This is a genomic window from Loktanella sp. M215, assembly GCF_021735925.1.
Classification (GTDB): Bacteria; Pseudomonadota; Alphaproteobacteria; order Rhodobacterales; family Rhodobacteraceae; genus Loktanella.
In genome coordinates this window covers 1-57,671 of sequence record NZ_WMEA01000008.1, presented here as the reverse complement: position 1 = coordinate 57,671, position 57,671 = coordinate 1, and the positions used below count along the sequence as shown (strand labels likewise).

Here is a 57,671-nt window from a genome sequence, read left to right as displayed (position 1 = left end):
CTCGCCCTCGATCACACTTAGATCATCCAGTACGGCGCAGATGGTATCCACGGCGACCACGCCCGCCGCTGCCGCCCCTGCCAGACACAGGTTCCGCGCCAGACGAAACGGCTCGTGATAGCCCTGCCGTGCCCCGTTTTCGCGCGCGCCAAGCGAGGCGGCAAGGTCTTCGGCACCCCACATCATCCCCCACAGACGCGCGTCCACGCCCGCATACTGCCCGGTGGTGAACAGCGAGGCAGCGGTTTCGGTGACGATCGCGAGGATCTTTGTCGACGGCAGGTCATGCGCCGCTTCGAACGCGGCAAGGTAATGCGCCACCCTGCGCAGGTCAGCGGGGCTTTCGCACTTGGGCAGCACGATCCCGTCCGGGCGGTGCGGCATCACGGCGGCCAGATCGGCCAGCGTCAGCCCCGTATCCAGCGCATTGACCCGCACGAAAAGCGCGGGCCCTTCGCGCGGCGCATCCAGCATTTCGGCCACGGTGCCCCGCGCGGCATCCTTGGCGCTGGCCGCCACTGAATCCTCCAGATCGAGGATCAGCGCATCGGCCTCGCCGGTGCGGGCCTTGGCGAATTTATGGGGGCTGTCGCCGGGCACGAACAGAAAACTGCGCATCAGTTCGCCCCCCCGCGTGTTTTCATCAGTGCTGCACGCTCGCATCTGGCGACCAATGTGCCGTCCTGTTTGAAGCACAGATGCTCGAACGTGACGATGCCCTGCGTCGAGCGGGACTTGCTGGGTCGCACCGCCAAGACGTTCGTCTCTGCCCGTAGCGTATCGCCATGAAACACGGGTGCGGGAAAGGTGACGTCCGAAAAGCCCAGGTTGCCGATCGTCGTGCCAAGGGTCGTGTCCTGCACGCTGAGGCCCACCATGATCGCCAGCGTGAACATGGAGTTGAACAGGCGCTGCCCCCATTCGGTCCCTTCCGCGAAATGCGCGTCGATATGCAGCGGCTGCGGGTTCATCGACATCAGGCTGAACATGGTGTTGTCCGCTTCGGTTACCGTGCGGGTCAACTCGTGTCGAAAGGTCTGCCCGACATGAAAGTCTTCGAAATAAAGTCCGGCCATGACAGGGTCCTTCAGCAGATTGCGCCTGACCACGGCAATATCCCATCGCACCCGTCATGGCGAGACGCAGGCGACCGACCGCAGTGAAACTCTCGCGTTAGACGGTCCGGTGTCCACCGCCAAGTTGCGGATGCGGTTCACCCGTTGTTATCGTTATCGATCTACGACGGCGTTGGCCCACCCGTTGCAACAGGTAGAATCATGCTGTCGGACGTACAGATCGATTTGATACGCAGGTCTGCCGAACGGCTGGCGGCGTCGAACGTGGCGGCGACCGACGCGTTCTACGTCAAACTTTTCCAGACCGCGCCCGCCGTGCGCCCCCTGTTTTCAGAGGACATGTTCGAACAATGCGAAAAACTTTGGCAATCCATCGTGATGATCGTCGAAAGCGCCGACAACCTCGACCAGATCCGGCTGGCGCTGATGGCCTTGGGCAAGCGCCATGTCGATTACGGGGCAGAGCCCGGCCACTATGCCATCGTGACGGACGTGCTGATCGAAACCATGTCTACCTTGATGCGGGACGAATGGTCTGCCGACTACCGGGCCGCATGGACCGCGGCCCTCGGGGCGGTCTGCGAAACCATGCTAGAAGGTGCCGGCCATCGTGCCCATTGACGCCGCAGCACCCCAGCCGCCCCTGTGCTGTCCGCCGGCATCCCCGCTGTCACTTTTGGTCATGAACGCCACCGAACTGCATGTGCTGTGCCACAGCTTCGCGATGCAGGTCATGGCCCCCATCTGATGGCCAGCGATGCGACCCCGACAGGGCATCAGGCCCGCCAGTTGTTGGGAAAGATCATCGGCGTCTGGTCCGATCTGCGCAACGCCGATGTCACGCTGCTGAAAGACGCGGACCCGGCGCTGATCCGGATGATGAACGGTGCCTTTACCCGCGACGCGATCCGGACCTTCACCTGTTTCGAAGACATGGCGCGCCACGTCATCACCCGGTTCGCAAAGGGCGGCGATCCCGATCCCGTCGGTCTGGCAGAATTGGCACGATTCGTGACGACCGAACTGTCGACCACCATCGGCTGTGTCGTCTCTGCCGCGCGGCTTGTGGCGGACCTTGGCGGGCGCGACATGGAACGACTGGCCCTGACCGACGAACTGACGGCATTGCCGAACCGCCGCGCGTTTCACGAGGTGATGAACCGGGCAAACAAGGGCGGCTGGCCGGACGATCACGTCACGGTCATGCAGATCGACCTCGACAGGTTCAAGCAGATCAACGACGGGCTGGGCCACGCGGCCGGTGACGCCGCCCTGCGGCATGCCGCGAAGGCGATGGCTTTTCATATCCGCCGCGAGGATTTCATCGCACGGCTGGGCGGGGACGAGTTCACGCTGCTGTTCTTCGAACGGATGCCGGAAACGGCCATGGCCGAGCGGGCCGCCCACATCATCACCGATATCGCGAAACCATTCTTCTTCAACGACCGGACCTGCACTGTCGGCGCCAGCATCGGCATCGCCTATGGCAACCGGTCGGACGGCATCCCGCTGGACCGGCACTTGGCGAACGCGGATCTGGCCCTTTACACTGCGAAAAACGGTGGGCGCAGCACCTACCGTTTCTTCACGCCCAGCTTGCGCACCCGCGTCGAGGAATGCGAAGCCTTGCAGGGTCAGATCCGGCAGGGTCTGCAGAACAACGAGTTCGAGCCCTTTTTCCAACCCCAGATCGAAGGGCGCTCAGGTCATCTGGTCGGGATCGAGGTGCTGGCGCGGTGGCATCACCCCACCCGCGGCCTGCTGACGCCGTTTCATTTTTTGGATGCGGCCAAGGACGCAGATCTGCTGGAAAGCCTCGATTCACATCTTGTCGACCACGCATTTTCCACGATGCGGGGCTGGCTGGATACGGGTCTGACGATCCCGCAACTGTCCCTCAACCTGACGGCGGACCGGTTGCGTCACGTCAATCTGGTGGAAAGGCTGGTGGGTGCCGCAGATCGCTTTGGCCTGCCGATGACGCTGATCGCGGTCGGAATTCTGGAAAGCGCGATGATCGACAGCACGGCGCCCCAGATGCTGCAGAACATTCACGATCTGTCCGACGCGGGCTTCCGGATCGAACTGGATGATTTCGGGACGGCGCATGCCTCGATCGCGAACCTGCGCAATTTCAAGGTCGACCGCATCAAGATCGACCAGAGTTTCGTGAAGGACATTCACCCGTATTCGGAACTCGCCAAGATCACCGCTGCAATGATCGGCTTGGCACATGCCCTGCGAATGGATGCGCTGGCCGAAGGCGTCGAAACGCCGGAGGAGCGTCTTGTCCTCAATGCCCTGGGCTGCGATCACATTCAGGGCTTCGGCGTGTCCCGCCCCATGCCCGGCTGCGACGTGCCGCGGTGGATCCGCATGACGCAGAAACGGAAAACCCTGCCCCCGAGGCGCCTGTTCCGCGCCGCCGATGCCCTGACAGGTTGACCGCCCGCTCAGACGCCGTCGATCAGGATGTCCAACGCCCGTTTCAACGCATCCCGGTGCGCGGCCAATGATCCGACCGGCGCCTTCAGGACCCCGCCCGGCACCGCCGCCAGTTCCTGCACCCGGACGATCCAAGTCGTCCCGTCAAATTCCACGGACGGCGTCAGACCCGGAAACGCGGCATAACGCCCCGCGTCGCGCAGCGGTGCCACGACCCGAGAGGCGTCAATCCCGATCAGATCGGTCTGCAGATCGACGACAAGCTGGTCGCCGTCCAGCCGATAAAGGTCGAATTGCGCCACGCGTCAGAAACTTCTGAAACGGGCCAGCGGCAAGCCGTCCTGTGCCACCTCTGCGGCATAGGTGGCGATGGCCGCCGCGTTCTGCGCGCGCCACAGGCGGTTGCGCTCTGCCTTTGCGGCATCGCTGATCGCAGCCTCGGCCAAGCGAGACATGTTCAGCCCGAGCGACCGTGCATCCGCTGCCACCTGTTCATCCAGCGTCAGGTTCACCTTGATCCGGCCCACAACGCACTCCTTCATAATACGTACGCTAAAGGAGGATAGCTTATCATCCGCCCCGTCGCCAGCCTTCTAGTTCGCCCGCGTCGGGTCCGTCATCGGATCGCCGGCCTCCTGCCCGCCGGGCGTATGCTCTGACGACGCCGATCCGACGGGGCGTTCGATCATCCGGTGGACGCGGGGGGCATGCCCTTCGATATGCAACGCGCGGATCTGTTGAGAGTTCTCCTGATCGGCACGGGTCCGGCGCTGCCGGTCACGGATGTATTCCAGCCAGGTCGCCACGTGATAGCGTTCGATCCACAGCTCGGTCTCGGCCAGATCGCGCAGCAGCGTCCAGCGTTGCGCACCGTCCCGGCGCAGGATGCGCCGCCTCTCGTTCATCGCGCGCACGAAGGCGGGAATGTTCGCCTCGGGCACCCGGTGCTCGATCGTGATGACGATCGGTCCGGACCGGGCGTGAACCGGCACCGCCGTCTCCGGCTCGCCCAGATTGTCCAGCGGTTCAAGGTCTTCGTCCCCGCCCGCAGGCAGCGGTAGGACCAGCCCCGACACGCCCCCCGCCGCCTGCAATGCCGCCGCCGCCAGCAGGGCGAGGGTCACACCATGGCTTTCGGCCACGGCGCCGAACCCCCAGGCGCCCGCCGCCATGCCGCCGAAGGTCGCCATCTGATACAGTGACAGCGCCCGCCCGACGACCCAGCGCGGCGTCGACAGCTGCACCGTGACGTTGAAGGTCGACAGCGCCAGCACCCAGCCCGATCCCGCCAGCATCAGCGCGGGCAGCGTCAGGATCAGCGTCCGGCTGAGCCCCGCTCCGACAGCGCCCAGCACCATGGCGACAGAGGCGATCCGCACGATGCCTTCGGTCGTGAAACGCGCCCGCAGCCGCCCACTCGACAGCGCACCGCCCACGGCACCGATCCCGAAGGCGCCCAGCAGGATGCCGTAAGTCAGCGGCCCGCCAACGATCAGATCGCGCGCCACGATGGGCATCAGCGCCGGAATCGCCGCCGCCGCCGCACCGAACAAACACCCGCGCAGCAGCACGATGCACAGGTTCGGCGACATCGCGACGTAGCGCAGACCGGCAGCCATGGCGACGTCGATCCGCTCGCGCGGCAGCGTGCGCGGCTTTCGGTCCGGGTGCCAGCGCAGCAGCACCACAATCAGCCCGATATAGCTCAGCGCATTCGTCAGGAAGGCACCCGCCGCCCCCGCCACGGCCACGATGGCCCCGCCAATCGCCGGCCCTACGGACCGCGCCATGTTGAACCCCATCGAATTCAGCGCCACCGCCCCGGGCAAGGCATTGCGCGGCACCATGTCCCCGACGGCGGCCTGCCACGCCGGGTTGTTCAGCGCCGTGCCGCAGGCGATGGCAAAGGTGAATCCCAGCAGCCCCCAGGGCGTCAGCCAGTCGTTCCACGCAAAGAACGCCAGCAGCAAGGACACCACAACCATGTAGATCTGCGCGCACAGCATCACCTTGCGCCGGTCAAGGTTGTCGGCAATCGCCCCCGCCGCCAGCGAGAAGAACATGATCGGTAGCGCGGTCGAGGCCTGCACCAGCGCCACCTCTTGGGGGGAATCCGACAGCGTGGTCATCAACCATGACGCCCCCACGGCCTGCACCAACCCGCCGAAGTTCGACGACATCGACGCCAGCCAGATAGAGCGGAAGATCGGCACCGAAAACGGGGATATGGGTTGACCGGGCAGGACGGGTCTCCTTAGGGTATGATCGGTCGCGGCACGCCGCAGAACATGGCACCCCACAGGCCGACGTCAATGAATGTTTAGCGATCCGGTCTGTCACCGGCAACCGTCAGTCACTGCGCAGGGACAAACCGCTTTCGGTGTCGAACAGATGAACCTCTGCCGGGTCGGCACGGATGGTCAAGACCTCTCCGATCCGGGCGCCGACCTGCCCGGACAGGTGCAGGGCAATCGCGCCACCATCCGACAAAGCGCCATAGATATAGGACTCGCCGCCCAGTTGCTCGACGCTGGCGACCGTCATCCGGATCGGCCCGTCGTCACCGACGCTCAGATGGTTTGGCCTGATGCCCAGCGTCACCGTCTGCCCCGGCTGATGACGGAACCCCGCAGCGGGCAACGGCATTCGCTCGCCCGTTCCCAGCGCAACGGCGTCGCCGTCGATCTGACCCGTGATGAAATTCATCTTGGGCGACCCGATGAAGCCGGCCACGAACAGGTTGCGGGGCCGATTATACAGATCCAGCGGCCGCCCGAACTGCTCCAGCTCTCCTAGCCGCAGGACCGCGATCTTGTCGGCCATGGTCATCGCCTCGACCTGATCGTGCGTGACATAGATCATCGTGTTTTCCAGCCGCCGGTGCAGGGCCGTGATCTCCTTGCGCATGTCGACGCGCAACTCCGCATCAAGGTTCGACAAGGGCTCGTCGAACAGGAACACCCGCGGTTCGCGCACCACGGCGCGCCCGATGGCGACACGCTGGCGCTGCCCGCCGGACAGATCCTTCGGGCGGCGGTCGAGCAGCATGTCGATCTGCAGCATCTTGGACACCTGATCGACCTTCGCCTTGATCTCGGCCTTGGGCGTGTTGATGTTTTCCAGCCCGAAACTCAGGTTCTGCCGCACGGACATATGGGGATAGAGCGCGTAGGACTGAAACACCATCGCAAGGCCCCGGTCGGCGGCGGGAATATCGTTGACCACCGCGTCGTCGATCACGATCTGGCCCCCGCTGATCGGCTCCAGCCCAGAGATCATCCGCAGCAGCGTGGACTTGCCGCAGCCGGACGGGCCGACGAAGACGCAGAACTCTCCGTGCTGCACGTCAAGGTCGATGCCCTTGATGACCTCGACGTCGCCGTAGGACTTGCGGACCTGCCGCAGTTCAACCCTGGCCATGTCAGTTCTTTCCCCATCTGGTCATCGTCATTTCCCCCCGGTCGAGGCGATGCCCGTCGCGATGTATTTCTGCAGGAACATGAACACCGCGGCGATCGGCAGCAGCGTCAGCACGGTCATCGCCAGCAGGCTGGGCCAGTCCGTCTGCAACTCGCCCTGAAACGAATTCAGCGCAAGTTGCAGGGTAAAGTTTTCGGTCCTGGTCAGCACGATCAGCGGCCACAGGAAATCGTTCCAGCGCCACATGATCGCAAGGATCGCCAGCACCGCGATGGCGGGAGCCGATAGCGGCAGGATGATCCGCCAGAAGATCTTCCACTCGCTGGCCTTGTCCATCCGTGCGGCATCGAGGATCTCGTCCGGAATGGTGATCATGTATTGCCGCAGCAGGAACACGCCGGTCGGCGTGGCGGCGCCGGGAATGATGACCCCCCAAAGGCTGTTGAACATGCCCAGTTTCGTCACGATCAGGAACAGCGGCACCAGCACGACGGTCTGCGGGATCATCAGCGTGCCGATGACGATCAGCAGCACTGCGTTGCGTCCGCGGAACTGGTATTTCGACAGGGCAAAGGCGGCCATGGAATTGACCAGCAGCATCAGGACCGTCGCCGCAATGGTGATGAAGGTCGAATTCCAGAAATACCGCAGAAAATCGAAGCGTGCGAACAACTGGCTGTAGTTGCTGGTCGCAAAAGCCACCCGCTCGATCGGTTGCAGCATGTCGGCGGTCAGGCGGATGCGCTCTTCGGGGTTGTCGGGCGACACGACCTCGGCACGCCCCGCGGCGCGGCGGGTCTGCCCCACAGTCTGCCCCGCCAGATCGCCCGATGTCACAGTGAATGCGGGCAGCGGGTCATCGAATCCCGGCACCACCAGCGTTTCCCGCGTATAAGGCAGAAAACGCGGCGGAAACCGGTCGAGCTCGTTCTGGTCCTTGAAGCTGGACAGCACCAGCCAGACCACCGGCCCGAACATCAGCACGATCCCGAACATGAGGTAGCCATAGGATACCCAGTCGGTCCAGTGCAGCCGCCCCCTGCCCCGCGTCGCGGTCAGGAACCCCATGACGCCGCTGCGTTCAGCCATCGACATTCCTCCGGTTGGCCCACAGTTGCACCAGCGTCAGCACCACCAGCACACCCGCCACTAGCAGGGACGCGGCGGCGGCCAGACCGAACAGCCGCGGCGCACCCGCAAACCCGCGTTCATAGATGTATTGGATGATGAAGGTCGTGGCCGTCCCCGGCCCGCCCCCGGTAAAGGCATAGATCTCGTCAAAGGTCTGCACGCCGCGGATCAGCGCCAGCACCAGCACGACCAGCATCGTGGGCGACAGCAGCGGCAAGGTGACGCGCCGGAACGTGCGCCAGCCAGACGCGCCGTCCATGGTCGCCGCCTCGTAGACGTCGCGCGGAATGGCCTGCAGGCCCGCCAGCAGGATCAGCGTATAGAACCCCATGTGCGCCCAGACCGAGATGAAGACCGACCATCCGAACGCCCATTGCGCATCCACCAGCCAGTTGATCCCGCCGATGCCGGTCCAATCGAGGAATGCGTTCAGCACCCCCTCGCGCTGCAGGATCCATTTCCAGATCAGCGCCACGACAACCGGCGACAGCAGCACAGGAAAGAAGAAGACCGACCGAAAGAACCCTCGTGCCCTAATCTTGCCGTTCAGGATCACCGCCGTCAGCAAGGCGAAGCCCACCATGAAGCCGACCTGCAGCGCAACGAAGGTCACCGTATTCCAGACCGCGCGCCAGAACTTGTCCTCGCGGCAGGAGTTCGGGTCGATGTAATTGCCGCAATCCAGCAGGTTGCCGAAATTCTGCGCACCGACAAACGGCCGGTTCTGCAACAGCACGTTGTCGCTGCCGCTGGTGGCGTAGAAGACGTTCAGGATCACCGGCAGAAATGCGAACAGCCCGAACAGGATCAGGTTCGGCAACAGGAACGCCCACGCGAGTTTGTTGATCCCCAGCAGGCGTTGCAGGGCCAGCATCGGGATCTCGATGATCCGCATGATCGGTGTGATGATCGTCAGCATGGGCGCTCCGCCGGAAAAGACCCCCCGCCGCGTGCTGCGGCGGGGGGCGTCGCGTTACTGCGACCCGGCGACGGCAGCAGCCAGATCGTCGGTCATGCGGGTCATCGCATCCTCGACCGACAATTCGCCCACGATGGCCTGACTCAGACGCTCTACCGTGATGCCGAACATCGCCCGGTTGCCTGCGTAGCCCTGATAGGCAAAAGCGGTGGGCGAGACATTGGCAAGGTCGGCGGCAAAGGCGCTCAGCGCGTCCTGTGCTGCGGGCGTCACGCCCTCGAACGTCACACCGTCGGCGGCCACGCCATGATGCGCGGGCAGGTTGCGGGTCCGCGCGGCGGCCTCGGCATAGATGTCCTTCTGCGCGAGGTAGTCGATGATCTTCGCCACCAGCTCAGGGTTCTTGGTCTGCTCGAATCCCACGATCCCCGCGCCGCCCGGCATCCCGGTGCATGCCCCGGTCGGACCGCAGGGCGATCCGATCACCTTCCAATCGAAGAAATCGCCGACCTGTTCATCCAGCCGGCTGACCTGCCACGACCCGGAGTAGTAGAGCACGACCTCGCCGTTGATGAACTCCTGCGCCGCATCCGCATATGTGGCGCCGCCCTGACTGGCCCAGACGTCGCGCGCCATGGTGCCGTCCTCGTTCCAGGCCACGAACTGCGCGGCGAAGGGTTCGAACCCATCAAAGGTGCCCTTGCCCTCCGCATCGAGGAACTTGGCCCCGTAGGAAATCGCCGGACCCGCCACGCGGTGCCCGGACCGGTCGATCGCCATCGGGAAATCCGCGTCCGTCGCCTCGGCCACGGCGCGGGTCGCGGTGGCCCAGTCGTCCCACGTGGCCCCCGCACCCGGCATCTCGACTCCCGCCTGCTCGAACAGGGTCGCGTTCACGAAACCGCCGGTGATGGTCAGTTGCGAATGCAGCCCGTAATACCCCTGCCGGTCGCCGGCGCGATACCAGTCCAGCGTGTTGCCAAAGGATGCGTCCCAATAGGCCGTGTCGATATAGGGCGCGAGGTCGAGGTAATACTGATTCAGACCGCCCAGATCCGTGACCTTGGCCATGTCCGGCCCGTTGCCGGCCGCCAGCTGCACCGGCAGGTTTTCAAGGATCGCCTGATAGGGCACCACGTCCACGGTGATGTTGACGCCTTCGTTTTCGGCCTCGAACCGCGACAGCAGGTCGTCGTAGACCTCGCATTCGTTGCCGTCGGAATAGCACTGGAACCGGATGTCCTGTGCCATCGCCGCCCCGGCCGTCAAACCCAGACCGGCCGCAATCGCCGTCGTCCGCAAAATCGTCTTTTTCATCGTCAGGCTCCTCCCAGATGCCGTGTGCTGGCTGATTGTCTCGCCTCACCCTAGCGAAGGCATCCAACCGTTGTAAAATTCCGAATCCGGCGCGAGTGGCAGACGGACCGTCGTGCCACTCCGGATCGCGGTGTAGATCGCCGTCACCAGTTCAATGGACCGGCGCCCCGCCGCAAGGTTGACCTCGCGCCCCGGCGCGCCGTCCAATGCGTCCGCCACCGCCTCCAGATAGCCCGCAAACCCGCCGTGCCCCTCCGGCACCGCCTCCGTCACCGCGTCGATCTGACCTTGTGTCGTCGGCGCGCGGGCGATGAAGCGCCATGCGGACTGCGCGGGCGTATAGGGCGCCGTGCCGCTTTCGGCGGTGAAGCCCTCAAAGCAGAACCGCAGCCGCGTGGTGTCGTCGCCACCGCCCAGCGTCACCGAACTCGTCGCCAGCGCGCCGCTGTCCATCCGGAACGCGAGGGCGGCGCAATCCTCCGTCTCGATCGCGTTCACCCGGGTATCCGCCATGGCAGAGACTGCGGCCACAGGACCAAGAATATGGCAAAGAAGATCGTGGGCGTGGATCGCATGCCCCAGCAACGCGCCACCGGATTCGCCCGCCCATGTGCCCCGCCACGGAATGTCATAATAGGCGGTGCCACGGTTCCATTGCGTCTCGATGCTGGCCACGTAGGCCTTGCCCGCCAGCCCCGCCTGCTGCAGCGCCACCAGCTGCTGCATCGCGCGCCCGAAGCGGTACTGAAAGACCGGAAAGACCTGACGGTTCGCCGACAGGGCCGCGCGTTCCAACTCATCGGCCTCTGACAGCGCGCGCACGATGGGCTTTTCGCAGATCACATGCTTCCCCGCCCGCAGCACCCGCAGCGTGATCGGAAAGTGCAGGTGCGGCGGCAGGCAGACATCGACAAGGTCGATGTCGGGGTCGCGCAGCACCGCGTCCAGATCGCCGGTCACGGCGATGGCCGGATCCCCGCCAGTCGCTTTCGCGGCGCGGGCGGTATCCAGATCACAAAGGGTCGTGACGGCGAACCGGTCCGGCAGCGCGCGATAGCCGGCCAGATGCTCTGCCCCGATCCCGGCACCGATGATGGCGACGCCGATCATGCGTTGGCCGCCTCTGCCATGGCCTGCGCCTGCAGCGACAGCGCGCAGACCTTGAAGACATGCGCCTGCGTCATCGCGGTGTCCGACCGGTCGCGGATATCCGCGATCAGCCGCGCAAAGAACGGCAGGCCGGCACCCGAGGCGTCGATCTTCTCCGACCGCGTCCCGTTCACGAGGATCAGGTGATCCGTCCCCGGCTGGCCCACGTCCACATACTTGCGCAACTCGATATAGCCTTCGGTGCCAAGGATCGTCAGCCGCCCGTCGCCCCAGGTCGGCAGCGCGTCCGGCGTATACCAGTCCACCCGGATATAGCCGTGGCCCTGCGGGCTTTGCAGGGCAATCTCTCCGAAATCCTGCAGACCCGGATCGTCGGGGTTGGCGTAGTTGGCGACACGCGCCAGCGTGACCGTGGCGTCGGTCGAACCTGTAAAGAACAGGAACTGGTCGATCTGGTGGCTGGCGATGTCGGTCAGGATGCCGCCATAGGCGGCGCGGTCGAAAAACCAGTCGGGCCGCGATGGCCGGTTCAGCCGGTGCGGCCCGATACCAAGCGTCTGGATCACACGCCCCACAGCACCTTCGGCCACCAGCTCTGCCGCGCGGGTCACGGCGGGCACCTCGAACCGTTCGGAAAAATCGATGGACCAGATGCGCCCGGTCCGCGCGACGGTGTCCTGCAGCATCGCCAGCTGATCTTCGGTGGTGCAGCCGGGCTTGTCGCTCAGCACATCCTTGCCCGCCTCCATCGCGCGGGCAGCCCAACCGGCGCGGTCGCGCGGGATGCCGGACAGCAGGATCAGCTCGATGCCGGGATCGTCCAGCAGCGCCTGCGCGTCGGCTGCGCGCGGCACTTCAGGGAACCGCTCGACAAAACCCTCTTCGGTATTCGGATGCCCTTCGGTGTGCCAACCGGCAAAGACGGCGCCCGCGTCGATCATGTTGGCGGCCATGCCGTAGACATGGCGGTGGTCGATGCCGATGGCAGCGAAGCGCAGGGGGGTGGTCATTGGGCTATCTCCTCGGTCCGGCCGCTGCTGGCCGACCGGATGGTTGCGTCGATCAGATCATGGGCGGCCAAGGCGGCCTGCCCCGTGACGATGGGGTCGCGGCCTGCGGCAATCGCCGCCGCAAAATCGGTGATGATGTCCTGATGCCAGGCGTGGGTGAATGCCATCGGATCGGCCCCGCCACCGGTGCCGCCGGTCGCCCCTTCGGTGTCGACCCGCCCGTCGCGCCAGCGCGTGACCAGCTGCCCGGACGCGAGGTGCAGGCTTGCCCGGTCGAAATGCAGCGTGATGGACTCCGCACCACCCGGAAAACTCGCCGTGCTGGCGACCATCGACCCCACTGCGCCATTGGCAAATGTCAGACCGGCGGTGACGAAATCCTCGGACTCCATCTCGTGAAAGCGTGTCGTCGCGGCCATGGCGCGCACTGATGTGACAGGTCCCGCAAGGCTGAGCGCCAAGTCGATCGTGTGGATCGCCTGAGAGATCAGCACCCCGCCCCCGTCGCGGGCATAACTGCCGCGCCCCGGCTCGTCGTAATAGGCCTGATCCCGCCACCAGGGCACCGCAATCTCGACCAGCCCGAGCGCACCCAGATCGCCCGCTGCGATCCGTCTTGCGGCGGCGCGGGACGCCTCTCGCACCCGGTGCTGGAACACGACGCCCAGCGTGACGCCAGCCGCGCGGCAGATCGCGACAACCTCGCGCGCTTCCTCCGCCGTGCGGCCCATTGGTTTTTCCAGCAGGATATGCTTGCCCGCCTGTGCCAGCGGGCGGATGATCGCGGCGCGGGCATCCGGCGGGGTCAGCACGATGGCAAAGTCGATCTGCGTGTCCGCCGCCACCGCCGCCAGATCCGTCGTTGCGGCAACGGCATATCCGGTCAGCGCCGTCGTTTCCTCTGCCAGCCTCTGCGCGCGTGGCAAGCTGCGTCCGCAGATAGTTTTCAACCGCACCGACCCGGCATCCGCGATGGCTGCGACATGGGTCCTTGCGACCATCCCGGCCCCGATCAGGGCCGCTGTCGCGCTTGTCGTATCGGCCATGACGCGCGGATCCTCACCCAAAGCCCCCGCATGGTGCACTTCGGTATACCGGTCGTCAAGCGCGGCCGCGGCCCTCAGGCGGTGCGCTGCGATGTCTTCGCGTCCGCCTTCCGGTCCCATTGCAAAAGATCATACAGCACCGGCGTCAGAAACAAGGTCAGCACCGATGCGGCCAGGAAACCGCCGATGATGACGATCCCGATGGACACGCGGCTTGCGGCCCCTGCCCCGCTGGACAACACCAGCGGCACCGCACCCAGAACCGTCGACAGCACGGTCATCAGGATCGGGCGCAGGCGAACTGTCGCAGCCTCGATGGCGGCCTCGCGCACCGCATAGCCTTGGTCCCGCAACTGGTTCGCGAACTCGACGATCAGGATGCCGTTCTTGGCCATCAATCCGATCAGCATGACCATGCCGACCTGCGTATAGATGTTCACCGCCTCGCCCACCGCCAGCAGGGTCAGCAGCGCCCCCGCCACGGCCAGCGGCACCGACAACAGGATGATGACCGGCTGGATAAAGCTTTCGAACTGCGCCGCCAGCACGAGGAACACGACCATCAGCGCCAGACCGAAGGTCACCGCGATACCGCCCGACGTCTCTTGAAAGCTTTCGGCCTGCCCGGAATAGGCGATCTGCATCTGCGGCGGCAGGTCCTGCGCGATCCGCTCGATCGTCGCGATGGCGGACCCCAGATCGACGCCGTCGGCAAGGGACGCGGTAATCTCGACCGACGGCTGCCGGTCCAGCCGATTGAAGGCCGCGACCGACGCGCGACGTTCCAGCGTCACCAGCCCGTCCAGCGGCACCAGCGTGCCATTATCGGCCCGCACATTGATGCCGCGCAGATCGCTGGCGGCGTTGCGGCGGTCGTCCGGCGCCTGCAGGATGACCGGATACTGCCGGTCCTGAGAGATGAACGCCGTCACCTCGGCCGAGGCAAAGAAGGTGCGCACCGCGTCGGAAATCGCCTGCGCGTCGATCCCGATCTCGCGCGCCAGATCGCGGTTGACGTTGATGTCAAATCCGGGCGTGTTGACCTCGTAATCGCGGCGCACGCTGACGATGTCGCCATTGTCGCGCAACCGCTGGGCCAGTTGTTCCGAATAATCTGCGGCGGCGTCAAAGCTCGGCGCGGTCACGATAAGATCCAGCCCGGACCCGCCGCCGCCGCCCAGACCGGACGGCGCAAAGCTGCGCACGCTGGCCAGCGTGATCCGGTCAAAGGCGGGGCGCAGTTCCGACAGGATCTCGCGCGGGCCTTTGTCGCGCGCATCCCAGGGGGACATGGTTGCCACCAGAAAGGCGCGCCCGGTCTCGCCGTACTGGCCGACGATGGCGATCAGGTCGATGACCAGACCCGCCTCGCGGTAGGGTGCGATCAGGTCCTCGACCTGCGCCACCGCCGCGTCCGTCAGGCCAAGCGCCGACCCGGCGGGTGCCTGCACCGACACGAAAAAGGTCCCGCGATCCTCGTCAGGGGTCAGCTGCGACGGCAAGGTCTGATACAGCGTCCACGACATGCCGGTCAGCCCCGCCGCAAGGGCGAGGATGACCAGCGGCGCGCGGATCGCACGGGTCAGCAGACTGCGATAACCGCTGGACAGCCGGTCCGTCGCCGTCTTGACGATGCGGGCGAACCGCCTGTCGTTCATGCCCTTCTTCAGCACGAGGCTCGCCATGACCGGGCAGAGTGTCAGCGCCACGAAGGTCGACAGCGCCACGGCTATCGCCAGCGTGATCCCGAATTCCCGGAACAACTGGCCGATCTCGCCTTGCAGAAACGACAGCGGGACAAAGACCGCGATCAGCACGGCAGAGGTCGCCACCACCGCAAAGAAGACCTCGTTCGCCCCGGTGCGGGCGGCTTCTTTCGGGTCGTCGCCCGCCTCGATCCGGCGTTCAATGTTTTCAAGGACGACGATGGCGTCATCCACGACCAGCCCGATCGCAAGGATCAGCGCAAAAAGCGTCAGGATGTTGACTGAAAACCCCATGACGGCAATGCCCGCACAGGCCCCCAGCAGCGCGATGGGGATCGTGACGGCAGGGATGATCGTGGCACGCAGCGACGTCAGGAAGGCAAAGATCACCGCGACCACGATGCCCACGGAAATCGCCAGCGTCATCAGGACCTGCGTGATGGAATTGCGGATGAAATCCGCGTCGTCCGATGTCACCTGCAAGCGCGTGCCGCCCGGCAGGTCTTCGCGGATCGCGGCAACCTCGGCCTCGACCGCCGAAGAGATCGTCAGCGTGTTGGCCGCCGACTGCCGCAGCACACCCAGCCCGATGGCGGTTTCGCCGTTCGACCGGAACTGGCTGTCATCGCTTTCCGTCCCGATCTCGACCCGTGCCACGTCAGCCAGCGTGATCCGCCCGGTATCGCCGTTGGCCACGATCAGCCCTTCGAAGTCCGCCACGCTGGACAGCCGCGTCTGGGTCCGCAGCAGATAGGTGCGCGACGCACTTTCGATCTGGCCCGCCGGCAGTTCAAGGTTGTTGGCCCGCAATGCCTCCGCGATTTCGGTCGCGGTGATTCCGCGCGCCGCCATGCGGTCGGGGTCGAGCCAGACCCGCATGGCATAGGGCCGGTCACCATAGATCTGCACGGCGGCCACGCCCGCGAGCGTTTCCAGCCGGTCGGTGACGAACCGGTCGGCGTAATCGGTCAGCTCGGGCGCGGACAAGGTGTCGGACGCCATCGTCATCCAGACGATCGGATCGCCCTGACTGTCGTTCTTGGAGACTTCGGGTTCTTCGGCCTCCTCCGGCAGGTCGCCGGACACGGCCTGCACGGCAGCACGGACGTCCGACGCCGCCTGATCCACATCGCGGCCCTGACGAAAGGTGATGACCGTCCGCAGGCCGCCCAGTTCCGATTCCGTCGAAATGCGGTCGATCCCCGCAACGGTGGAAATCGCACCTTCGATCACGCTGGCCAACTCGCTGTCCACGACCGCCGGACCCGCCCCGGTATAGGCGACACTGACCGTGACCTGCGCTGTCGACGTATCGGGCAATTCGCGCACGGGCATGTTGATCAGCCCCGCGATGCCCACGATCACGATCAGGATCGACATCACGGTCGCAAGGACCGGGCGCCGCACGCACAGGTCAGGCAGCGTCATTCAAGACCCTCGCCGTTGAAATCCGCGTCGATCGCGACGCGCGCGCCGTCGGTCAGGTCGTCCCAGCCCGCCACCACGACGCGGTCCTCGGCCTCCAGCCCGTCGCGCACCTCTGTCAGCTCACCCAAAGCCGTGCCGAGGCTGACATCGGTGCGAACGGCGCTGCCGTCCTGCACGACATAGACATAAGTGGTCAGCCCCTCGCTGATGATCGCATCATCGGGAATGGCCAGCCCGTCATAGGTGTCGAACACCAGCCGCGCATTGGCAAACATGCCACCCACCAGCCGGTGACCGGGGTTGGCGATCTCTGCCCGGATGCTGAAGCTGCGCGTTCCCATCTCGATCTCGGGCGCGCGGACGGTGACCCGGCCCTGAAACGTCTCGTCCGGATAGGCCGGCGTCGTGATGATGACGGTCTGGTCCGTGGCGACCCGATCGAAATACCGCTCCGGCAGGGTGGCCGCGACCGCGACGCTGGACAGGTCCGACAGGCGTGTCACCGGGGTCGTGCCATCCAGAACGGCGCCCGGCTCCACGTCGATCAGGCCCAGCGTCCCGGCAAAGGGCGCGGTGATGGCGCGGTCCGCCAGATCCGACAGGGCCTGCCCCACGGCAGCCTCCGCCCGGCGAAAGGCGGCGCGGGCCTCTTCCAGCTGCGCCTCGGCGGCGGTGTTCCGGTCGGCCAGTTCCGCAACCCGCTCGAACTGCTGCCGGGTCTCGCTCCGGGTGGCTTCCGCCTCGGCCAGTGCAGCGCGGGCGGCGCGGTTGTCCAGCTGGATCAACAGATCGCCTGCCGCCACGTCCTGCCCCGACACCACCGGCACCGCAACGACGCGGCCCGGCACATTCGGCACAAGCGCCACCGCGCGGATCGGAATCAGCGTCCCCACGGTCGTTACCGCATCTTCGACGTCGCGAACCTGCGGACTGACGACGCCGACACGAATCGCCTGCGATCCCCCCGCCGTATCACCCGCACTTGCGTCCGCACCGGACAACAGCGCCCGCGTCCCCCACAGGCCTGCCGCGCCGCACAGCACGACGATGCACAGGCTGGCGATGATCTTCATGATGCCGGACACGCGGATCCCTTCGCTGGTGGTCATCGACATAGCGACACAGGCCGCAGGTCAACGCCTTGGCGTCATTCGGTCGCAGACCCAACATGTCAGACATCCCGCGCGGGACTCAGGTCTTGCGCGCGCGCAGCAGCAGGATCAGCGGCAGGATGCACAGCACCAGAAGCATGAGGACATGGAACAGCTCGATATAGGCCATCATCGCCGCCTGCCGCTGGACATCCTGATACAGCGTGGCAAGCGCCGCGTCCCGCCCGCCCAACTGGGTCGTTAGCGTATCGAGGCCATTGCGGAACACCGGGTTCAAGTCGTTCAGCCCCTCGGTCATCCGCGCCTGCTGCACCTGTTCCCGCCGCGCCAGCAGTGTCTGGCACAGGGATATTCCGAACGCCCCGCCCAGATTGCGAAAGAAGTTAAGCAAGGCAGACGCCTTGTCCGACTCCCCCGGCTTCAGCCCGACATAGGCGGCAGAGGTGATCGGGATAAAGATGAACGGCAGCCCGAGCGAGATGAAGAACCGTCCCCAGGCCGCATCGCCGAATGTGCTTTGCAGACTGAACCCGCTGAACCACCAGAACGACACCGCCTGCGTGGCGAAGGCGGGCAGCAGCAGCAGCCGCAGATCGACCTTGCCCGACAGCGCGCCCGCGAACGGCATCAGCAAAAGCGAGATGAACCCGCCGTAGGTCAGCGCCAGCCCCGCGTCATAGGCGGTATAGCCGAACACCTGTTGCAGCATCTGCGGAATGATCTGGATCGTGCCAAAGACCAGCAGCCCGGTGATCATGATCAACACCGTGCAGATCGCAAAGTTGCGGTTCGCCAGCAACCCGATCGGCACGATGGGGTCGGGGTGGTTCAGCTCCCACGCGACCATGCCGCCAAGACCCACGACGGCCATCGTGGCCATGGTCAGGATCAGGTTGCTGGCGAACCAGCCCTCCGCCTCGCCCCGGTCCAGCATGACCAGCAATCCCGCCAGACCGACCGCCACGAGGATGAATCCGATGTAATCGACCTTCAGCCCGCCCGCCCGCAACTTTTCGGTCTCATCGACCAGCGCCGCGGGTTCGTTGACCACGGCACCGACGGTGAACAGGGTAAAGATGCCCACCGGCACGTTGATCAGAAAGATCCAGTGCCAAGAGATGACATTGGTGATCCAGCCGCCGATGGTCGGCCCGATGATCGGCGCCACGACCACGACGATGCCGAAGACCGCAAACGCCTGCCCCCGCTTTTCGGGCGGAAAGCTGTCGGCCAGCATGGATTGTTCCACCGGGGCCAGCCCGCCGCCGCCAATGCCCTGCAGGACGCGCGCCAGGATCAGCATCCCCAGCGACGTGGACACGGCACACAACAGCGACGCCGCCGTGAACAGCGCGATCGAGATCATGAAATAGCGCTTGCGCCCGATGGCCTTGGACAGAAACCCGCTGACCGGAATGATGATCGCATTGGCGACCAGATAGCTGGTGACGATCCACGTCCCCTGACTGGTCGACACCCCCAGCCCGCCAGAGATGTTGGCCAGCGCCACGTTCGCGATGGATGTGTCGAGGATTTCCATGAACGTCGCGGCAGAGATGACGACGGTCATCAGCCACGGCCCACCGACCCCGGCGGCAGAGCGAGGCAGGTCCGGCGCACCGGCGCTGGCTTGCCCGCCTGCCCCGGCTGTCGCAGCCCCCGCCACGGTCAGTGGTCCAGATGGATGCTGGGCAGTACCGACATGCCCGGCCCGACGGGATAGGACCCAAGCGTGGGACTGTCGATGGAAATCCGCACCGGCACCCGCTGCACGACCTTGACGAAATTGCCGGTGGCGTTCTGCGGCGGCAGCAATTGGAACGCCTGCCCTGCCCCGTTCTGGATCGACACGACGGTTCCGGTGAAATCCACGTCGGGAAAGGCGTCGATGGTGATGTCGACTGTCTGCCCCGGACGGATCTGGGCGATCTGCGTTTCCTTGAAGTTCGCGGTCACATAAAGGTCGTTCGGCACGATCGCCATCAGCTGCGTGCCCGCCGCGACGTAGGACCCCAGATTCACGTTGTTCTGCACGACCTGCCCGTCGATGGGCGCCGTGATCGTCATGTGGTCCACATTCACCTGCGTTGCCGCGACATTCGCCTCGGCCGCCGCGATATTGGCGCGGGCGGACGCGGCCGACGCCTCTGCCGCCGTGACACGGCTTTCGGCGGTCTTGACCTGTGTCGCAGCCACATCCGCGGCGGCTTCGGCTTGGTCGGCGGCGGCCAGCGTATCGTCGTAGGTCTGCGCGGAAATCGCCGTCTGCCCGGATTGATCGACCAATGCGGCGTAACGATCGGCCTTGGTGCGCGCGTTGCGGGCCGTGACCGCGGCGCCCGCGGCATTGCTCTTCGCTCCCGCCAGTGCTGCCTGCGCCTCGGTGATACCGGCCTGCGCCTCGCCCATCCCGGTTTTCGCCTGCGCCAGTTGCGCCTGCCGCAGGGCCAGTTCCGCCTGCGTCGCGGAATCGTCGATCTGCGCCAGCACGTCGCCCGCCTTGACCCGCTGGTTCGACGTGACCGGCACGGCGATCAGCGTCCCCGAGTCCTGCGCCGACACGCGCACGACGTCACCGCCGATAAAGGCATCGTCGGTCGTCGCGAACTGCCGCGCGTGCAGGTAATAAAGGACGCCGCCCACGACGGCCACGATCACGACGACGGCCACGATGATCAGCGTGATGGTCTTGCGCCGGGACGATCCCTTTTTCGCTTTGGACGGGGCATCTGCGCCCTCGGACGAACGGTTTGACGTGTCGGACATCTGCGAACCTCGCGCGAATTCTGCGCCCATGGACGCAGCCTGCCGCGCTGTCAGCCCCGAAGCCTGTCACAGATTAGCTTGGGTCGCAGGCGCATCAAGGTCGGTCCGGTCTAAAGCACGGCATCGGGATCAAGGCCCCGTTTCTCGGCACTGGCGCGCACCGCCGCTTGCAGGGCGCTGCTCGCCGCCAGCAGGCGGCGAAAGCGGATCTCGTCCAGCACCAGAAGGGTCGACGGCGCGATGGCGCGCACCTCGGCCCGGCGCGGCCTGCGGGTCAGCAGCGCCAACTGGCCAAACATCTCGCCGCGCCCCAGCCGCAGGGGCTGGCCCGCCGCCTCGATCTCGACCGCACCAGAGGCGATGAAGAAGACGCGGGTCGCGATGCTGTCGCGCGGCACGATCACCTGCCCCGCATTCACATATTCGGTCTGCAACGCGCGCCCCAGCCGCGCCAGAGCCGCGTCGTCGAGGTCCGTAAAGACCGGGAATTGCCGCACAAGATCCGTGCGCTGCAACGCGATGTCCAGCTTCGGGCGATCCTCCGCCGTGGCCCGGCGCGCGCCCACGTCCTGCACCAGCGCGGTATAGACCTCGGACCCGATCAACCCGTCCTCGCGCATCGCATTGTATTCACGTTCTTCCAACCGCAGCGCCGTGCGGCGGATGAACCGGCGCTCCAGCTCCTCGGCATAGCCCGGATATTGCAGGCGCAGCCCCTCCAGCGCCGTCTCCGCCGCCTCGATCCGCCGCGACAGAAGTTCGTGCAGCAGATCCCCGACCCGCCGCCCGTGGATGCGCCGGATGCGCCCGTCGATGAAGGCGCCCAGATCGCGCAGGATCAGCCGCTGCGACAGCAGCAGTTCGAACCGGTCCGCCGTCATCCGCGCCAGCGGCCCCGTGATCCCCAGCCGCCGCTGCAACGCCACCCCGGCCTGAAACGCACGCCCGTAAGCCACGTTGCGCCGCGCCGCCCGCTGATACCCGCTACGCCCGCCGGACCGCGCGCCTTCGATCAACTGGTCCGCGTCCAGCAGCACCCGTTCCGCCATCCGGGCCGAGATCGTGCGTTCCCGCACCCGCGCCAGAATGGTGTCGCGCTCGTGACCCGCCAGCGCGATCAGCCCCAGCGTGATCCGGTCGCGGTCCAGGATATCGGCATTCGCCTCGGCCGAATCGACGGCCGCATCCAGACGCTCGCCAAAGCGCTTCGCCTCGGATCGGACGATCTCGCGCGACAGGTCGTAATTCTCGGTCGTGCGGGCGACGTCTTCACGCACCGTCTGCAAGGCGACGGCGACGACCTGCCGCGACAGGGCGTCGTCGATGGGCGACAGCTTGTCGAGGCCCAGCCAGCCGATCACCATCCGCAGGGTGGACCCCTGCACGATCAGGGTGAACACCGTGAACCCGGTGGCAAGGATGCCGACGATGCGCTTCACCTCGACCGGCACCCGCACGCTTTCGGTCACCGCCAGCGCCAGCGCAAGCGTCACCGCCCCGCGCAGTCCGCCCCACAGGATCGCGGCCCGGTACGGGCGTTCCACCACCGGCGACAGGCGCAACAGCGTCAGCAAGGGCAGCAGCCCGAACAGGATCACCGCCCGTGCGGCGACGGCGGCAAGGATCACGACGCCGATCAGCAGGATGTCGTTCAGACGCACCGCCTCCAGCAGACGCGGGATCAGCAGGGCGGCGAGGATAAAGATCAGCGCCCCGGCCCAATGCGCCAGCAGGTCCCAGACTTCTTGCAGGGACGTCCAGGCCTGCGGCGGCAACCGTCCCGGCCCGGTCAGGTTCAGCGTCAGCCCGGCGGTCACGACCGCGATCACGCCCGACGCCCCGACGCTTTGTTCCGCGATGATATAGGACAGATAGGGCAACGCCACCGACACGGTGATCTGCGCCCGCTCGTGCCGGGCGAACATCGCCATGATCCAGACCGCCAGCCGTGCCACGATCCATCCCGCCAGCGCGCCGCCCAAGATCAGCATCGGGAACCGGCCGATCGCGTCCGAAAACGAAGGGTCCGGCGTGCCCAGCATCACAAATCCCATGAAAAGGCCAAACAGCGCGATGGCCGCGGCGTCGTTCAGCAGGCTTTCGCCCTCGATGATCCGCGCCAGCCTGCGCGGGGCCGAGATCGAGCGAAAGATCGACACGACCGCCGACGGGTCCGTCGTGGACACAATCGCGCCGATCAGCAGGCAGACGGCCAGCGGCAACGGGCTGGCCCATGACAGGGCATAGCCCACGCTGACCGTCGCCACGACGACAGCGACCACCGCCAGCGTCAGGATCGGCACCCAGTCGTCCAGCATCCGCCGCAGGTTCATCCCCAGCGTCGCCTGAAACAGCAGCGTCGGCAGAAAGACATACAGGAACACGTTCGACCGGATCGGCAGACCCAGAATCGCCTCGGCCACCGGGTTCAGCGCATCGGTCAGCGTCGTGCGCAGGAAAAACGTGGCCCCCGCCGCAATGGTGACGCCCAGCACGGCAAGGATCACGCTGTAAGGCAGCCGCAGGCGCGCCGCGAGCGGCTCTGCCAGACCGATGACCAGAAACAGCGAGGCGATGATCGTGGTGACGAGGATGATGTCCATGTCCGTCAGATATCGCCCAACGCCCGCCGGGGGAATGGCGGCGCATGCGATTTCGGCGCAACCGCCCCGCAGCCAATCTGCCTCGGCGGCGATCTGCCTGATCCCGGCATGGCGCGCATGGGGCGGTCCTTCGGCCATTGCGAAACCATGTGGCGTGACATCTGCGACGCGGGGTCAGCCCGCGGCAAGCTCCGGTGTGGCACTGTCCGGCGGGGTCACGCCAAAGACGTTGATCGTCAGCGAAATCAGCGTGTAATAGCCCAGCAGCCCGACCAGATCGACCAGCCTGTCCTGCCCCAGCAGGTCCATCGCGCGGGCGTAAAGCGCATCGTCCAGCCGTCGGTTCAGGTGTGCTGCGCGTGCGACGTCATACACGACACGCTCTTCCTCCGTCTCGAAATCAGGTGTCTGGTTCAGCCGAATCGCTTCGATCGTGGCGGCAGGCAGGCCGGCGGCCAGGGCATGGTCCTTGTGGGCGAACCATTCATACTCGGATCCGAAGACGCGCCCGGTCACCAGAATCGCCAGTTCAGACAGGCGCGGCCCCAGCGACGTGCCATAGCGGCAATAGGCCCCCAGCGCCTGCGCCGTGTCCGCCAGCCCCGGCCGGTGCAGCCAGATGGCCAACGGTCCGGCAACCACGCCGCGTGGCCCACTGGCAATCTCTGCGGCGATCCGCTGCTGATCGGCATCATAGGTCGCGGGGTCTGGCGGCGCCAGACGGGGGGTGGGCCAAGTCATCGGGTGTCCTTTCAGCGACATCGGGGGGCGGACCGCAGCCGGTCCGTTGCCGCCGATCCTTGCGCGAAATCGCAGCCGGCCACCAGACTGCAGGCGCCTCGGGATCATCCGCCACGCCAACTGGCACGCGCACCAAAAGGTCGTAAACCTGAGTTTATGGTCCTAGATGGCAGGTTGATCGGGTCTGCCATGCACCTTGGGGTCAATGGCCAATCGGCCGCCAAGGCCTCTTTCTGCAGTCAGGGTCCGGCACGCCGCTGGACCATTCAGAGAGGAATACGACATGTCCATCCGCACCACACTCGCCTGTGCCACGTTCCTGACGACAATCGCCATCGCGGGCCACGCCCAGTCCATCAGCGAGCAGGTCGTCGACCAGTTGACCGAGCAGGGCTACTCGCGCATCGAGGTCAAGACCCGCGACAATCAGGTCAAGGTCGAAGCGATCCGGGGCGACCGCCAGCTGGAAGTCACCTACGACGCCACGACCGGCGACGTCCTGAAGCAGGAAGTCAATGACGTCGAGGATCACGACGGCATGATGAACGGCATGCCAGGTGACGACGACCAAGCAAACGAAGACTCCGACGACGACAACCGTGGCCGCGGACGGGGCCGTGGCGGTGACGACGCGGAAGATGACGACCACGGGTCGGACGGCATGAACGACGACGATGGGTCAGATGACGACGGCGACGACGGCGACGACCACGACTCCGGCGATCGCGGCGGCCATGGTGGCGACAATGCATCCGGCGGCAACGATGACAACGGCGGCAAGTCCGATGGCGGACGGCACGGCGGCGAGGACCGGAATGACGACAGCGACGACGATTGATCTCGGTATTCCGGACCTAATCGTGTTAATGAACATGGCCAGCGGGCCCCTGCACCGATGCAGGGGCCTCCACAGTGAAAGAGTGCCACCGTGCAGAAATATTTGATCTTGATCTGCCTCGGCCTGATGCCGTCCGTCGCCGGGGCCGAGACTGTGCAGGACTCGATCCTGTCGCAGTTGCGCGACCAGGGCTTCACCCGGATCGAGGTCAGCCGCACCCTTCTGGGCCGGACACGGCTCGAGGCGACCAGCGACCGGCTGGAGCGGGAAATGGTCTTCAACCCGCAGACAGGCGAGATCCTGCGCGATTACTGGCAGGAGCGGGACGACAAGGGCCGCGCCACGCCGCACATCATGGACCCGCAGGCGGGTCGCAACGACGATCGCTCTGCCGCGGGCCGCGGGTCCGATGACAAGGGTGGTCGTGGCGGATCGGGGTCCCGCGGTGGCGACGATGACGGTGACCGGGCCGGACACGACGACAATGGCGGCTCTGACGACGGGCGTGACGGCGGGAACAGTGGGTCCGGCGGTGGAGACGATGGCGGCGGCAAGGGACGTGGCCGTGGCGGCGACAGCGGGTCCGATGACGACGGGCAGGACGACTGATGTCGTCGCGTCGGCGCCTTGACCGCCGGGGCGCCGGCCTGCTGGCCATCCTTCTGGTGCAGATTCTCTGCGCGATCTTCTTTCTGGCCAACATCCTCTCATCGGTTCTGGGGCTGGTCCCGATCAGCTGGCAGATCAGCGAATACATCGAACTCGGCGCCGCCCTTGGCCTCCTCCTCGGCGTGGTTCTGGGCGTCATCGTGCTGCAACGCACCCTGCGCCGCTCGGCCGAGATCGAGGATCAGCTGCGCCGCGCCTCCGGTGCCTTCATGCAGATGCTGGAGGACCGCTTCGACAGCTGGCGCCTGACCCCGGCAGAGCGTGACGTGGCCCTTTTCGCGATCAAGGGGTTGTCTGGGGCCGATATCGCCCGCCTGCGCGGCGTCAGCGAAGGCACGATCAAGGCGCAAAGCAACGCCATCTACCGCAAGGCTGGCGTCAGCGGCCGTGGCCAGTTGCTCAGCCTGTTCCTCGACGACCTGATGGTCCTGCCGGAACCCGACAAGGACTGGTCGAAAGACGACGCACAGGACAAGGCCTCCGCCTGACCATCACACCCCGTGGCGCGGCACGCGCGCCACGGGGGAAGCCCGATCAATCCAGCAGATCTTCGATCCGGATCGGAAAGCGGCGCACCCGCTTGCCCGTCGCGTGCCAGATCGCATTGGCGATGGCCCCGACCGTGCCGGTGACGCCGATCTCGCCGACCCCCTTGATGCCAAGGGCGTTCACGTAAGGATCGTCCTCGTGGATCGTCATCACCTCCAGCCCGCGCACGTCGGCGTTCACCGGCACATGATAGCCCGCCAGATCGGCGTTCATGATCCGCCCGGTGCGAGGATCGTGCTTCGCCTCTTCGTGCAGGGCAAAGGAGATGCCCCAGATCATCCCGCCCATCAGCTGGCTTTCGGTCAGCTGCGGGTTGATGATCCGGCCCGCGGCAAAGGCCCCGACCAACCGCGTCACGCGGATTTGGGCTAGGTCCGGATCGACCTTAACCTCGGCAAAGACGGCGCCATGCGCGTTCATCGCATGCGCCTCCGCATCGGCGGCGGGCCGCGACGCCGCGCCTTCGCCAGTCAGGTCAGCCCCACCGGCCCGCGACAGGATCGCCGCGAAATCCTCACTGCGGCTGTCGTCGCCCTCGACATACAGCCGCCCGTCACGCGCGACGAAGGCGGCGTTTCCAGTGCCGTGCAAGGGCGACGCCGGATCGGCGGCCGCCATCTCTCCCAGCTTGCGGATCACGTCGCGGCCCGCGGCGTGCAGCGCGCCGCCCGCCGTCGCCGTATGCCCAGACCCACCGGCAATGCCCGCATTCGGCAGCGACGAATGCCCGGCCCGGAACTCCAGCCGGTCCATTGGCAGGCCCAGACTGTCCGCCGCGATCTGCGCCAGCGACGTCCACGCCCCCTGCCCCATATCCACGGCAGAGGTTTCCACCAGTGCGGACCCGTCCGCGCGCAAGGTTGCCACAGCCTCCGCCTCGAACATCGGGCAGCCGAACAGCGCCGTGCCCATGCCCCAGCCAGTCAGCAGGCCGTTCGCATCGGTCATCTGCCGTGGCGCCATCGGCCGGTCCGCCCAGCCGAACCGCTTGGCGCCCTCCGCATAACACTCGCGCAGCGCCTTCGACGAATAGGGCTTGCCGGTCCCCGGCTCGACCTCTGCATAGTTCCGCAACCGGAAGTCCAGCGGATCGAGGCCCGCCAGCAGCGCCATCTCGTCCATCGCACATTCCAGCGCCGCCGACCCGGACGCCTCTCCCGGGGCCCGCATCGGACCCGGCGTGCCGATATCCAGCTTCACCGACCGGTGCGCCGACCGCAGCGCACCCGCCGCATAAAGCCCCTGCGTCGCATTCGCCGCAGGCTCGATGAAATCGTCAAAGCTGGAAGTTCCCGCCGTGCCCTCGTGATCCAGCACGGTCAGCGCTGCACCATCGTCGATCCCCAGCCGCAGCCGCTGGCTGGTGGCACCACGGTGGCCGACGGGTCCGAACATCTGCGCCCGCGTCAGCATCAGCTTGACCGGGCGACCGGCCGTCCGTGCGGCAAGGATCGCCAAGACCTGCGGCCCCGTGGGAAACGCCTTCGACCCGAATCCGCCACCGATATAGGGACAGTTGATCGTCACATTCTCTGCCGGAATGCCAAAGAAATGGGCGTAACCCGCGCAGGACATCGCCAGCGCCTGACTGGGCAGATCAAGGTGCAGCCGGTCGCCGTCCCAGACCGCCACGACCGCATGCGTTTCCATCGCGTTGTGATACTGCGACGGCGTGTCATAGGTCACGTCGATGGACTGCGCCGCCGCCGCATGACCGCCCGCGATATCGCCGTATTCGGTCCCGGCAGGCCGGCCAAAGGCACCGGGTTCCACCGCCTCACCCCCCTGCCCCGCCAGCGCGGTCAGTGACGCCTCGGCATCATAGACCGGCGCCAGCACGCGCGCACCTTCGATCGCCGCCTCCAGCGTCTCGCCCAGCACCAGCGCAATCGGCTGCCCTGCGTAGCGCACCCGATCGTTCTGCAACACGTCCACGATGAACGAAAATCGCGTCGGTTTCTCCTCCGGATCGCCCTGCAACGCCGGGCGGTTCTGCGGCGTCATCACATAAGTCACACCGGCGACCGCTTCGGCGGCGGCGACATCCAGATGCGTCACCCGCCCCTTCGCGATCGCCGCCGGCACGTAGACTGCGTAAAGCAGCCCGTCGGGCGTATTGTCGGCAGCAAAGGTCGCGGCCCCCGTCACCTTGGCCACACCGTCACGCCGCGTCAGCGGCTGACCGGCGTTGGACCCATAGCGTTGCGTCGTCGTCATGGTCTCAGACATGGGCGTGATCTCCATCTTGGTCCGCAAAGGGCGAGGCAGGCAGCGCGGGCACCCGCGCAGGCGTCCCTGCAGCCGCCAGTTCCAGCGCACGGATCGCCGTGCGCCGCGCAAGCGTGATTTTCCAGGCGTTGTCATGCGATGGCGCCGCCCCCTCCAGCGCGCGCTCCGCCGCCTGATCAAAGGGTGCCGCATCCGGCGCATGGCCGACCAGCAGCGCCTCGGCCTCGGTCACGCGCCACGGTTTTGCCGCAACCGCCCCCAGCGACAGGCGGGCCTCTGCGATCACGCCGCCCTCGATCCGCAAGGCGGCTGCGGCAGAGGTCGTGGCAAAAGCATAGGACGTCCGGTCCCGCACCTTGAGGTAGCGAGAGTGACCGGCAAATCCCTTGGCTTCCGCAGGCAGACGCAAGGCCACGATGATCTCACCGGGCCGCAGCGCCGTCTCACGCTCGGGCGCATCACCGGGCAACAGGTGAAAGTCACGCAGCGCGATTTCGCGCGCGCCGTCACGCCCCTGCACCTCAATCACCGCATCCAGTGCGGCCAGCGGCACGCAGAAATCCGACGGATGCGTCGTGATGCACCCGTCGCTGAACCCCAGCACGGCGGTATGGCTGTCCACCCCGCCCCGCGCATCGCATCCCGTCCCCGGCGCCCGCCGGTTGCAGGCGGCGGTGGTGTCCTGAAAATAGGCGCAGCGGGTGCGCTGCATCAGGTTGCCCGCCACCGTCGCCGCATTGCGCAACTGACCCGAGGCACCGGACAGCAGCGCCTCTGCCACCATCGGAAAATCGCGGGCAAAGTCAGCGTCATGCGCCAGATCGGCATTGCTGACCAACGCACCGATCCGCACCGACCCGTCATCCAGCGCCGTGATCCCGCGCAGATCGGCCAGACGGTTGATGTCGATCACCGTGTCGGGCTGCATCACACCGCCCTTCATCAGGTCCAGCAGGTTGGTCCCGCCGCCCAGCCACGCCGCCCCCGGATGCCACGCCTTCAGCGCCTCGGCCACAGTGGCGGGCTGGATGAAATCGAACCGCTTCATGCCACGTCTCCCTGTTCCGCGGCGGCCATGCGGCGCGTCGCCTCCTGCACCGCCTTGGTGATGCCGTGATAGGCCGCGCAGCGGCAGATATTACCACTCATGCCCTCGCGGATACGCTCGGGATCGTCACCGGCGCGGCCTTCCGCGATCAGGCCGACCGCACTCATGATCTGGCCCGGCGTGCAGTAGCCGCACTGGAACCCGTCGTTGTCCAGAAACGCCGCCTGCACCGGGTGCAGCCTGTCGCCATCCGCCAACCCCTCGATCGTCGTGACCTCGGCCCCGTCCAGCGTCGCCGCCAACGTCAGGCAGGCGTTCATCCGCTTGCCGTTCAGCAACACCGTGCAGGCGCCACACTGGCCGCGGTCGCAGCCTTTCTTGGTCCCCGGCAAACCCATGCGTTCGCGCAGAAGGTCCAGAAGTGTCACGCGCGGGTCGTCCAGCGCGATGTCCCGTGCGACACCGTTCACGGTCAGGTTGATAGAAAGTGACATGCGTCCTTCCCTTCTGTGCTATTTTGCGGGGAGCCGGGCGCGCGCGCCCCGCCGGATGGCGGTCCATGCCGCAACGACAGGCGTTGCGCAGATCCGTTGGAACGATTTATACGGAGGCTCCCTCCGCTTTGCAAGTGAAAGGTGATGCCCTTTGGAAACGTCCAGACGCAAACCGCGTTCCGATGCCCTGCGTAATCGTGAACTGCTGATCGCGGCGGCCAAGGACGTGCTGGGCAAAGGCGGTCCAGAGGCAAGCCTGGAGGCCGTCGCCCGCCAAGCCGGCGTGGGCATCGGCACCCTCTACCGCAACTTCCCCGACCGCGAGGCGCTGTTCCTCGCCGTCTTCCTGCGCGAGCTCGAGGACCTCGTCACCACCGCAGACGGCCTCGATCAGACGGATGACCCGCTGGGCGCCCTGCGTGGCTGGCTGCACGCCAACGTGGCCATCGTCGAGACCAAGCGCGGCATGCTGGGCGCGCTCTCGCTCGTGATGTCGGACGATCTGAAACGCCCTTTCGCCCCGCTCGCCGCGCAGATCAACGCCGCCGTGGCGCGGCTTCTGGCGGCGGCAGTGGCGCGGGGTCAGATCAGGGATGACGTGACCGCGGATGACGTTCTGCAGACGATGTATGCCCTGTGCTACGCCCGCGCGCCCGGTCCTGAATGGCGGACGCAGGTGCTGCGCCTGCTTGATATCTTCGTCGACGGCCTGCGGCGCTGATACCCTTGAAGGCCCGCGTTCCGGCCTGATCCGCCCCACCCCGGCAAGGGCCGTCCGGCACCTTTTCGGGAACCAGACCCCATCCATTTGACTTTGATCACAGACACGTGTGGCGAAAATACCCACACGACCGCCCCGCGGCACCCCCGTCGCGGCGCAGGGATCAGCAAGGCCGGACCGTGTGGCACCCCGCCGGACGCGGACGCAGGAAGGGACAAGGATGAACGATCACATGGACAAGATGAAGCAACAGCGGCTTCTGATCTTCCCCAAGGTGCACATCAGGGTCTTCTCCGTCTCGGCCATCCTGATCCTCGGGTTCATCGTCCTCGGCGCCGCCTTCAGCGAAACGGCGGGCGCCGTGTTTTCCGGGCTGCAGGACTGGCTGGCCAATACCTTTGGCTGGGCAATGATCATTCTGGTCAACGTCCTGCTGGCCGCCGTGATCTACCTCGCCTTCGGCCGCTACGGCGATATCCGGCTGGGCCGCATGGACGAGGCGCCGGAATACAGCCTCTTTTCCTGGACGGCGATGCTGTTCTCGGCCGGGATCGGGATCGGCCTGATCTACTGGGGCGCGGCAGAGCCGATCTATCACTACTTCGCCCCCCCGGTTGGCGAGGCCGAGACCGTCGCATCCGCCAAGCAGGCCATGACGATTTCCTTCCTGCACTGGGGGTTTCACGCCTGGGCCGTCTATGCGGTCGTGGCGCTGAGCCTCGCGTATTTCCACTACCGCAAGGGCCTGCCGCTGACGATCCGGTCCGCCCTTTACCCGCTGCTGGGCGACCGCATTTTTGGCTTCTGGGGCGACGTGGTCGATATCCTCGCCGTCTTCGGCACGATGTTCGGCATCGTGACCTCGCTGGGCCTTGGCGCGATGCAGATCAATTCAGGCCTGACAGAGGTCTTCGGCCTGCCGCAAAACACCTTCGTCCAGATCGCCGTCATCGCGGTCATAACAGCCATGGCGACGCTGTCGGTCATCGCGGGCCTCGACGGCGGGATCAAGCGGCTTTCGAGCATCAATATCGCCCTGTCGATCCTGTTTCTGGCCTTCATGGTGATCGTCGGCCCGACGCTCTTTATCTTCGACACCTTCGTGCAAAGCTACGGCGCCTATGTCCGCGACCTGATCTCTTGGGGAACATGGACCGAGGCCTGGACCGACGGCGGCAAATGGCAGAACGACTGGACGATCTTCTACTGGGCGTGGTGGGTCAGCTGGGCGCCCTTCGTCGGGGTCTTCGTCGCCCGCATCAGCCGCGGCCGCACGATCCGCGAATTCATCGTGGGCGTCATGCTGATTCCTGCGTCGATCATGTTCTTCTGGTTCTGCGCCTTCGGCGGCACGGCGCTGTCGATCTCGCTTGGGGGCGATCCGACGCTGGTCGAGGCGACGCAGAACGCCTACGGCGATGCGATGTTCGCCCTGCTGGACTACTTCCCCTTCGCCAGCCTGACGTCGGGCTTTGCGATCATCCTGATCGTGATGTGGTTCGTGACCTCGTCCGACTCCGGGTCCTTCGTCATCGACATGCTGACTGCGGGCGGCGATCCGAATCCGCCGCGGGTGCAGCGCATCTTCTGGGCGATCAGCGAAGGTGCCGTGGCCTCTGTCCTGCTGCTGGCGGGCGGGTTGTCGGCGCTGCAGGCGGCGGCGGTCGTGGCGGGCTTTCCCTTTGCCATCGTCGTGGCGCTGATCCTGATCGGCCTGTTCAAGGCGCTGCGGTGGGACCCGCTGATCGTCTACCGGCACAACCGGAAATACCGCAACGATGCAGAGGCCGACCACGCCATGCCGCCCGAACTGCCCGGAGAGCTGTATGGCGCGGACCCTGCCAGCCCGACAAACGCTGCGGCCCAGCCGGCAGAGTAATGCAGGAGGTGCCTTCTCCATCGCGCCGCGGAGAAGGAAGGGACTGCAAGCCGCGTCGTAAGCTACAAGATTTGATGACAAAACCTTATCCGCGGATAAGGTCGGGAGCGGCGATTTCAAACCGATTGGCACTATCGCGCTGTTTTAAATATATTTTCGCAAAAACCGCGCGCGACACTGTCGCCCGCGCCAGACCAAAACCTTATCCGCGGATAAGGTTTTGGTTCACAGCGCTCAATCCAACCCGTCGATCAGCGCGGCAATCGCCCGTTCCAGCCGCGCCCGGTCCATCGTCGAAAAGTCGCGGTCGATCTTGATCTCCAGCCGCCCCACCGCGGCGGTGCATTTCACACGCCCCCGCGCCGTGCGCAGATCGAAGGTCGTCTTGGTCTTGCCCCGGTCGGCAAGCCCGGCGCGCACGGGCTTCGATGGCGCGGGCGTCACGGGGCCGTCGTCCATGTAGCGGTCGACGCCGACGTGACGGCGCAGCACCTCCAGCTCGTCGTGGATCGACCGCATGTCCCAGTCGCGCAGGTCATCGCGGATGCGTCCGACCAGTTCAGGCCGGTCCTCCAGCTCTCGTGCAAGATCGACGCCCAGCTTGCGCGGGATCTCGGTCGGGTACATCAGGCAGTCGCCGATCAGGTCCAGCATCCGGGCAAAGGCCCGGATATAGCTGCGCTTGGAATAGGGTGCGGACTGGAACAGGGCCTTGACCGCGCCCTGCAGGTCGTTCACCGGCGTCGCCGGGTCGGCGGCGTAATTCTGTGCGGCATTGGCCATCTCGGCAAAGGACAGGTCCTTGCGCACGACGTTCTCGTCCACCATCCGGCGATAAAGGCCCGCCACATCTTCCCCGCGGGGAAGGACCAGTGCCGGCACCCTGCCCCATGTCTCCGGGTCCTCCTCGGCCAGAACGCGGTAGGCGGACAGGCGGCGAAAGCCCTGGATCAATTCGTAACCGGTCCCGTCGGCGCGCGCCTCGACCCGGATCGGGTTCGACAGGCCAACCTCGCGGATCGAGGTCACCAGATCATCAAGCTCCGGATCGTCGCTGCCCAGCCGTTCGCGGGTCAGCAGATAGGTGTGAACCTGATCAAGGGGGATCGCCTCCACCACCTGCCCCGCCGCCTTCATCGCGACGAAGGCATGGGCCAGCTCATCGTTCTCGGCCCGGATCGCGGCGGCGGCGGCATTGCGCGCCTGTAACGCCGACGCGTTTTCAGAGATGGCACTGGCCATCGGGCCGCGCCGCGCGCCCTGCCCGGCATCGGGTTCCGATGCGGCGGGTGCGGCCTGTGGCGTGTCGTCAGGCATTTCGACATCGAAGATGCGTTTCTTGCGGGTCATGGTCGGTCCCCTTATCGGTCTGGCAAAACCTTATCCGCGGATAAGGTTTTGCGGGGTTGGGTCAGTCCTGCGCGCCCATGGCGGTCCAGTGCGGCAGCATGGTGTCGTGAAATTCGTCGTAAGCCTGATCAAAGCTGGCGCGCGCCCGGCGCCAAGTTTCCCGGGTCATGTCGCGGTAGTCCATCTCGTAGATCGAGGCGAGGAACCGGCCCGACTGTTCGACGGCACGCGTCATCTCGACGGGGTGCTGGGCCAGCTTGTCACCGAAAACCTTGCCGAATGCATCCTGCATCGCGCGGTGCAGATCGTTGCCGGGCTCGAACCGGGTCAGTAGGAACCGGATGTCGACGAAGGCCTTGGGCAGGGTCATGCCATCCTCTGGCAGCGCGCCCTGAAAACCATCCGCCAGATCGCCAAGCGCCTCGGCCAGCTGACCGATGAAGGACGTCGTGCTGTCGTATTCCCAGTAGCCGGGGCCAGAGGGGATATAGAGCATATCCGCGGCGAAGACTGCGTTCATCGACTGGTAGCCGATGGCGGGCGGACAGTCGAAGAAGATCAGGTCCCACTGGTCGTCCGGCAACTGGTCGAGGTAGCGGGACACGGCGGCAAAGAACGACCACTCCGGGTTCAAATGCCGGTACTGGGCGGAGGCGAACTCCACGAAGGCCGCGTTGGCGCAGCTGGGGATGATGTCGATCGTGGGCCAGGCGGTCGGCTGGATGAAGTCCGCGATGCGCAGATTCTGCAGGCCGAGGTCGGTGATGCTGGACGGGATCGTGCGGCGGGGCAGGGCGGTGCCTGACGCGGCAGCGGCGGGGGCATTGTTCGCGGCCTCCGTCTCTCGCACCAGATCGCGGGCCATGATGCCCCAGACCGTCTGCTCCTCGCTCACGTCCGTGAGACCCATGGAGTGGGACAGCGTCGCCTGCGGGTCGAAGTCGACGCAGAGCACGCGGTAGCCTTCGAGGGCGGCGGCATGGGCGAAGTGAAGGGCGACCGTCGACTTGCCGGCGCCGCCCTTGAAGTTGGCGATGGCCGTCCGGAACGCCCGCCCCTTGGGGCGGGGCGGCATCAGGGACTTCCCCTTGACCTTCAGCTTCCGGCGCAGGGTGTTGACCTCTTCCAGCGTGAACCACCGCTGACGACCGTCGGGTTCGACCAGTCCGGCGGGCAGGCTGGGGTCGGCCGCCATGCGCCCGCGAAAGGTGGACTGGTTCATGTGCAGGATCAGCTCCGACACCTCCCAGCTGGAAAACCGGCGCAGCGTCTTGGTGTTCTCGGGAGAGAAGGTCTGCTGCCGGATCCAGCCCTGCATCTTGAGCGATCGCGTCTGGATCTCGCGCAGGTCGTGATGAGTGAACATGATGCCTCGGACGTTGTTTCTGTGCTTTCGACGATTTACGCGCAAAATGCATGTTTTGTCGAGAGATGGTTGCGTGCTACAAAACCTTATCTGCGGATAAGGTCTGATCTGCGACCCGGCCGCGCAACGGTCGACGCCAAAGGCCTTGCAGCGATTCGATCTGCTGACGATTCGGAACGCCAGAACGCCCCGATTTGGGGGGACATGAAATTCCCGCCACTACCCATTGAGGGGACATCGCGGCGCTTTGGCGGGACATGCTGGGCGACCCCCTATACCAACACCATACCTTTTCTTGTCTTTTGAAAGGGGAAGGGCGGCAGGCGGCGATGACGAATCCTTGACAGGCGATGGCAATCCAACGCTAATCAGCGACAGGGTGGCAAAAGCGTTGCCAAGACGGTTCCATGACGCAGGTCGCAAGGATGATCACCCACCAGAGGTTGAACGGATGACGGACCCCGCAGCGCGGAGGACCGTGGGGCAAGGAGCGGATCATGCAGATCAGACCGGCGGCCGGGCCGCAGGCGGGCGCACAGAAATACGATGTGCTGACAGCGTTGCTGACCCTGGCGGCCCAGGGCGCGCCGGTGCAGGGCCGTCTGGCGCTGCGGTTGTCGCTGCTGATCACGGCCCGCTTCAACTGGCGACTGGGTCAGTTCTGTGTGGGCCAGCGCGAGATCGCGCGGATGTGGGGTGTGACGGAACGTACGGCGAAACGAGAGCTGGCGCAGATGCGCGGCCTTGGCTGGATCAGCGTGACCATCCCCGCGGCGCGGGGCCGTGTGGCGACCCATGCCATCCACTTTGACGCGGTGCTGCCGGACACGATGCCCTATTGGACGGCGGTCGGTCCGGACTTTACCGCCCGCATGACCGGCGCCGCGGCGATGCCCCAGGTCCCGGTCAGCAATGTCGTGCCCCTGCATCCCGTCCCTGTCACGACCGCGGCGGATGGCATCTGGGCCGAGGCGGCCGCCCGTCTGCAGCAGGATGCCCCGGCGCTGTTCCAGGCCTGGTTCAGCGGGTTGCGGATGCGGACCCGTGACGGCGGCGTCTTGCGACTGGTGGCCCCGACACGGTTCATCGCCGATTACGTGCGCAGCCATTACACCGGGCATCTGATGGCCGCCCTTCTGGCCTGCGATCCGACGATCCGGCGGGTCGAGGTCGACGTCTAGGCGCCTGAAATTCGCTTGCGCGAATCCGGGGCGGGGCGGAAGCTGTCCCAAGGGGCCGCGTGGTGGAGGACGTGACGATGCGCAGAACGGGTGCGGGACGCGTCTGGGCCTTTGCCCTGATGGCGCTGATGATCACAGCGCAGGCTGTGATGGCGCAACAGGCGCTGGTGCCTGACCGGCGCGTCAGTCTGATGCCCGACACGGATCTGCCCGGCGGTGATCTGACCCCGATCTTCGAGACGAGCCTTGAGGCCTGCATTCAGGCCTGCCTCGCGGATACCGCCTGCGTGGCAATGACCTACAACCAGCGATCGCGCGCCTGTTTTCCGAAGGAGGCGCTGGGGATACCGCAGGATTTCATCGGTGCGACCTCGGCTCAGGTCCTCGACAATGCCGTCGCGCGGCAGCAGGTGATCCGACGTGCGGCGGCGGCTGATTGGCTGGCGGATGCGGATCTGCAGGCCGCTTTGCGGCAGGCGCGGAGTTTTGGCGCGACGTTCACGGCGCTGGCCAGTGACGATCCGGTCGGGGACGCTGCACGCGCGGCAGGGGCCGGAGACCTGACGGCGGCGTCGGGGTATCTTGCCACGGAGGTCGGGCGCAGTGATTCCGCCGATGCCTGGATCCGGCTGGCGCGGCAGGTGCTGCCCGATCCCGAGACTTACGACAGCGACGCGGCGGGCACGGCGGCGTCGCTTGCGCTGAACGGCTACTTGCGGGCCGATGATGACGCCTTGGCGGCGCAGGCCCTGCAGGTTCTGGCCGCCGCGTGGGAGCAACTGGGGCGAGGCCGCGACGGGTTGCAGGCCTTGCGGCTGGCCGCCATCCTGTCGCCCGCGCCGGGGATTGCCGATGCGCTGGCCGCGTCAGAAGCGCGCAACGGCTTTCGCGTGACCGAACAGACGGTGCAGTCCGAAAGCCTGTCGCCGTCGTTCTGTGCCGCCTTCTCTGAACCTCTGTTGGAACGACTGGATTACGCCTCCTTCGTGCGGCTGCCCGACAGTGGCCTGACGGTCGAGGCGCGGGGTGATCAGCTTTGCGTTGGCGGTCTGACCCACGGGCAGGACATCGCGATCACCCTGCGGCGCGGTCTTCCGGCGGCCGACGGAGAGACGTTGGCGCGGGACGTGGCGATCAGCGGCTATATCCGTGACCGCAGCCCTGCGGTGCGGTTTCCGGGGCGCGCCTACGTGCTGCCGTCGGGGGGCGACCGGGGGCTGGCGATGACGACGGTGAACCTCGACCGTGTCGATCTGCGGCTGATGCGGATGTCGGACCGCAACCTGATCGGCGCGCTGCAGGACGATCTGTTCGCGCGCCCGCTGGATGCCTGGTCGGCGCAGCGCTTCAACGCGGACCGCGCGACCGAGGTCTGGCGCGGCAGTGCGACCGTGGCGGGGCAGGGGAAGCTGAACGCGGATGTGACAACCCGCCTTGCGATCCCGGATGAGGCGGGGCCGCTGGCGCCCGGCATCTACGTGCTGCAGGCGACGGTGCCGGGGCAGGACGTGGAGGAGACCGGCGTCGCGGCGCAGTGGTTCGTGATCTCGGACCTCGGGATCTCGACCCTGATGGGGGTGGACGGGCTGACGGTGGTGGTGCGCGGTCTGGCGGATGCCGGGTCGAAGCCGGGGGCAGAGGTCACGCTGCTGTCGCGTGCCAACGCGGTCCTCGGGACGGCGCTGGCGGACGACGACGGCGTTGTGCGGTTCGATGCGGGCCTGACGCGCGGGCCGGGGTCGCAGGCCCCCGCGGCGGTGGTGGTCCGCGGCGCGGCGGAGGACATGGCGTTCCTGTCGCTGACCGATCCGGAGTTCGATCTGTCCGACCGGGGCGTGGCGGGCCTGCCGCCCAGCCCGCCGATCGACGTGTTCCTGACGCTAGACCGCGGTGCCTACCGCGCGGGAGAGGTGATCAACGCGACCGTGCTGGCCCGCGACGGGCGGGTGCAGGCGCTGGACGGCTTGCCGGTGACGGCAATCCTTTACCGCCCCGACGGGGTGGAGGCGGCACGGCAGATGCCCGAACCTGCGGGTGACGGTGGATATGTGCTGTCATTTCCTTTAGCAGCCTCTGCCCCGCGCGGGACGTGGCGTGTTGATATCCGGGTTGCGGCGGACGGGCCGGCGCTGGCCAGTGCGCGGGCATTGGTCGAGGATTTCTTGCCGGAACGGATCGATTTTGACCCGGCGCTGGCAGAGGGGCCTTTGGTCGCCGGGCAGACGGTTCGCGTGGCGCTCGACGCACGCTGGCTGTTCGGCGCACCTGCGGCGGATCTGCCGGTCGAGGGGGGCGTGACGCTCGCCCCGGCGCGCAGTCTTCCGGGTTTCGAGGGGGTGCAGTTCGGGCGGCAGGATGCGGAAGAGACGCCGCAGACCACCTATCTGCCCGCCGGTCAGACCGATGCGCAGGGTCATTTTGCGACCGACGTGGTGCTGACCGCCGGGACCGGGGCGGCGCAGACGGCCACGATCGCGCTGCAGGTGCGTGAAGGCGCGGGTCGTCCGGTGGAGCGGGTGGCGACGCGGCTGGTGTTGCCGCCCGCGCCGCTGATCGGGATCAGGCCGCTGTTCGCGGGCGATGCGGTGTCGAGCGGGGATGAGGCCCGCTTTGCTGTCGTGGCGGTTGGGGCGGCGTTGAACGCGGTGCAGATGCCGGTCCGCTGGGTGCTGAACCGGGTCGAGACGGACTATCAATGGTACGCCATCGACGGGCGCTGGAATTGGGAGCCGGTGACGCGGCGCAGGCAGGTCGCGGCGGGTGATGCGCTTGCGGGCAGCGGAGAGATCGCGGTGCCGGTGGACTGGGGACAGTATGAGCTGGTCGTGGAAGGGACGGGCGCCGCCGGCGCATCCGTCCTGTTTCAGGCCGGTTGGGGTGCGGCGCAAGCGGGGACGGATACGCCGGACCGGTTGCGCGTGGCGTTGGACAAGGCGGCCTATCGCAGCGGCGAGACGGCGCAGGTGCATGTGACGGCAGAGCGGGATGCCGTGGCCATCGTCTCGGTCCTGTCGAACCGGGTTAGCGCGCTGAAGATCGTGCCGCTGACGGCGGGCGAAAACACGATCCCGCTGGCGGTGACCGATGACTGGGGTGCGGGCAGCTATGTCACCGTCAGCGCGTTGCGGCCCCTAGACGATGTTGCGGGCGACCGGGGTGGGGTGCGGGCACTGGGGCTGGCCTATGCGCCCGTTGATCCGGGTGCGCGGGCGTTGCAGGTGCTGATGGATGTGCCGTCCGCGATCGCGCCGCGCGGCAGCCTACCGGTGCGCTTGCGCGTGTCGGGTCAGGCCGCGGGAGACGTCGTGCATGTCACCGTCGCGGTCGTCGATCAGGGCATCCTGAACCTGACGGGGTTCAAGGCGCCCGATCCGATGGAGCACTACTTTGGCCAGCGCCGTCTGGGCGTGGGGTTGCGCGATCTTTACGGGCGGCTGATCCTGCCGACGGACGCGCCCGACGGCGTGGTGCGCAGCGGTGGCGACGCGGGCGGGGCGATGGGAACACAGGCCCCGCCACCGACCGAGGCGCTGATGAGCTGGTTTTCGGGGCCGGTGACCTTGGGCGCGGACGGCACGGCGACGCTGGACGTGCCGGTGCCGGATTTCATCGGGTCGGTGCAGGTGATGGCCGTGGCCTGGTCGGCGGGGGCTGTGGGGCAGGCCACGGCGGTTGCCACGATCCGCGACCCCGTCGTGATGGTCGTGACCGCGCCGCGGTTCCTGTCGCCGGGTGATACGGGGCAGGTGTCGCTGGCGCTGACCCATGTGACGGGGCCGGTGGGCGATGTCGGCCTGTCCGTGGCGGATGCGGGTGATGTCGGGCTGAACCCAGGCGCGCTGCCAGCGACAGTGGAGGTCGCCGAGAGCGGCAGCACGACGGTCAGCCTGCCTGTGCGGGCCGATGAGGACGCGGGAACGGGCCTGCTGCGGTTCAGCCTGACGACGCCGGCGGGCGATGTGGTGACGAAAGAAATTGCGATCCCCGTGTCGCTGGCCGAACCCGACGTTTTTCGCACGGCTCGTTTGACTTTGGCACCGGGAGAGACGGCGCCCATCGACCCCGCCCTGATGGCGGGGCTTGGCACCGGCGCGCGGCTGACCGCGACGGCGGGACCCTTTGCGGCGCTCGACGTGGCGGGCGCGCTGGGACGCTTGGCGCGCTATCCTTATGGCTGCACGGAACAGCTCGCCTCTGTCGCGATGCCGTTACTTTATGTGCCGGACCTGTCGGCGCAGGTGGGCGGGCGTGGCGATCAGGATACGGAAAAGGCCGTGCAGGATGCGATCACCGCGATCCTGACGCGACAGACGGCAGAGGGGGCCTTCGGGCTGTGGGGGCCGGGGGCGGGGGATTTCTGGCTGGATGCCTATGCCACGGATTTTCTGTCACGGGCGCGGTCGGCGGGCTTTGCCGTGCCGGATCAGCCGTTTCAGGCGGCGATCGGCAATCTGGTCAATCAGGTGAATTATGCCACCGATCCGGCCTATGCGGACCCCGGTGAAAACGCGGCGCTTGCCTATGCCAGTGTCGTGCTGGCGCGCGAGCGGGCGGCGCGGATCGGTGATCTGCGCTATGACGCCGATGCGGCGGCAGAGAGTTTCGCCACCCCGATGGCGGCCGCGCAGATCGGCGAGGCGCTGGCGACGCTTGGCGATCAGCCGCGCGCTGACCGGATGTTCGCACAGGCGCGCGATCTGCTGGCGCAAGGCACGGACGACCAACGGGTGTTCCGCCGCGATTACGGCAGCCTTTTGCGGGACCGCGCCGCCGTGCTGGCCGCCGCGACGCAAGCCGGGTCGACGGTGATCGACACCGGAGCGGAAACCCGCGCGCTGGCGTCGCAGATCGCGGCGCGGACGGCGGAGGGTGCGGGTCTTTCGACGCAGGAGTCGGTCTGGACCGTGCTGGCGGCGCAGGCCTTGGGGCAGGGCAGCCCGTCACTGTCGGTTGACGGGCTGGCGCTGGGGGGCGTCGTGGCGACGCTTGATCCCTTGGCGCGCAGCGTGACGAACGAGGGTGCCGTGGCGACGGAGGTGACGCTGACTGCACTTGGCCCGCCGCTGGACCCGCCCGCGGCGGGGGGCAACGGCTATGCTATCAGTCGGGCCTACTACGATCTGGAGGGGCAGCCGGTCGATGTGTCCACCGTGCCGCTGGGGACGCGGCTGGCTGTCGTCGTTACGGTGACGCCGTTCAGTGCGACGGATGACGCGGGCGGGCGACTGATGGTGACCGATCCGCTGCCGGCGGGATTCGAGATCGACAATCCGCACCTGCTGCGGGCGGGCGATGTGGCCGGGCTGGACTGGCTTGATGCGCTGGCAGAGCCGGAGATGAGCCAGTTTCTGTCCGACCGGTTCAGCGCCGCCGTGACCTGGACTCTGTCCGATCCGTTCCGGCTGGCCTATCTGGTGCGGGCGGTGACGCCGGGCGTGTTCCGGCATCCCGCGGCGAGTGTCGAGGACATGTATCGCCCCGCCTATCGCGGCTGGTCCGACGGAGGAGAGGTGCGTGTCTCGCCCTGATCCCCGTCTGGCGGCGCTGTGGGTCGCCTCGCTTGCGCTGGTGCTGTTTTGCGGGGCGCTGGGGCGCGACCGGCTGGACGCCTTCGTCGCGGCGACGCCTTTGCCAGTCCTTGCGGTCCCAGTCGGGGCAGAGGTTCTGGCCCGCGACGGCAGCCTGCTGCGGGCGTTTCAGGTGGGCGACGGCAGGTGGCGGTTGGATCCGGGGGCGGTCGATCCGCTGTTCGTCGACCTGTTGCTGATGTGGGAGGATGCCCGGTTTCGCGCGCACGGCGGCGTCGATGCCCGGGCGGTGTTGCGGGCCGGGGTGCAGGCGGTGCGGGGCGGGCACGTGGTGTCCGGCGCCTCGACCCTGACGATGCAGGTCGCGCGGTTGCTGGAGGACGGGACGACCGGCACATGGGCGGGCAAGGGGCGTCAGGTCCGGCTGGCGCTGGCGTTGGAGCGGCGGCTGGGAAAGGACGCGATCCTCAATCTGTATCTGCGGCGGGCACCCTATGGCGGCAACATCGAGGGCGTGCGGGCGGCGAGCCTGACGTGGTTCGGCAAGGACCCGCGCCGGTTGACGCCGGCAGAGGCGGCCTTGCTGGTGGCGTTGCCGCAGGCGCCAGAGGCGCGCAGGCCCGACCGGTTCCCGGCTGCCGCGCGGGCCGCCAGGGACCGGGTCCTGCGGCGGGCGGCGGCCACCGGCGTGCTGACAGCACAGGCCGCGACGGCGGCGATGGGGGAACCCTTGCCCACACTGCGCCGGCCGTTTCCGGCGCTGGCCCCCTTGCTGGCGGCGCGGTTGCACCGCAGTCTGCCGGGGGCGCTGCGAATCGAGACGACGATCGACGCGGCCCTGCAGCGCCGGGCCGAGGCGCTGGCCGCGCAGGCCGTGGACCGGCGCGGGGGCGCTCTCTCGGCAGCGATTGTCGTGGCGGATATTCACAGTGGGGCGATCCGCGCCTCTGTCGGGACGGCGGCGTGGACGGATACCGGGCGCGCGGGATTCGTGGACATGACGCTGGTCCTGCGCTCGCCCGGGTCGACGCTGAAGCCCTTTGTCTACGGGCTGGCCTTCGATGACGGGCTGGCGCATCCGGAGACCCTGATCGAGGATCGGCCGACCGTTTTTGGCACTTGGCAACCGCAGAATTTCGACAACATGTTTCGCGGCACGCTGTCGATCCGGCGGGCGCTGATCTTGTCGCTGAACATTCCGGTGGTCAGGGTGGCCGCGGCGCTGGGGCCTGCCCGGATCGTGCAGGCGCTGGCGCGGGCGGGCGTGCCGCTGGTGGTGCCGCAGGGTGCGCCGGGACTGGCGGTCGTGCTGGGCGGGGCCGGGGTCACGTTGCAGGATCTGGCGCAGGCCTATGCAGCACTGGCAAGGGGAGGGCAGGGGGTGAAGTTGTCGGCGCTGCCGGGGCAGGGCGCCTCGACCGGAGTCGCGATGTTCGGACCCGTTGCCGCCTGGCAGGTCGGTCACATCCTGTCGCAATTGCCGCCGCCGCCGGGCGCGCGGGGCGGGCGCATCGCCTACAAGACCGGCACCAGCTATGGCAACCGCGATGCGCTGGCGGTTGGCTTTGACGGCGCGCATGTGGCGGCGGTCTGGCTGGGGCGGCCGGACGGGACCCCGGTGCCGGGTGCCTTTGGCGGCGATCTGGCCGCACCCGTGCTGTTCGACATCTTCGCGGCCTTGCCGGACGTGCCGCTTGCGCCGCCACCGCCCGGAACGCTGACCGTGGCGAACGCGGCACTGCCAGCCGCGCTGCGCCGCTTCGTGCCGGCGGGCGAGGTCAGTGCCCCGGCGGCGGCCCCCTTGGACCCTTTGCGCGTGATCTATCCGCCCGATGGGGCTGAGATCGCGGCCCCGGACCTGCAGGTGCCGGTCAAGCTGCGAGGCGGGGTGCCGCCCTATACGATCCTCGTGAACGGTGCGCCTGGCGCGCGCGGCGCAGAGGTCTTGCTGCCCGGCCCCGGATTTGCACAGGTCACGGTTGTCGATGCCGCAGGCGCGTCCGCGAGTGTGCAGATCAATCTGCGCCCATGAGGGCGGCATACGCAACCGGGGGGCCGGGGCAAGCCGACGCGCCGGCCCTTTGTGGTGCGGACCATCGCCGACTGCATGGTGTGCGAGAGCATGATTTACTGCGAACGGCGGATGGTCGACAGCATGGCGCAAATGGCGGGGCGGCCGAGTGCGGTGCTGGGCGCGAGAGGACCGGACCCGCCGCCCTGTGGGGCAGCGGGTTTGCGCATCATTCGGCGGCGATGGGCGGTTTCGTTTCTGCCGGGATCGGGCAGGTGTAGGGGAAATCCGCCAGATGGTCCGCGTGCGCCTTTTGTGCTGCGGCGCGCAGGACGTCGTCCGTCATGGCACGGCGCGCGGTGGCGGCCATGACCTTGGCCGCGTGCAGCATCCCTTTGTGGGCGGCGGGGGCCTTGCCCTGTGCGGTCTGCTGCCATGAATGCAGCGCGGTGCCCACGGCACAGGTGGCGACGCGGGCCTGCACGGTGGGCACGGCCCAGCTGACGTCGCCCACGTCGGTCGAGCCCATGCCGCCGGTAAACGGTCGGTCGAGCGGGGCAACGGTATCAAACAGGACAAGGTCGTAGTCGGGCCGTTGTGCGACGCTGCGGAAGGTGTCGGCGATATCCTCGCGGGACAGCGTTTCCCGGATCTGGGCCGCGTAGGCGTGGTCGGCGGCGTCGAAGGGGACGGGGCCGAGGGCGTCGAACTCTGCCTGCATGGCCTGCGACAGGGGGCGGTTTTCCAGCAGGTTGGAGACGGCAGAGAAGACGCGGGAGGTGACCTGCGTGCCGGACATCAGCGCCGCGCCGTCCGCGATGTCGCGCACGCGTTTCACGAGGTCTGCGAGGCCCTGCAGGTCGGGGCTGCGGATCAGGTGGCGGACGGTGGCGCGGGCCTGCACGACGTTGGGGGCCACGCCGCCCGCGTCGAGGTAGGCGTAGTGCACCCGCGCCTGATCGGGCATGTGTTCGCGCAGGTAGTTCACGCCGATGTTCATCAGTTCGACGGAATCGAGGGCAGAGCGGCCCAGTTCCGGCGCGCCCGCCGCATGGGCGGCCTTGCCGGTGAAGGTGAAATCAATGCGTGTGTTGGCGAGCGAGCGCATGTCGTCCACGGCGCTGTAGGCGCCGGGGTGCCATGTGATCGCGATGTCGACATCGTCGAACCAGCCGTCGCGCACCATGTAGGTCTTGGCGGCGCCGCCTTCCTCGGCCGGGCAACCGTAGTAGCGGATGCGGCCCTTGATGCCTTCCGCCTCCAGCCAGTCCTTGACGGCGGTGGCGGCAGAGAGGGCGGCGGATCCGAGCAGGTTGTGCCCGCAGCCGTGGCCAAATCCGGTGTCGTTGATTTGCTGGGGCGTGGCGATACCGGGCTGTTGCGACAGGCCGGGCAGGGCGTCGTATTCGCCGAGGATCGCGATGATCGGGCCGCCTTCGCCGGCTTCGCCCATGACGGCGGTCGGGATGCCGGCGACGTTTTCGGTCACGCGAAAGCCCTGCTGTTTCAGCATGGCAGTGTGTTCGGCGCAGGACCGCGTTTCGGTATAGGCCAGTTCGGGCGTATCGAACACGCGGTCGGCGAGGCCGGTGAACTCTGCCGCTCGGGCATCGACCAGCGGCCAGATCGGGTTTTCGTTCTGCATGGGGTGCATCCTGTAGGCTTGCAAAGACGGGGGGCGGTCCCGTCCGTGTGGGGCCGTCATGGCTCGATCATGCGGCAGGTCGGGCCGGGATGCCAGCCCGGCTCGCAGCATCAGCGATCAGGGGTAGGATACCCCGCCCTGCGCCTTGCGCGGCTTGCCGATGTCTTCGGGCAAAGGAATGAAATCGGCCTCGTCTCCCGGCACGGTGTCGAAGCGGCCGCGCGCCCATTCCTCCTTGGCGGCCTCAATCCGCTCGAGCCGGGAGGAGACGAAATTCCACCAGATGTAGCGCGGTGCCCCCATCGGCGCGCCGCCGAACAGCATGAAGCGGGCGTCGGAGCCTGCGCGCACGGTGATCCGGTCGCCGGGGTGCAGGACCAGCAGTTGCGCCGGGCCGAAGGTGTCGCCGGCGATGCTGATCTCGCCCGATATGGTGTAGATCGCGCATTCTTCGGTCGTAGGGTCGATCGGCATGGACCGCCCCGCGGCGAGGGCCACGTCGGCGTAGAGCGTGTCGGAGGCGGTGACCAGCGGCGAGGTTTCGCCGAAGGCCTGCCCGGCGATCAGGCGGGCGGTGACGCCGTCGGCATCGATGTGGGGCAGGCTGTCGCGACCGTGGTGCAGGAAGGCGGGGTCGTCCTCCTCGCGGTCCTCTGGCAGGGCCATCCAGGTCTGGATGCCGAACAGGCGCTGGCCGTCGCGCTTGCGTTCGGGGCTGGTGCGTTCGGAATGGACGATGCCGCGTCCGGCGCGCATCCAGTTCACGGCCCCGGGTTTGATCGCCTGTTCGGTGCCGAGGCTGTCGCGGTGCAGGATCTCGCCCTCGAACAGATAGGTCAGGGTGGCGAGGTTGATGTGGGGATGCGGGCGCACGTCGATGCCCTGATCGGTCAGGAATTCCGCCGGGCCCATCTGGTCGAAGAAGATGAAGGGGCCGACCATCTGCCGCTTGGTCGAGGGCAGGGCGCGGCGGACGGTCATCTCTCCCAGATCGACGGCGCGGGGGACGATCAGGATGTCGACGGCGTTGACGCTGTCGCGGTCGCCGAGGGTCGGGTCGGGGGTGGGGCTCCAGCTCATGGCGGGCATCCTTTCCGGGCAGAGGGGCGCGGCAGGGTGCGCCGCATGCACGAAAAGTGGCATGTCGCGCCTCACGCGAAAAGCCCCTTTGCCGCAGACTGTCGGTGCGCAGATGCCCTAGCGGGTCGCGGGCTGTGCGGCGAACCAGGCAGAGAGGGCGGCGATGTCGTCGTCGCTCAGGTCCTGTGCGGCCTTGGTCATCAGGTTGGCCTTTGCCCCGCCGCCGCGCGTGCCGTCGCGCCAAAGGTGCAGCTGTTCGGACAGGAAGGTGACGCTTTGCCCCGCCAGACGCGGAAAGTCGGCGGCGCGGGGACCGGCCTTGGGGCCGTGGCAGGAGGTGCAGGCGGGCACGTCGCGGGTGCCCTGCATCGCCAGTGCAGCACCCCGCGCGATCATATCGCGGTCGGTGACCTCGCTTGTCGTCGTAGGGGCCGCGTCCTGTGATCCGAACCATGCGGCCAGTTCCATCAGGTCGGCTTGCGTCACGCGAGAGGCGGCGACGTGCATGATGCCGCTGTTGCGGCTGCCGTCCGCGTAGGCCAGCAGCGTCTGTTCGAGGTAGGCCTGCGGCTGGATGTCGAGGCGCGGGATCAACGGGTTGTCGCTGCGTCCGCTGTTGGTGTGGCACATGGCGCAGTAGGGCAGGGCATCCGGTGCGCCCTCGGGCCGTGCCGGGTGTGCTGTCAGGTCGGCGTAGGTCTGGCCGGTCATGCCGTCCTGCACCGCGTCGAGAAAGGCCACGACGGGCCAGATGTCGTCGGTTCGCGTGGCGGGCCAGTAGGGCATGCCGGACATCTTGACGCCTTCGTCGACGATCCAGTGCAGCTCGTTTGGGTGCCAGTCCTGCACCGCTTCGGTGATGTGGGGCGGTGCGGGGACCATGACGGTGGGGATTGCCCAACGCTCTTGCCCCGGGGCGGCGTGGCAGACCTTGCAGCCGCCGTCGAAGTGCTTGGCCCCGAGGGCAACCATCCCTTCGGCGTCCAGATCGGGAACGGCGCTTTCGGCGGGGGCGCGGCGCTTGACCGAATTGTTGAAGGTCGTGTGCAGGATAAATGGCACGCCGGGGAAATGTCCTAGCCGGGCCGAGACGTTGTAAAGCCCGCCGAACACCACGGCGGACCCGCCGAGGATGCCCAGCACTGCCAGCACGGCGAGGGTCTGCAGAACGCGTTTCATGCCGCTTCCTCCTTGAGAGCGCCGCCGGTCAGCCAGAGGCCTGCGACCAGATAGATCGGTGTGCCGATCGCCAGCATCATCATGCCGCCGAGCTGTTGCTCTGCCAGCGATCCGACGCAGCCCGGCACGTAGAGGACGCGCGGGGCCAGCGTCAGCAGCGCGCCCAGCAGAGTCATGTGCATGGAGGTCAGCAAGAGGCCACCCGCGCCCGCGAGCCCGCCGCCGCGCAGGCACCCGGCCCAGACGCAAAGGCCAGCGAGCAGGAACAGCGCCTGTTCCGCGACGAAGGCAGGGGTGCTGAAGGCGGCGCCTTCGTGCAGGGCGGGCAGGTGGAAGCCCCAGACGGTGACGAACTCGAACACCGTGGCGGCGAGGGGCGAGATGGCGAAGACGCGCGTGGCCTTGGGAAAGCCGATCACCAGCAGGGGGGCCGCGATGGCGACCAGCCCCATGTGGCGGACCATGTGGGCGGGGAACAGGCCAACCCAACCCTCCCACGGCCAGACCCAGATGGCGAGCAGCAGGGCGAGGCCGAGGATGCCGACGGCTTTCATGCGCAGGTGCCGATCAGCAGGACGGGGGCGATGACGAAGATCACTCCGATGAAGGACACGACGCTGAGCAGGACGCTGGCGTGGCCGAGGAAGCGCTGGCGGCTTTCGGTGTCGCCGATGCCAGGGGTGTGGCCATCCTCTCCGTAGCCGCCCTTGTGCCAGGCGCGCCAGCCGGTGATGCCGCAGAGCAGGATGCCCGCCAGCGCCGCGACAGTGACGCCGATCAACCAGGTCTGGAGCGTGACGGTATCGCCCGATGCGGTCAGCTTGGTGCACCAGACGGCGGTGGCGGCGTAGCAAATGACGAAGTGGAACGCCCAGATCGTCGGCGCGAGGGTGATCTTCAGCAGGGTGCCGACGCCGGTGCCGAACTCGCTACGGCTTTGGACCTTCATGACATCCACCCCGGCAGCAGGCCGATCACCGCCGCCGTCACCAGCGATTGCAGCGCGATGAAGTGCCAGAGCAGGGTGACGTTCTGCAGGTCCGCATCGTAAAGCGGCGTCATCTTGCCTGCCAGCGACCGCGCGAGGCAGTAGCCCTGACCGATCACGCCCAGCATCAGATGCGCGCCAAGCCAGACGGCCAGACCGCAGATCAGGGCGGGATAGACATGCTCTGTGGGGTTGAGGGCGCTGACCGCGCCGTAGACCGCAGCCCCGCCCGCCAGCGTCAGCGCGATGCTGGCAGCCATCAGGAGGCGGCCAAGGGTGACGTTGCCGTCCCGGTGCACGCCGCGGGCGACCCGGGTCGCGACCCATGACAAGGACAGCAGCACGGCGAAGGCGGCGACCATCGTGCCGTTGGCATGGGTGGCGCCCTGGGGTGGGAAGTTATCGCTGGCGGTCCAGTAGAAGAAGAAGCCGAACACCAGCGAGGCGAAGGCCGTCGCATCCCCCAACATCGTGATCCAGACCGCCCACCAGCCCGGCGCGTCAGAGCCGGAGGCGTAGCGCGGCAGCTTCAAATCCAGCCCGACATCGCCCATGGGCGCGTCGGGGATGATCGCGGTGGAGGTCCAGAGCCAGTAGAGCACGCAGACAATCGCGAAGGCACCGCAGATGATCGCGGGTACGTAGATGTGGAACGTCGGAAAGATGAAGGCGCCGCCGGTGAAGGCCGCCGCCAGCATCGTGATGTAAGACGGTCCGGTCACGCGCTGGATGTGCAGCGGTTTGGCGTCCAGAACGGAGGTCACCAGCGTCTCTCGATGGCCGAATTCGGTGTCGCCGAGGTAGAAGCGGCCCGCGTCCAACCGTTCCACCAGCTGCGGCTGCTGCCACAGGGGATAGCGCGTGGTGATGTAGGGGATCGTGCGGGTGCCCCAGTTCTCCTCCGGGATGTCGTGTGCCCATTCCAGCGTGCCCGCGTTCCATGGGTTGCGCTGGCGGCCCTCGAAATCCTTTTTAGGGCGCAACAGGTCGACGACGAAGACCACGAAGCCTGCCGCGATGACGAAGCTGGCGACCGTGGACAGCATGTTCAGCCAGCCCCAGTCCATGCTTTCGCCATAGGTATAGACCCGGCGCGGCATGCCCATCATGCCGGTATAGTGCATCGGCAGGAAGGCGGCGTTGAAGCCTGTGAAGATCAGCCAGAACGACCAGCGGCCCAGCGTCTCTGACATCATCTTGCCCTTCCGGATGAAGGGATAGAAGTAATAGACCCCCGCCATCACCGGAAAGATCATGCCGCCGAAGAGGGTGTAATGCAGGTGCGCGACGACGAAATAGGTGTCGTGGACGGCCCAGTTGAAGGGCGCGATCGCCAGCATGACGCCGGTCAGGCCGCCGAGCGTGAAGATCGCAAGCGCGCCCGCGATCCAGAGCATCGGCAGGGATTTCTTGACCTTGCCGACCATCAAGGTGGCGGCAAAGACGAAGATCTGGATGCCGGTGGGGATCACCACCGCCTCTGACGCGGCGGAAAAGAAGCCGAGCGAGATGGTGGGCAGGCCTGTCGTGAACATGTGGTGGACCCAGAGGCCGAAGCTTAGAAAGCCGACGCCGACCGCTGACAACACGATCCAGGAATAGCCGACGATGGGACGCTGCGCGACCGTCGGCACCACCATCGCCGCGATGGCGATGGAGGGGAGGAAGATGATGTAGACCTCTGGATGGCCGAAGATCCAGAACAGGTGCTGCCACAGCATCGGATCGCCGCCGCGGGTGGGGTCGAAGAAGGGCCAGTCGAAGCTGCGCTCCATCTCGAACAGGAAATCACCGGCGATCAGGGGCGGGAAGGCGAAGAGGATCATGCCGCCGACGACCAGCACATACCACGCGTAAAGCGGCATCAGGTTGACGCGCATGCCGGGCGGGCGGCATTTCAGGACGCCGACGATCAGTTCGACGGCGGCGGCTATGGAGGCGACCTCAATGAACGACAACCCCAGCAGCCAGATGTCCGCGCCCACCCCTTCGTCCATCGTGGACAGGGGCGGATACATGAACCAGCCGCCGCGCGGGCCGCTGTCGAACAGCACTGACCCCATGACGAACACGCCGCCGATCAGGAAGCACCAGTAGCCGTAGGCCGAAAGGCGCGGAAATGGCATGTCCCGCGCGCCGAGGAAGGCGGGCAGGACGAGGATCGAGATCGCCTCGAACATCGGGACGGCGAAGAGGAACATCATCGCGGAGCCGTGCATCGTGAAGAACTGGTTGAACCGGTCCGCGTCAAGGAACTGGTTGTCCGGCACCGCCAGCTGCACCCGCATCAGCAGCGCCAAGACCCCGGCGCAGAGCATGAAGAAGAGCGCGGTCAGCGAATACCACGCGCCGACCTTGTCGTTGTTGACGGCAGTCCAGTAGGCGATGCCGGTGGGTTCATCCCAGGCCCTGCGCAGACGGTCCTCGCGCTTGGCCTGTTCCGCGCGATCGACGGGGGCGGCCAGCATGTCCTCGGTCGGGGGCCAGATGCCTTCGGGCTGCGGGCGGTGGGTGCCGGAGTATTTCATTTCAGGCCCTTCAGGTAAGTCGCCAGCGCCATCAGGTCGTCCTCGGGCATGTCAGTATAGGCGGGCATTTCCACCTCGGGCTTCAGGTCGTCCGTATGGGCAATCCAGTCGGCGATATTCGCGATGGTGGGTTCCAGCACCCCGGCGCCGAGGCTTTTGCGGCTGCCGACATGGGTCAGGTCCGGGCCGACCTGACCCACGGCCTCGGTGCCACGGACCGCGTGACAGGCACCGCAGCCTTCCGCGAGGAAGACCTCGGCCCCGCGCTGCGCTTGTGCACCGTCGGTTGCCATGGCCGGGGCGGCCTCTGCCGCGAGCCAGACGTCGAAGTCGTCCTGCGGCAGGGTCACGACATCGAACGCCATCTGGGCGTGGGACGCGCCGCAGAATTCGGCGCATTGGCCGCGGAAGGTGCCGGCCTCGGTCGGTTCCAGAGAGATCATCGTCTCGCGGCCCGGGAACATGTCCATCTTGCCCCCCAGGGCGGGGATCCAGAAGGAGTGGATGACGTAGGCGCTGGTCAGGTTGAATTCGGTCCGCGCGTCCACGGGCAGGCGGATTTCGTTGGCGGCGACGATGGGCGTGGCGGCGCCTTCGGGCCAGTATTCGACACGCCACCACCATTGTTCGCCGGTGACCTTGATCCGCAACCCGTCGCCGGGGGCGCGCTGGTCGGGCATGATCGACAGGCCCCAGGCAAGCAGGGCGGCGATCACCAGCGTCGGCAATACGATGCCGCCGCCGACGATCAGCTTGCGGGCGGTGGATTCGTCATAGTGGCGCGTGCTGATCTTGTTGAAGAACAGCATCATGCCGTTCACCGCCAGCCACAGCACGATCAACCCGGCCAGCATGACGGCGAAAAGCGTCAGCAGCGTGTTCGCATCGCGCCCGGCCGGATCAAGGACCGATTGCCGTCCGACGCAGGCGCCAAGGGCCAGCAGCGCGGTCGGGGCGGCGAACGGTTTGAATGTCATGAAGTGCTGAGTCCCCGGTGGCCTATCGTCCCGGTGGACCCGGTCGCGTTACCTCAGCAAACTAGACGACCGCCGGATGCCGTCCAGAGGGGCGGCGCAGTTTTCTGTCCGGGCCTTAACCTGCGCCAAGAATGACGGCGATCTGGTAGGTGAGGAACGACGCCAGATAGGCCAGCCCCAGCATGTAGCCGAAGGTCACCCACATCCACGTCCAGCCGCCCGTCTCGCGCCGGATCACGGCGAGGGTCGAGGCGCATTGCGGCGCGAAGATGTACCACACGAGGAACGACAGGGCTGTTGCAAGGCTCCAGCTGTTGGCGAGGGTCTGGCCGATCAGGCCGTTGTCGCCCTGGATGGCATAGACGGTGCCAAGGGCCGAGACAGCGACCTCTCTCGCGGCCATGCCGGGGATCAGGGCGACGCTGATCTGCCAGTTGAACCCGATGGGGGCCAGCACGGGTTCGATCAGGTGGCCTATCATGGCGGCAAAACTGTAGAAGATGCCGGGTTCGGTGGCGCCTGCGGGCGGGCGGGGAAAGGTCGCCAGCACCCAGATCAGGACCGTCATCGAAAAGATCGTCGTGCCCGCCCGCTTGATGAAGATCCGCGCGCGGGTCATCAGGCCGCGGCCCACGTCGCGGGCGCGGGGCATCTTGTAATCAGGCAGTTCCAGCATGAAGGGCGGCGAGAGTTGTTCGCGCCAGAACACGAACTTTGCCACTGCCGCAGCCCCAAGGGCGGCCATGATCCCGGCAGCGTAGAGGCCGAACATCACGAGGCCTTGCAGGTTGAACACGCCCGCGACCTGCCGCGCGGGGACGAAGGCCGAGATGATGAGGGTATAGACCGGGATGCGCGCCGAACAGGTGATGAGCGGTGCGACGAGGATCGTCGTCAGCCGGTCGCGGCGGTTGTCGATGACGCGCGCGGCCATGATGCCGGGAATGGCGCAAGCGAAACTGGACAGCAGTGGGATGAACGCGCGGCCATGCAGGCCCGCGCCGCCCATGATCCGGTCCATCAGGAAGGCGGCGCGCGCCATGTAACCGAGATCCTCGAGCAGGAGGATGAAGAGGAACAGGATCAGAATCTGCGGCAGGAACACGAGGACACCGCCGACGCCAGAGATCACGCCGTCACGCAGGAAGCTTTGGACAAGGCCCGGTGGCAGGATCTGACCGATCAGAAGGCTGATGTGCGCGAAGACCCAGGCGATCGCGTCCATCGCGGGCGTGGCCCAGCTGAAGACGGCCTGAAACATGACGAACAGCAGCGCCAGCAGGATCACCAGCCCCCAGACCGGGTGCAGCAGCACGCCGTCGATGCGGTTGGTCACGGTATCGGGCTTGTCCGGCTGGATCACGGCGGCGGCGATCAGGGCGTCCGCGGCCCGCTGGGACTGGCGCAGATCGGCGGCGGTGGGCGGGGTCCAGCGGTTGTCCTGCGCGGGGGCGATGCCGGCGGCGACGGCGGCATCCAGCGCCTGCCACAGATCGTCCTGCCCGCCGCGCCGCACGGCAGTCGAGGCGACGACAGGAATCCCAAGATCGCGGCTGAGCCGGTCCAGATCGACGGTGATTCCCCGGTGCCGGGCGATGTCGATCATATTCATGACAAGGATCATGGGCCGCCCGACCTGACGCAGTTCCATCACCAGACGCAGGCCGGACCGGGGCGAGGTCGCGTCGGCCACGACCAGCAGCAGGTCCGGTGCGGCCTCGCCCGGGTGGGTGCCGAGGACGACGTCGCGGGTGGCTTCCTCGTCCGGGCTGCGGGCGCGCAGGGAATAGGTGCCGGGCAGGTCGATGATGTTCAGCGTGCGCCCGGCGGGTGTGTGGGCCTTGCCTGATTTGCGCTCGACCGTGACGCCGGCGTAGTTGCCGACCTTCTGCCGGCCGCCGGTCAGGGCGTTGAAGACAGCGGTCTTGCCGCAGTTCGGCGCGCCGACAATGGCAAAGCGCAGGTCATGGGGGGGTGAGCCGTCCGCCATGGGAAAAGGTCCCGATTGAGTTCTATGCGACCTGAATGGCCATCGCCTCGCGGCGGCGCAGGGCCACGGTGGACCCGTTGACGCGCACGGCGATCGGGTCGCGTCCGAACAGGCCCTGATGCAGGATCTGGACCCGCGCGCCTTCGACGAAGCCCAGCTCGATCAGACGCCGCTCCATTTCCGTGGCCGACAGGCTGGACCGCAGGTCAGCGACCGCAATGGCCTGCACCTGCCCGGCGTAGCCTTTGGACGCGGCACCCAGAAACTGGGGCAACGTGGACGAATGCGGCAGGTCGTGGGCCATGACGAAGGTGTCCCTGGGGCCGGATGTGGCCAAAGCACGGCGGGGTTCATCTCGTCGGCACGCCTTGTCTACGCCCCCCAAAGTAAAACAGTCAAGATATAATCCCGACTGAAATTCTTGGATTGCGTGGCGTCAGGATGGCGACGGTCGATGGGGCCGTGCGGCAGGGACAGCCGTGGTCAGCAGGTGGCGAGGATGTCCCGGATCTGATCGCCCAGCTTGACCGGATCGAAGGGTTTCACGATCACCTCGACCGCGCCCCGGTCGATCAGGTCGCGCCGCTCGTGCGGCTGCGCGCGCGCGGTCATGAAGATGACGGGGATGTCGGCAAAGCCGGGCACGAGACGGATCGCGGACAGCAGTTGCGTGCCGCTCATTTCAGGCAGCATCATGTCGAACAGCATGACATCGGGCTTGAAGTTTGGCGCGACGCGCAGCGCTTCGGCGGCGTTTTCGCATTGCCTGACGTCGAAACCGCCCGCCATTTCAAGCGACATGGAGGCGATTTCAAGGATGTCGAGGTCATCTTCAACGTGCAGAAGGCGGATCGGGGCAGGGGACATGTCAGCTCATAGCTCCGGTGGCGCGGCGCGGGACCGCGAGATGTTCCGCGTCAGATGCGCGTTGCAGGGTAATTGTGACAGTAGTGCCCTGACCTTCGACGCTGGACAAGACGACAGTTCCACCGTGGCTTTCGACGATGCCCTTGACGATGCTCAGGCCCAGCCCGGTGCCGCCCTGACGGGCGCGGCTGGTCTTGCCGACCTGCGTAAAGCGGTCGAAGATTCGTTCCAGCGCACTGGCGGGGATGCCGATGCCCTTGTCGGCCACGCTGATGCGCAGCGTCTGTTCCACGGATTCAATACTGATCTCGATCTCGGTCCCGGTGGCCGAGAACTTGCAGGCGTTTGAAATGAGGTTCGTCATCACCTGATGGATGCGGTCGTTGTCATAGCAGACGATGGCCGGCGCAGCCGGGGCGATCAGCCGGATCGAGACGCCAAAGCGGGTGGCGAAGGCCTCGTTCGCGGCAATCGACTCTTTCACTGTCTGGACCAGATCCTGCCGCCGCATGTCATAGTCCATCTGACCGGCCGCCAGCTTTTCCAGATCGAGGATGTCGTTCACGATCAACACCAGTCGGTCGGCGTTGCGATAGGCAATGTCCAGCAGGTCGCGGATCTTGTCGGTCAGATCGCCCGCAACACCGGAGCGGATCAGGCCAAGCGCCCCCTTGATCGAGGTCAGCGGCGTGCGCAATTCGTGGCTGACGGTCGCGACCAGCTCGTCCTTGGCGCGCCCGGCGGCCTTGATCGCCACCTGATCGCGCAGGACGACATAGACTCGCGCGCCGATCTCGGGGTGTTCGACCAACTGGACGTCGACGCGGAAAGGCGTGTCATCGTGCATCGCTTCGAAGGTAAAGCTGTTGATTTCGTGGGCCAGCAATGCTGCGATCTGCCGGCCGACGGCGGCACGGTCGCAATCGAGGGGCAGGGATCTGACGTTGATCACCGACATGTCGTCGCGGTTCCAGTCGAACAGCTTCGCGGCCGCATCGTTGGCAAAGGTCAGTTCATAGTTGTCGGTGCTGATCATGAACACCGGTTCGGTCAGCAGGTTCAGGCTGGCGGTGGCGATGCGGGCAGCCAGTGATTCCTTTTGGCGGCTGATGTCCGAATAAACCCGCAACGTCCCGCAGCGCCGGCCGTCGGCGTCCAGATCGGGCAGGGCGGTGGCACGGGTCCACAGCACGATGCCGTCCTTGCCGACAATCCGGGTTTCGCCCGACCAACTGTCGCCCGCGGCCAAGGCCTTTGCCGCCTGAGCCTGCGGTTCGGTGTCCTTGGGGTGATGCAGCACCGCCAGCGGGCGTCCGATGATTGCGTTACGTTCATAGCCGGTCAGAGCGAGGAAGCGGTCGTTGACGTGGCGGATTTCACCCTGTTCGTCGGTCCTGATGACGATGGCGTGGATATCGAGCGCTGCGACGTCCTGTTTCACCGGGCTTGCTGCGACGACCGTCGCGGGTCCGGCGGCGCGGCGCGGGGCGGCGGCCAGTCCAACCAGTCCGACCGTCAATGCGATCACGCTGGCAGAGGTTGCGTCGAGGTGGCTGAAGGGTTGCGTTTTATAGATGAGCACACCGGCTGCGCCGGCTGTGACAGATCGCAGAGCGAACCGTGATGATGAAACAGAAGCTCGCATAAAAAAGTCGTCCTGCGATAAAGGTCTGACAAGAGTTCGGTTTGCAAGGCCGTCCACTTTTACTCTGATGTTTTTATTAAAATCGGTTTGAGGCAAGTTTATGGCTCTGCGAAGTGAAATGCAGGGCCGTGCCGCCAGGGGCCATCTTGTCAGGCTGCGGCCGTTTTCATCATCTCTTGCTTGAGATTGGCGACGATGCCGGGCAGGCCATCGCGGGATTTCGTCATCGCCAGATCCACGCGTGTTTCGGCCCTTGCCGTGTCCGAGGAGGACAAGACGACGATCCGTGCGGTGGGTTGTGCGATGAGAAGTTCGTCAAGCAGGCTGGAGACGTCCCCGTCGCGCAGCACCCAGTCCACCAGGATCAAGTCATAATTCCGTTCCGTCATGCGCAGCCGCGCCTCTGACAATGTCGCGGCCTTGGTGATGTCAGCCAGATCCGACAGACCGTAGACGATGACTTCCGCGAAATCTTCATCATCCTCCAGGTGCAGAACGGCCTTTTTGGACTGCGCGTCTGTCGTGGCCTGTGGCACGTCCGGTTGCGGTTGCGGCAGGCCGGCCTGCGGGCAGGTGAAATGGAACGTGGTTCGCACATCGGGTTCGCTGTCAAAGCCGATCTCTCCGCCCATCTTCTCGACCATCTGACGAGAGATGTTCAGGCCCAGACCGGTGCCACCCTTCTGCCGGGTGTCCGAACTGTCCGCCTGCGAAAAGGCGCCGAAGATGCGGCTGCGAAAGGCGGCCGGCACGCCGGGGCCACGATCGGTGACGTTGAAACGGACCATGTTGTCGCTGCGCTGGATCTCGACCAGGATCGCGCTGCGGGGTGGGGCGAACTTGCAGGCGTTCGACAGAAGATTGCTGAGGACCTGCGCCATCCGGTCGGAGTCGACGAGGATCTGGGCGCCGTCGGACCGGTCCACGACCCGGAACGTCAGCTTGTTGCGCAACAGAAGCGGGCGGTTGTTTTCCAGCGCTTCGGCGACCAGAGCGGCGGCGTCGTGGCGCTTGATGTTGAACTCCATCTTGCCGGCGCTGATCTTTTCCAGATCAAGGATATCGTTGACCAGGCTGAT

At 66.6% G+C, this 57,671-nt stretch carries 46 protein-coding genes (1 of these 46 running past the window's edge); 11 read left to right on the top strand and 35 right to left on the bottom strand.

The features are described 5' to 3' along the window. Together GLR48_RS24795 and GLR48_RS24790 are read right to left on the bottom strand one after the other, a co-directional pair. Positions 1-618, bottom strand: the 5' portion of a protein-coding gene (locus tag GLR48_RS24795; RefSeq protein ID WP_237066832.1) for an HpcH/HpaI aldolase/citrate lyase family protein. 240 nt of this gene lie to the left of the window's left edge; 618 of the gene's 858 nt are visible here — the first part of the coding sequence; the start codon lies at positions 616-618; its stop codon lies beyond the left edge, outside the window. Next, positions 618-1,076 carry a MaoC family dehydratase gene (locus GLR48_RS24790; RefSeq protein ID WP_237066830.1) on the bottom strand — a complete coding sequence of 153 codons (459 nt, stop codon included), beginning with the start codon at positions 1,074-1,076 and terminating at the stop codon, positions 618-620. The genes GLR48_RS24795 and GLR48_RS24790 overlap by 1 nt, the downstream gene beginning before the upstream one ends. A 201-nt stretch (positions 1,077-1,277) precedes the next feature. Between GLR48_RS24790 and GLR48_RS24785 the strand changes: the two genes are divergently transcribed. Genes GLR48_RS24785 through GLR48_RS24775 form a run of 3 tightly spaced genes read left to right on the top strand, consistent with a single transcriptional unit; the run spans position 1,278 to position 3,521 of the window. Then, positions 1,278-1,697: a globin domain-containing protein gene (locus GLR48_RS24785; protein WP_237066828.1), complete on the top strand. Its 420-nt coding sequence runs from the start codon at positions 1,278-1,280 to the stop codon at positions 1,695-1,697. Then, entirely contained in the window at positions 1,687-1,824 is a 138-nt protein-coding gene (locus GLR48_RS24780) for a hypothetical protein (protein ID WP_237066826.1), read from the top strand. The genes GLR48_RS24785 and GLR48_RS24780 overlap by 11 nt, the downstream gene beginning before the upstream one ends. Next, complete coding sequence (locus GLR48_RS24775; protein ID WP_237066824.1) at positions 1,824-3,521, top strand: putative bifunctional diguanylate cyclase/phosphodiesterase; 1,698 nt, start codon at positions 1,824-1,826, stop codon at positions 3,519-3,521. The genes GLR48_RS24780 and GLR48_RS24775 overlap by 1 nt, the downstream gene beginning before the upstream one ends. 8 nt (positions 3,522-3,529) lie before the next feature. Here the strand turns inward: GLR48_RS24775 and GLR48_RS24770 are convergent, their stop codons facing one another. The 16 genes from GLR48_RS24770 to GLR48_RS24695 form a co-directional block, all read right to left on the bottom strand. After that, positions 3,530-3,823 carry a CcdB family protein gene (locus GLR48_RS24770; RefSeq protein ID WP_237066823.1) on the bottom strand — a complete coding sequence of 98 codons (294 nt, stop codon included), beginning with the start codon at positions 3,821-3,823 and terminating at the stop codon, positions 3,530-3,532. A gap of 3 nt (positions 3,824-3,826) precedes the next feature. Further along, positions 3,827-4,048: a type II toxin-antitoxin system CcdA family antitoxin gene (locus tag GLR48_RS24765; protein ID WP_237066821.1), complete on the bottom strand. Its 222-nt coding sequence runs from the start codon at positions 4,046-4,048 to the stop codon at positions 3,827-3,829. 66 nt (positions 4,049-4,114) lie between these two features. Continuing rightward, a complete protein-coding gene (locus GLR48_RS24760) occupies positions 4,115-5,764 on the bottom strand; it encodes an MFS transporter (RefSeq protein ID WP_237066973.1) in 1,650 nt (549 codons plus the stop codon). 106 nt (positions 5,765-5,870) lie between these two features. Continuing rightward, positions 5,871-6,941 carry an ABC transporter ATP-binding protein gene (locus GLR48_RS24755; RefSeq protein WP_237066819.1) on the bottom strand — a complete coding sequence of 357 codons (1,071 nt, stop codon included), beginning with the start codon at positions 6,939-6,941 and terminating at the stop codon, positions 5,871-5,873. A 27-nt stretch (positions 6,942-6,968) separates the two neighbouring features. Further along, on the bottom strand, positions 6,969-8,030 hold the full coding sequence (locus tag GLR48_RS24750) for a carbohydrate ABC transporter permease (RefSeq protein ID WP_237066817.1): 1,062 nt from the start codon (positions 8,028-8,030) through the stop codon (positions 6,969-6,971). Then, positions 8,023-8,991, bottom strand: coding sequence for a carbohydrate ABC transporter permease (locus GLR48_RS24745; RefSeq protein WP_237066815.1), 969 nt, complete (start codon positions 8,989-8,991; stop codon positions 8,023-8,025). Before GLR48_RS24745 ends, GLR48_RS24750 begins: the two co-directional genes overlap by 8 nt. A 54-nt stretch (positions 8,992-9,045) precedes the next feature. Further along, on the bottom strand, positions 9,046-10,308 hold the full coding sequence (locus tag GLR48_RS24740) for an ABC transporter substrate-binding protein (RefSeq protein ID WP_237066813.1): 1,263 nt from the start codon (positions 10,306-10,308) through the stop codon (positions 9,046-9,048). Positions 10,309-10,353: 45 nt separating this feature from the next. Beyond that, positions 10,354-11,418 carry a Gfo/Idh/MocA family protein gene (locus tag GLR48_RS24735; protein WP_237066810.1) on the bottom strand — a complete coding sequence of 355 codons (1,065 nt, stop codon included), beginning with the start codon at positions 11,416-11,418 and terminating at the stop codon, positions 10,354-10,356. Continuing rightward, positions 11,415-12,428, bottom strand: a complete 1,014-nt coding sequence (locus GLR48_RS24730; RefSeq protein WP_237066808.1) for a Gfo/Idh/MocA family protein — start codon at positions 12,426-12,428, stop codon at positions 11,415-11,417. Before GLR48_RS24730 ends, GLR48_RS24735 begins: the two co-directional genes overlap by 4 nt. Continuing rightward, positions 12,425-13,474 carry a Gfo/Idh/MocA family protein gene (locus tag GLR48_RS24725; RefSeq protein ID WP_237066806.1) on the bottom strand — a complete coding sequence of 350 codons (1,050 nt, stop codon included), beginning with the start codon at positions 13,472-13,474 and terminating at the stop codon, positions 12,425-12,427. The genes GLR48_RS24730 and GLR48_RS24725 overlap by 4 nt, the downstream gene beginning before the upstream one ends. Positions 13,475-13,548: 74 nt before the next feature. Beyond that, positions 13,549-16,608: an efflux RND transporter permease subunit gene (locus tag GLR48_RS24720; RefSeq protein WP_237066804.1), complete on the bottom strand. Its 3,060-nt coding sequence runs from the start codon at positions 16,606-16,608 to the stop codon at positions 13,549-13,551. Next, a complete protein-coding gene (locus GLR48_RS24715; protein ID WP_237066802.1) occupies positions 16,605-17,723 on the bottom strand; it encodes an efflux RND transporter periplasmic adaptor subunit in 1,119 nt (372 codons plus the stop codon). Before GLR48_RS24715 ends, GLR48_RS24720 begins: the two co-directional genes overlap by 4 nt. Positions 17,724-17,799: 76 nt before the next feature. Further along, positions 17,800-19,386 carry a DHA2 family efflux MFS transporter permease subunit gene (locus GLR48_RS24710; protein ID WP_237066800.1) on the bottom strand — a complete coding sequence of 529 codons (1,587 nt, stop codon included), beginning with the start codon at positions 19,384-19,386 and terminating at the stop codon, positions 17,800-17,802. A gap of 2 nt (positions 19,387-19,388) precedes the next feature. Next, positions 19,389-20,486 (bottom strand): HlyD family secretion protein, encoded by a 1,098-nt coding sequence (locus GLR48_RS24705; protein WP_237066798.1) that lies wholly within the window; start codon positions 20,484-20,486, stop codon positions 19,389-19,391. A 110-nt stretch (positions 20,487-20,596) separates the two neighbouring features. After that, positions 20,597-23,089, bottom strand: coding sequence for a cation:proton antiporter (locus GLR48_RS24700; RefSeq protein WP_237066971.1), 2,493 nt, complete (start codon positions 23,087-23,089; stop codon positions 20,597-20,599). Between the two features lie 174 nt (positions 23,090-23,263). Next, positions 23,264-23,830: a carboxymuconolactone decarboxylase family protein gene (locus GLR48_RS24695; protein WP_237066796.1), complete on the bottom strand. Its 567-nt coding sequence runs from the start codon at positions 23,828-23,830 to the stop codon at positions 23,264-23,266. 283 nt (positions 23,831-24,113) lie between these two features. Between GLR48_RS24695 and GLR48_RS24690 the strand changes: the two genes are divergently transcribed. The 3 genes from GLR48_RS24690 to GLR48_RS24680 all read left to right on the top strand — a co-directional run bounded on the left by GLR48_RS24690 (position 24,114) and on the right by GLR48_RS24680 (position 25,825). Continuing rightward, a complete protein-coding gene (locus GLR48_RS24690; protein WP_237066795.1) occupies positions 24,114-24,668 on the top strand; it encodes a PepSY domain-containing protein in 555 nt (184 codons plus the stop codon). Positions 24,669-24,758: 90 nt separating this feature from the next. After that, positions 24,759-25,277, top strand: coding sequence for a hypothetical protein (locus GLR48_RS24685; RefSeq protein ID WP_237066792.1), 519 nt, complete (start codon positions 24,759-24,761; stop codon positions 25,275-25,277). Continuing rightward, entirely contained in the window at positions 25,277-25,825 is a 549-nt protein-coding gene (locus GLR48_RS24680) for a helix-turn-helix transcriptional regulator (RefSeq protein WP_237066790.1), read from the top strand. Before GLR48_RS24685 ends, GLR48_RS24680 begins: the two co-directional genes overlap by 1 nt. A 46-nt stretch (positions 25,826-25,871) precedes the next feature. Here the strand turns inward: GLR48_RS24680 and GLR48_RS24675 are convergent, their stop codons facing one another. Genes GLR48_RS24675 through GLR48_RS24665 form a run of 3 tightly spaced genes read right to left on the bottom strand, consistent with a single transcriptional unit; the run spans position 25,872 to position 29,657 of the window. After that, complete coding sequence (locus tag GLR48_RS24675; protein ID WP_237066788.1) at positions 25,872-28,115, bottom strand: xanthine dehydrogenase family protein molybdopterin-binding subunit; 2,244 nt, start codon at positions 28,113-28,115, stop codon at positions 25,872-25,874. Further along, on the bottom strand, positions 28,108-29,163 hold the full coding sequence (locus GLR48_RS24670) for an FAD binding domain-containing protein (RefSeq protein ID WP_237066786.1): 1,056 nt from the start codon (positions 29,161-29,163) through the stop codon (positions 28,108-28,110). Before GLR48_RS24670 ends, GLR48_RS24675 begins: the two co-directional genes overlap by 8 nt. Continuing rightward, entirely contained in the window at positions 29,160-29,657 is a 498-nt protein-coding gene (locus GLR48_RS24665; RefSeq protein WP_237066784.1) for a (2Fe-2S)-binding protein, read from the bottom strand. Before GLR48_RS24665 ends, GLR48_RS24670 begins: the two co-directional genes overlap by 4 nt. A gap of 151 nt (positions 29,658-29,808) precedes the next feature. On the opposite strand from GLR48_RS24665, the gene GLR48_RS24660 reads away from it, so the two are divergent. Both GLR48_RS24660 and GLR48_RS24655 read left to right on the top strand, forming a co-directional pair. Then, positions 29,809-30,378 carry a TetR/AcrR family transcriptional regulator gene (locus tag GLR48_RS24660; protein WP_237066782.1) on the top strand — a complete coding sequence of 190 codons (570 nt, stop codon included), beginning with the start codon at positions 29,809-29,811 and terminating at the stop codon, positions 30,376-30,378. Between the two features lie 220 nt (positions 30,379-30,598). Next, entirely contained in the window at positions 30,599-32,257 is a 1,659-nt protein-coding gene (locus tag GLR48_RS24655) for a BCCT family transporter (protein WP_237066780.1), read from the top strand. 234 nt (positions 32,258-32,491) lie between these two features. On the opposite strand, the gene GLR48_RS24650 is transcribed toward GLR48_RS24655, so the two are convergent. Together GLR48_RS24650 and GLR48_RS24645 are read right to left on the bottom strand one after the other, a co-directional pair. Beyond that, the gene (locus tag GLR48_RS24650; protein ID WP_237066778.1) at positions 32,492-33,607 is read right to left on the bottom strand and encodes a ParB/RepB/Spo0J family partition protein; all 1,116 of its coding nucleotides are present in this window, start codon (positions 33,605-33,607) and stop codon (positions 32,492-32,494) included. Positions 33,608-33,668: 61 nt separating this feature from the next. Continuing rightward, the gene (locus tag GLR48_RS24645; protein WP_237066775.1) at positions 33,669-34,973 is read right to left on the bottom strand and encodes an AAA family ATPase; all 1,305 of its coding nucleotides are present in this window, start codon (positions 34,971-34,973) and stop codon (positions 33,669-33,671) included. Positions 34,974-35,470: 497 nt separating this feature from the next. Between GLR48_RS24645 and GLR48_RS24640 the strand changes: the two genes are divergently transcribed. From GLR48_RS24640 to pbpC, 3 genes are all read left to right on the top strand, one after another. Next, a complete protein-coding gene (locus GLR48_RS24640) occupies positions 35,471-36,154 on the top strand; it encodes a DnaA N-terminal domain-containing protein (RefSeq protein ID WP_237066773.1) in 684 nt (227 codons plus the stop codon). Positions 36,155-36,231: 77 nt separating this feature from the next. After that, positions 36,232-41,682 (top strand): alpha-2-macroglobulin family protein, encoded by a 5,451-nt coding sequence (locus tag GLR48_RS24635; protein ID WP_237066771.1) that lies wholly within the window; start codon positions 36,232-36,234, stop codon positions 41,680-41,682. Further along, entirely contained in the window at positions 41,669-43,714 is a 2,046-nt protein-coding gene (pbpC, locus tag GLR48_RS24630) for a penicillin-binding protein 1C (RefSeq protein ID WP_237066769.1), read from the top strand. The genes GLR48_RS24635 and pbpC overlap by 14 nt, the downstream gene beginning before the upstream one ends. A gap of 208 nt (positions 43,715-43,922) precedes the next feature. Here the strand turns inward: pbpC and GLR48_RS24625 are convergent, their stop codons facing one another. From GLR48_RS24625 to GLR48_RS24570, 12 genes are all read right to left on the bottom strand, one after another. After that, positions 43,923-45,338: a M20 family metallopeptidase gene (locus tag GLR48_RS24625; RefSeq protein WP_237066767.1), complete on the bottom strand. Its 1,416-nt coding sequence runs from the start codon at positions 45,336-45,338 to the stop codon at positions 43,923-43,925. Positions 45,339-45,455: 117 nt separating this feature from the next. Beyond that, a complete protein-coding gene (locus GLR48_RS24620) occupies positions 45,456-46,418 on the bottom strand; it encodes a pirin family protein (RefSeq protein WP_237066765.1) in 963 nt (320 codons plus the stop codon). Between the two features lie 117 nt (positions 46,419-46,535). Then, positions 46,536-47,597: a c-type cytochrome gene (locus tag GLR48_RS24615; protein WP_237066763.1), complete on the bottom strand. Its 1,062-nt coding sequence runs from the start codon at positions 47,595-47,597 to the stop codon at positions 46,536-46,538. Further along, positions 47,594-48,151, bottom strand: a complete 558-nt coding sequence (locus GLR48_RS24610; protein ID WP_237066761.1) for a cytochrome c oxidase assembly protein — start codon at positions 48,149-48,151, stop codon at positions 47,594-47,596. The genes GLR48_RS24615 and GLR48_RS24610 overlap by 4 nt, the downstream gene beginning before the upstream one ends. Next, complete coding sequence (locus GLR48_RS24605) at positions 48,148-48,546, bottom strand: hypothetical protein (protein WP_237066758.1); 399 nt, start codon at positions 48,544-48,546, stop codon at positions 48,148-48,150. Before GLR48_RS24605 ends, GLR48_RS24610 begins: the two co-directional genes overlap by 4 nt. Further along, positions 48,543-51,113 carry a cytochrome c oxidase subunit I gene (gene ctaD, locus GLR48_RS24600; protein WP_237066756.1) on the bottom strand — a complete coding sequence of 857 codons (2,571 nt, stop codon included), beginning with the start codon at positions 51,111-51,113 and terminating at the stop codon, positions 48,543-48,545. Before ctaD ends, GLR48_RS24605 begins: the two co-directional genes overlap by 4 nt. Beyond that, positions 51,110-52,090 (bottom strand): cytochrome c oxidase subunit II, encoded by a 981-nt coding sequence (gene coxB, locus GLR48_RS24595; protein ID WP_237066754.1) that lies wholly within the window; start codon positions 52,088-52,090, stop codon positions 51,110-51,112. The genes ctaD and coxB overlap by 4 nt, the downstream gene beginning before the upstream one ends. Before the next feature lie 115 nt (positions 52,091-52,205). Further along, entirely contained in the window at positions 52,206-54,080 is a 1,875-nt protein-coding gene (gene feoB, locus GLR48_RS24590; RefSeq protein WP_237066752.1) for a ferrous iron transporter B, read from the bottom strand. Positions 54,081-54,102: 22 nt separating this feature from the next. Beyond that, complete coding sequence (locus GLR48_RS24585; RefSeq protein ID WP_237066750.1) at positions 54,103-54,384, bottom strand: FeoA family protein; 282 nt, start codon at positions 54,382-54,384, stop codon at positions 54,103-54,105. 179 nt (positions 54,385-54,563) lie between these two features. Next, positions 54,564-54,947, bottom strand: coding sequence for a response regulator (locus GLR48_RS24580; protein ID WP_237066748.1), 384 nt, complete (start codon positions 54,945-54,947; stop codon positions 54,564-54,566). Between the two features lies 1 nt (position 54,948). After that, complete coding sequence (locus GLR48_RS24575) at positions 54,949-56,529, bottom strand: ATP-binding protein (RefSeq protein WP_237066746.1); 1,581 nt, start codon at positions 56,527-56,529, stop codon at positions 54,949-54,951. Between the two features lie 212 nt (positions 56,530-56,741). After that, a partial coding sequence (locus GLR48_RS24570) for an ATP-binding protein (protein WP_237066744.1) occupies positions 56,742-57,671 on the bottom strand: 930 nt, incomplete at its 5' end.

What these genes read in the sequence shown, in the direction of transcription:
- GLR48_RS24790 (WP_237066830.1), bottom strand. Translation starts at nt 1,076, where the DNA reads ATGGCCGGACTTTATTTCGAAGACTTTCATGTCGGGCAGACCTTTCGA.
- GLR48_RS24785 (WP_237066828.1), top strand. Translation starts at nt 1,278, where the DNA reads ATGCTGTCGGACGTACAGATCGATTTGATACGCAGGTCTGCCGAACGG.
- GLR48_RS24775 (WP_237066824.1), top strand. Translation starts at nt 1,824, where the DNA reads ATGGCCAGCGATGCGACCCCGACAGGGCATCAGGCCCGCCAGTTGTTG.
- GLR48_RS24755 (WP_237066819.1), bottom strand. Translation starts at nt 6,941, where the DNA reads ATGGCCAGGGTTGAACTGCGGCAGGTCCGCAAGTCCTACGGCGACGTC.
- GLR48_RS24750 (WP_237066817.1), bottom strand. Translation starts at nt 8,030, where the DNA reads ATGGCTGAACGCAGCGGCGTCATGGGGTTCCTGACCGCGACGCGGGGC.
- GLR48_RS24745 (WP_237066815.1), bottom strand. Translation starts at nt 8,991, where the DNA reads ATGCTGACGATCATCACACCGATCATGCGGATCATCGAGATCCCGATG.
- GLR48_RS24740 (WP_237066813.1), bottom strand. Translation starts at nt 10,308, where the DNA reads ATGAAAAAGACGATTTTGCGGACGACGGCGATTGCGGCCGGTCTGGGT.
- GLR48_RS24735 (WP_237066810.1), bottom strand. Translation starts at nt 11,418, where the DNA reads ATGATCGGCGTCGCCATCATCGGTGCCGGGATCGGGGCAGAGCATCTG.
- GLR48_RS24730 (WP_237066808.1), bottom strand. Translation starts at nt 12,428, where the DNA reads ATGACCACCCCCCTGCGCTTCGCTGCCATCGGCATCGACCACCGCCAT.
- GLR48_RS24725 (WP_237066806.1), bottom strand. Translation starts at nt 13,474, where the DNA reads ATGGCCGATACGACAAGCGCGACAGCGGCCCTGATCGGGGCCGGGATG.
- GLR48_RS24720 (WP_237066804.1), bottom strand. Translation starts at nt 16,608, where the DNA reads ATGACGCTGCCTGACCTGTGCGTGCGGCGCCCGGTCCTTGCGACCGTG.
- GLR48_RS24715 (WP_237066802.1), bottom strand. Translation starts at nt 17,723, where the DNA reads ATGTCGATGACCACCAGCGAAGGGATCCGCGTGTCCGGCATCATGAAG.
- GLR48_RS24705 (WP_237066798.1), bottom strand. Translation starts at nt 20,486, where the DNA reads ATGTCCGACACGTCAAACCGTTCGTCCGAGGGCGCAGATGCCCCGTCC.
- GLR48_RS24700 (WP_237066971.1), bottom strand. Translation starts at nt 23,089, where the DNA reads ATGGACATCATCCTCGTCACCACGATCATCGCCTCGCTGTTTCTGGTC.
- GLR48_RS24695 (WP_237066796.1), bottom strand. Translation starts at nt 23,830, where the DNA reads ATGACTTGGCCCACCCCCCGTCTGGCGCCGCCAGACCCCGCGACCTAT.
- GLR48_RS24690 (WP_237066795.1), top strand. Translation starts at nt 24,114, where the DNA reads ATGTCCATCCGCACCACACTCGCCTGTGCCACGTTCCTGACGACAATC.
- GLR48_RS24680 (WP_237066790.1), top strand. Translation starts at nt 25,277, where the DNA reads ATGTCGTCGCGTCGGCGCCTTGACCGCCGGGGCGCCGGCCTGCTGGCC.
- GLR48_RS24675 (WP_237066788.1), bottom strand. Translation starts at nt 28,115, where the DNA reads ATGTCTGAGACCATGACGACGACGCAACGCTATGGGTCCAACGCCGGT.
- GLR48_RS24670 (WP_237066786.1), bottom strand. Translation starts at nt 29,163, where the DNA reads ATGAAGCGGTTCGATTTCATCCAGCCCGCCACTGTGGCCGAGGCGCTG.
- GLR48_RS24665 (WP_237066784.1), bottom strand. Translation starts at nt 29,657, where the DNA reads ATGTCACTTTCTATCAACCTGACCGTGAACGGTGTCGCACGGGACATC.
- GLR48_RS24655 (WP_237066780.1), top strand. Translation starts at nt 30,599, where the DNA reads ATGAACGATCACATGGACAAGATGAAGCAACAGCGGCTTCTGATCTTC.
- GLR48_RS24650 (WP_237066778.1), bottom strand. Translation starts at nt 33,607, where the DNA reads ATGACCCGCAAGAAACGCATCTTCGATGTCGAAATGCCTGACGACACG.
- GLR48_RS24645 (WP_237066775.1), bottom strand. Translation starts at nt 34,973, where the DNA reads ATGTTCACTCATCACGACCTGCGCGAGATCCAGACGCGATCGCTCAAG.
- GLR48_RS24640 (WP_237066773.1), top strand. Translation starts at nt 35,471, where the DNA reads ATGCAGATCAGACCGGCGGCCGGGCCGCAGGCGGGCGCACAGAAATAC.
- GLR48_RS24635 (WP_237066771.1), top strand. Translation starts at nt 36,232, where the DNA reads ATGCGCAGAACGGGTGCGGGACGCGTCTGGGCCTTTGCCCTGATGGCG.
- GLR48_RS24625 (WP_237066767.1), bottom strand. Translation starts at nt 45,338, where the DNA reads ATGCAGAACGAAAACCCGATCTGGCCGCTGGTCGATGCCCGAGCGGCA.
- GLR48_RS24620 (WP_237066765.1), bottom strand. Translation starts at nt 46,418, where the DNA reads ATGAGCTGGAGCCCCACCCCCGACCCGACCCTCGGCGACCGCGACAGC.
- GLR48_RS24615 (WP_237066763.1), bottom strand. Translation starts at nt 47,597, where the DNA reads ATGAAACGCGTTCTGCAGACCCTCGCCGTGCTGGCAGTGCTGGGCATC.
- GLR48_RS24610 (WP_237066761.1), bottom strand. Translation starts at nt 48,151, where the DNA reads ATGAAAGCCGTCGGCATCCTCGGCCTCGCCCTGCTGCTCGCCATCTGG.
- GLR48_RS24605 (WP_237066758.1), bottom strand. Translation starts at nt 48,546, where the DNA reads ATGAAGGTCCAAAGCCGTAGCGAGTTCGGCACCGGCGTCGGCACCCTG.
- ctaD (WP_237066756.1), bottom strand. Translation starts at nt 51,113, where the DNA reads ATGAAATACTCCGGCACCCACCGCCCGCAGCCCGAAGGCATCTGGCCC.
- coxB (WP_237066754.1), bottom strand. Translation starts at nt 52,090, where the DNA reads ATGACATTCAAACCGTTCGCCGCCCCGACCGCGCTGCTGGCCCTTGGC.
- feoB (WP_237066752.1), bottom strand. Translation starts at nt 54,080, where the DNA reads ATGGCGGACGGCTCACCCCCCCATGACCTGCGCTTTGCCATTGTCGGC.
- GLR48_RS24585 (WP_237066750.1), bottom strand. Translation starts at nt 54,384, where the DNA reads ATGGCCCACGACCTGCCGCATTCGTCCACGTTGCCCCAGTTTCTGGGT.
- GLR48_RS24580 (WP_237066748.1), bottom strand. Translation starts at nt 54,947, where the DNA reads ATGTCCCCTGCCCCGATCCGCCTTCTGCACGTTGAAGATGACCTCGAC.